The organism is Klebsiella sp. RIT-PI-d, assembly GCF_001187865.1.
Lineage (GTDB): Bacteria > Pseudomonadota > Gammaproteobacteria > Enterobacterales > Enterobacteriaceae > Superficieibacter.
In genome coordinates this window covers 1-57,671 of the sequence record NZ_LGIT01000001.1, presented here as the reverse complement: position 1 = coordinate 57,671, position 57,671 = coordinate 1, and the positions used below count along the sequence as shown (strand labels likewise).

Here is a 57,671-nt window from a genome sequence, read left to right as displayed (position 1 = left end):
GTCTATCGCGGCGTCGGGCGGCATTTTGCTATGGCCGCAGGCGCATTTTGACTGGGTACGACCCGGAATTATTCTTTATGGCGTCTCGCCGCTGGAGCAAAAACCCTGGGGGCCGGATTTTGGTTTCCAGCCGGTGATGTCGCTGACGTCCAGCCTGATTGCCGTGCGTGAGCACAAAGCCGGGGAGCCGGTTGGTTATGGCGGCACCTGGATCAGTAATCGCAATACCCGTCTCGGGGTGGTCGCAATGGGGTATGGCGACGGTTACCCGCGTGTTGCACCATCGGGCACGCCGGTGCTGATTAACGGTCGCGAAGTGCCGATTGTCGGGCGTGTTGCCATGGATATGATCTGCGTGGATTTAGGTCCCGACGCTACCGAACGCGCTGGCGATCCGGTGATTATGTGGGGCGATGGTTTACCTGTTGAACGCATTGCTGAAATTACGAAAGTAAGTGCTTACGAACTTATTACGCGCCTGACCTCGCGGGTGGCAATGCATTATATCGATTAATCCTGGTTTTCCAGGGAGGCCAGTATGTCTGCGTCAGAAATTGCCGCCTGTCTCAGCTACGCCATTTCAGTGTGGCTGGCAGCACGTAATAGTATGCACACCTGGTGGACAGGGATTATTGGCAGCGTTTTATACGGCTGGGTATTCTGGTCAGTACAGCTTTACGCCGACGTCACGCTCCAGGTTTTTTTTGTGATTGCCAGCATTTCCGGCTGGTGGCACTGGCTGAAGGGCAATGGTGGCGCCGTCCTCCCTATTCGTAAAACCCGGGCGGGACATCTTTTCCTGCTATTGGGTGGTGCGGTGCTGGTGGCCACAGGTTATGGCCTGCTACTGCATACCTTTACTAACGCCTGGTCACCGTGGCTGGATTCACTAGTCCTGACGTTCAGCGTGCTGGCCCAATTTATGTTGATGGGGCGACGCCTGGAAAACTGGTATGTCTGGCTGGCGGTTAATACCCTTGCCGTGCCGCTGTATGCATACCGGGGCCTGAGCCTGACAGCAGGACTGTATCTCATTTTCTGGTTTAATGCCTGGCACGGACTGTGGAAATGGCGCAAAGAGCTGCGCGCGCAATGAAACGTTTTTCAACTGGCCTTATCGTCGGCAAGTTTGCCCCTTTGCACTGCGGACATGAAACGCTGATCAACACAGCGCTGACACAGTGTGAAACGCTCCTGCTGCTAAGTTATTCCGTGCCTGAACTGCCGGGCTGCGAGCCACAGAAACGGCTGCGCTGGATGCAGCAGCGCTTTCCGCAGTGTCACTCCGTAGTCCTCACGCCTGAGCGGGTAAAGCAGTGGCAATTGCCCGACATTCCGCATAATGACGCCCCGGCGGATACCCATCGTCACTATGTTGCCACCGTCTGCGAGCAGATTTTTCAACAGCGCCCTGAAGCGGTATTTACCGGGGAAGACTATGGTGACGGTTTTGCCGCCGTGCTGAGTGCGCGTTTTGGTCAGCCTGTCACGCACGTCAGGCTACAGCGCGGGACGGCCGCTGACGCCCCTTCCGGAACGCTGATCCGCACCGATGTGCATCGCCATCGTGCATTACTGGCCGATGACGTTTATCGTGATTTTGTATTCCGCATTTGCCTGCTGGGCGGGGAATCTACCGGTAAAAGCACGCTTTCACAGGCGCTGGCGGAAGCGCTGAATACCCGCTATGTTGCCGAATTTGGTCGCGAGTACTGGGAAGAAAAGCAGGGCGAGTTAGGGTATGACGATCTTCTGCATATTGCCCGTACTCAGGCCCTGCGTGAACAGGCTGCGAGCAGCGAACGCTATCTGGTTTGTGATACCTCACCACTAACGACATTGTTTTATACCTTTCATCAGTTCGGCCATGCGCCGCAAGAACTTCACCAGCTTGCTGAGCGGGAGTACTCACTGATTGTGCTGTGCGCAGTGGATTTTGAGTTTGTACAGGACGGTACGCGCCAGGGTGAGGATTTTCGCCGTTTGCAGCAGGCATGGTATGAACATGAATTGACGCGCAGAAACCTGCCGTTTATCCGTGTTCACGGCTCGCTTTCCGCCCGTATTGCTCAAATCCAGGCCCATCTGTCGACGCTTCATTAAACGCTGTTAACTCTTACCAGGCTGGTTTATTGTGTAGATCACTCAGACCGTAAACCTGGAGAACCACCACGTGTTTCAGAAAGTTGACGCCTACGCTGGCGACCCGATTCTCTCCCTGATGGAGCGCTTCAAAGACGATCCTCGCAGCGACAAAATCAACCTCAGCATTGGCCTCTATTACAACGAAGACGGCATTATTCCGCAGCTTAATGCCGTGGCAGAGGCCGAAGCACAGCTTAACGCCAGGCCGCACGGCGCCTCTCTTTATTTGCCGATGGAAGGTCTGAATGCTTACCGGCACACGATTGCACCGCTTCTGTTTGGCGCTGAACATCCGGTCCTGGCGCAAAATCGCGTTGCCACTATCCAGACGCTCGGCGGATCTGGCGCACTGAAAGTCGGCGCCGATTTTCTTAAGCGCTACTTCCCCGATTCCGGCGTCTGGGTTAGCGATCCGACCTGGGATAATCACGTGGCCATTTTCGAGGGCGCAGGTTTCGAGGTAAAAACGTACCCCTGGTTTGACGATAATACCAAAGGCGTTCGCGTCGATGCGTTTATGACGCTGCTTAATACGCTTCCTGCGCAGAGTATTGTCCTGCTCCACCCTTGCTGTCATAACCCGACCGGCTCCGATCTTACCAACGATCAGTGGGATGCGGTGGTCGAGGTACTGAAAACACGCCAGCTGATCCCTTTCCTTGATATTGCCTATCAGGGCTTCGGGGCGGGAATGGAAGAAGATGCATACGCTATCCGCGCGATTGCCAGCGCCGGGCTGCCTGCGCTGGTCAGTAATTCGTTCTCCAAGATTTTTTCACTGTACGGTGAGCGAGTTGGCGGGCTGTCGGTTATTTGTGACGATGCCGATGCGGCATCCCGGGTACTGGGGCAATTAAAGGCGACCGTGCGTCGCAATTACTCCAGCCCGCCTAATTTTGGCGCACAGATCGTGTCGACGGTACTGGGCGATGCGGCGCTTAAAGCCAGCTGGCTGGCAGAGGTTGAAGAGATGCGTCTGCGTATCCTGACGATGCGCCAGACGCTGGTTACCGCGCTAAAAGAGGCCGCGCCGGAACGCAATTTCGACTATCTCTTGCAACAGCGCGGTATGTTCAGCTATACCGGTCTCAGCGAAACTCAGGTTGATCGTCTGCGTGATGAGTTCGGCATATATCTTATCGCCAGCGGCCGGATGTGCGTTGCCGGGCTGAATACGCGTAACGTCCAGCGCGTTGCGCGAGCGTTCGCAGCGGTAATGTAAGCACTTACTTACTATTACTCAGGGTGTGTGGAACTACCCGCCGCAGGCGGATATGCGCACATCCTGAGACGATATGCTGTCTGTCACAAAAGCGGATAAAAACCTTTCAATCATCGCCCTGTGCGGTTAAGGTCTGAAAAAGCGTGCTTAATAGGCGCACATTCGTCGTATAACACACTGATACGTTAGGGAAATGAATGCGTAAGATCATTATGGCGCTCGGTGCCGTCAGCCTGGCATTAGCACTGAACAGCACTGTTGTGGCTCGCGCCTCGACGCCTTCTCCGCAGGATGCAGGTACCAATGTCGCCAGACTGGCTGAACAAGCCGCCATCCATTGGGTCTCCGTGGCACAGATTGAAAATAGCCTGAAAGATCGTCCACCTGAAGCGGTTGGGTTCGATATTGATGATACCGTGCTGTTCTCAAGTCCCGGCTTCTGGCGTGGCAAAGAAATGTATTCGCCAGGCAGTGAAGCGTATCTGCACAACCCGGCCTTCTGGGAAAAGATGAATAACGGCTGGGATGAGTTCAGTATTCCCAAAGAAGTCGCGCGGGCGCTGATCGCCATGCATGTTAAACGCGGCGACCGTATTTATTTTATTACCGGACGCAGCCAGACCCAGACTGAAACGGTGTCCAAAACGCTACAGACCGATTTTGCTATTCCGGCGGAGAATATGAATCCGGTTATTTTTGCCGGCGACAAAGCGGGCCAGAACACCAAAACACAATGGTTAAAAGATAAGCAAATCAAAGTGTTCTACGGTGACTCGGACAATGACATGACTGCCGCGCAGGAGACGGGTGCACGAGCGATCCGCATACTGCGCGCGTCCAACTCAACTTACAAACCTTTGCCGCAGGCAGGTGCGCTGGGCGAAGAAGTTATTGCGAACTCCGAATACTAATTTACGGATCTGATTCGCTGTTTTTTTAAACAAAAAGACGTTACAGGGTTTACCTTTTGGCGTCTTGCTGCACACTTAGAGAGATTCATCTTTCTTACTGGAGCAGCCTATGTGGTATCAGCAGACCCTGACGTTAAACGCGCAGCCGCGTGGATTTCACCTGGTAACGGATGAAATACTGGGGCAACTTCGCGATCTGGCACGCGTTAACGTCGGTTTATTGCATCTGCTGCTTCAGCACACTTCCGCCTCTCTGACCCTGAATGAAAATTGCGATCCGAGCGTACGACGCGACATGGAGCAGCATTTTTTGCGGACCATTCCTGATAACGCACCTTATGAACATGATTATGAAGGTGCAGACGACATGCCTTCGCATATTAAGTCGTCAACGCTGGGGGTATCCTTACTGTTGCCGGTGCAAAATGGGCGCGTACAGCTTGGCACCTGGCAGGGGATCTGGTTAGGGGAGCATCGTATTCACGGCGGTTCGCGTAAAATTATCGCGACTCTGCAAGGAGAATAAGCATGACTGATTCGGAATTACTACACTACTGCATGACGAAGCCTGGCGCAGATCAGAGTTTGCACACCGGCTGGGAAGCTACGCAGATTAAAGTCGCAGATGTCCTGTTCGCGATGGTAAAAATAGTGGAAGATCGACCCGCCGTTTCATTAAAAACTAGTCCGGAACTGGCAGAACTGTTACGTAACGAGCATAAAGATGTTCGACCCAGTAAGCATCTGAACAAAGCGCACTGGAGCACGGTCTATCTTGACGGCACCCTGCCGGATTCACAGATTTATTATCTGGTGGATGCTTCTTATCAGCAGGTCATCAGTACCCTGCCGGAAGAGAAACGTAAACTGCTGCCGCTTTGACTCAGAGGGCGGCAATCAGCGATGCCAGAGTGATATCAATCAAGCGAATCACCACTGACTGGATGCGACTGCGGAGCGGGATTTCCGCATTATTCGCCCGCAGCCGGGCGATGTCGCGCTGCCCCTCCAGCAACACCCGCAGATCGTCGTCGGTGAGCCAGCCGCGTTCTTTTTCACGTAGCGCCAGGACGATTAACGATCCGGCTTTGCGGATGCCTTCATCCTCATCATACATCGCAGTATCCAGCAGCGTGATAAATTCCGCCGCTGCAGCGCCAAATCCAGCTGGTTGAGGGGCATCCGGGGTTAAAAGCGTATTCAGTGAATCGGCCAGAAGCATAGTTTATTTCTCCCCATCGCAGGCAGCACCCGGGCGCAGACATTCGCCCTCAATAGCCAGTTGCCAGGCCATTTGCGCCTGCTGCCCATATAAATGTGTTTGAACCGGTGAAAGAGAATGATTCTGCTGGAGTAATCGCGCATGAAGACGAATATAGGCGTCTTCCAGTAACGTCAGGTTTTCAATCCGCAGCGAGTCATTAAGCAGGGCTGCCTGGATCAACGCATCATCAAACCCCTGGCGTAGTTGGCTATCGTCCTGCGCGATGCGTTCAGCATCTAACGGTGCGACAGCGGCATCCTCCAGGAAGTGCTGCCACGACGTTTGCAGCGCTTTCAATTGCTGATAAGCCTGAGCATTGTATTTATCGGTCAGTGAGCAGGCTGACAGCAGAAAAATGCAGCCGATAACGGCGAACCGGGTATGCCAGTGAGTGCCAGACATGATCGTCTCCAGCGGTAAATGAGTACGGTAATCTCATACCAGCCCGGGAAAAGCGGCAAATCACAAACGCTCATGCGGAAAAAATGAGAAATAATGAGGCGAAATGATGCCGCTTCCTGAACGGGAAGCGGCAGATGAGGCTTACAGCATTGGCTTAAGGAAGCGCGCAGTGTGTGAGGCTTCGCACTCGGCAACCGTTTCTGGCGTGCCGGAGACGAGGATCTCACCGCCGCCGCTGCCGCCTTCCGGACCAAGATCGACAATCCAGTCAGCGGTTTTAACCACATCAAGGTTATGCTCAATCACCACAATGGTGTTGCCCTGATTGCGCAACTGATGCAGAACTTCCAGCAACTGTTGAATATCGGCAAAGTGCAGACCGGTGGTCGGTTCATCCAGAATATATAACGTCTGACCGGTACCGCGTTTTGACAGCTCGCGCGCCAGCTTCACGCGCTGGGCTTCACCGCCGGAAAGCGTGGTCGCCGATTGTCCAAGACGAATGTATGTCAGGCCTACGTCCATTAGCGTTTGCAGCTTACGCGCCAGCGCCGGTACGGCATCGAAAAACTCGCGCGCCTCTTCGATAGTCATATCCAGCACTTCATGGATAGTTTTACCTTTGTACTTCACTTCCAGCGTTTCGCGGTTATAGCGCTTGCCTTTACACTGATCGCACGGAACATAGATGTCCGGCAAAAAGTGCATTTCGACTTTGATCACGCCATCGCCCTGACACGCCTCACAGCGCCCGCCGCGCACGTTAAAGCTGAAGCGTCCCGGCGTGTAGCCGCGCGAGCGCGATTCAGGCACGCCAGCAAACAGTTCACGCACCGGTGTGAAAACGCCTGTGTAGGTCGCCGGGTTAGAACGTGGCGTACGGCCAATAGGACTCTGATCGATATCAATCACTTTATCGAAATGCTCAAGCCCCTGCACATCGCGGTACGGCGCGGGTTCAACAATGGTTGCACCGTTTAGCTGACGTTGTGCAATCGGAAACAGCGTATCGTTGATAAGCGTTGATTTACCGGAGCCGGAAACCCCGGTGATACAGGTGAACAGGCCTACCGGCAGCGTCAGGGTGACATCTTTCAGGTTATTACCACGAGCACCGGTGAGGCGAAGCACTTTCTCTGGATCGGCTTTTACACGCTCTTTTGGTACTTCAATCTTGCGCTGACCGCTCATAAACTGACCGGTTAATGATTCCGGCACCGCCATAATGTCTTTCAGCGAGCCTTCAGCAACCACCTGACCGCCGTGAACACCTGCACCAGGACCAATATCAATGACATGGTCCGCCGCACGGATGGCATCTTCATCATGCTCAACCACAATCACGGTATTACCGAGATCGCGCAGATGGACCAGCGTCCCCAGCAAACGCTCGTTGTCGCGCTGATGCAGGCCGATAGAGGGTTCATCCAGAACATACATTACCCCGACCAAACCTGCGCCAATCTGGCTTGCCAGACGAATACGCTGCGCCTCGCCGCCGGAAAGGGTTTCCGCAGAGCGTGAAAGCGTCAGGTAATTCAGGCCGACGTTTACCAGAAATTTCAGACGATCCCCAATCTCTTTGAGCACTTTTTCAGCAATTTGCGCGCGCTGGCCGGACAGCTTCAGATTATTAAAGAAGTCCATGGCGTGGCCGATGCTCATATCTGAGATGGTCGGCAGCGGCGTGTTTTCAACGAAAACATGGCGCGCTTCGCGGCGCAGGCGCGTTCCTTCGCAGGTTGCACAGGGACGATTACTGATGTATTTCGCCAGTTCCTCGCGCACCGCGCTGGACTCCGTTTCTTTGTAGCGACGCTCCATATTGTGCAGCACGCCTTCAAACGGATGGCGACGGACGGAAGTATCTCCGCGATCGTTCATATATTTGAATTCAATAGACTCTTTGCCGGAACCGAACAGGATGACTTTCTGTACGCTGGCGCTCAGGCTGCCCCAGGGCGCATCGACATCGAACTTATAATGCTCTGCCATTGAGCGCAGCATCTGGAAATAATAGAAGTTGCGGCGATCCCAGCCGCGAATTGCACCCCCTGCCAGAGACAGCTCGGGGTTTTGCAGTACCCGGTCAGGGTCAAAATACTGTTGTACGCCCAGACCATCACAGGTCGGACAGGCCCCTGCCGGGTTGTTAAACGAGAACAGACGCGGTTCAAGCTCGCGCATACTGTAGCCGCAAATCGGGCAGGCAAAGTTGGCAGAGAACAGCAGTTCTTCTGCTTTCGGATCGTCCATATCGGCAACGATTGCCGTACCGCCGGAAAGATCCAGCGCGGTTTCAAAGGATTCAGCCAGACGCTGCGAGAGATCGTCACGCACTTTAAAGCGGTCAATCACCACTTCAATGGTATGTTTCTTTTGCAGTTCGAGCGAGGGCGGATCGGAGAGATCGCAGACTTCGCCGTCAATCCTTGCGCGGATATATCCCTGACTGGCCAGGTTTTCCAGCGTTTTGGTATGCTCGCCCTTACGTTCTTTAATGATCGGGGCCAACAGCATCAGACGTCTGCTTTCTGGCTGTGACAGCACGTTATCAACCATCTGGCTGACCGTTTGTGCGGCCAGCGGCACATCGTGATCCGGACAACGCGGCTCGCCTACGCGGGCAAACAGCAGACGCAGGTAGTCGTGGATTTCAGTAATGGTACCAACGGTAGAACGCGGGTTATGCGACGTTGACTTCTGCTCTATCGAAATCGCAGGTGATAACCCCTCAATATGATCGACATCCGGTTTTTCCATCAGCGACAGAAACTGACGCGCATAGGCAGAAAGGGACTCGACGTAGCGACGTTGCCCTTCAGCGTATAGCGTGTCAAAAGCCAGAGAAGATTTACCAGAACCCGACAGCCCGGTGACGACAATCAGTTTGTCACGAGGGATAACGAGGTTGATGTTCTTTAGATTGTGGGTACGTGCGCCCCGAACTTCTATCTTATCCATTCACCTTTCCCGATAGCCAAATTTGTTTGAAGGACAAACGGCATTTTTGCAACTGAAACGGCTAATTATGACACAAATTAACCTGAATGAATATACAGTATAGGAATGCAACTTCCGCGCGGATGTGCAAAAATGTCGCAGAGAAGTTGTTTAACGGAATACACCTCGCATGTATCAAAGCGCGCACTGGAAATGTTACAATCGCGCGTTTACACTTATTAAGAATCGTTTTCAGGAGACACAATTATGGCCAGCAGAGGCGTAAATAAGGTGATTCTCGTCGGTAATCTGGGGCAGGACCCGGAAGTACGCTACATGCCGAGTGGTGGTGCAGTTGCTAACTTCACGCTGGCTACTTCCGAATCCTGGCGTGATAAGCAGACCGGTGAGACAAAAGAGCAGACTGAATGGCACCGTGTGGTGATGTTTGGCAAACTGGCAGAAGTAGCCGGCGAGTATCTGCGTAAAGGTTCCCAGGTCTACATCGAAGGTCAGTTGCGGACGCGTAAATGGACCGATCAGGGTGGTCAGGAACGCTATACCACTGAGATCAACGTCCCGCAAATCGGCGGCGTGATGCAAATGCTGGGCGGACGTCCTCAGGGCGGCGGCGCGCCGGCAGGCGGCGGCCAGCAGGGCGGTTGGGGTCAACCTCAGCAGCCACAGCAGCAGTCTCAGGGCGGTGGCAGCCAGTTTAGCGGCGGTGGGCAGGCTCGTCCTCAGCAGCAGCAGTCAGCCCCGGCACAGTCTAACGAACCGCCGATGGACTTTGACGACGATATTCCGTTCTAGAGTTGACTTGTGAGTCAGTTGAAAAAAAATAAATATTCAGGCCCCTGATAATTCAGGGGTTTTTCATTTTTACTGTCTGAAAAAAGTGCCAAGTATCAATTGACAATCTTTAGCGACGGCTAGCAACCTGGTTATGTTGCCACGCTTTTTGGATAATCGTGATATCAACTCTGGCAACAGTTTTTGATTAAAAGCTTTTCCTTGTTGATTAACATAAAGCTAAGTCTATAAAAGATTGCCAGCTGATCGGTTAGTGATAGTATAAGAACTAAAGTTTAGCCGATTCTCCCTTTTTTGCTGTGCAGCTAATAATGCATTGGAGGCTAATGTTATGAAGCATTACTCACATCGTTCAGGGTTTGAATTTGAAAGGCAGATGCTGGATGCGCTGGTGGAGGCTCTTGCTGAGGCATTTGGCCCCGAAGCCTCAGTGAGTGATGCTTCATATGAGCTTCATGGGGTAGAGCTTGATGGCATGATCAAGATTGAGACTCCGGGTAAAACCCTATACGTTTTCGTTGAGATCAAAAAGAAGGTTTACCCAAGAGACTTAAGGAATGCTGTTTACCAGCTCCAGAGAAGCATACAAGAAATTCATCATTGTCATGAAGCTATTGGACTGCTCGCGGCAGGCGTATTGAGTCCAGGCGCTAAGCAGGAGCTTAAGGAACAGAATATCGCCTCATTCGAGCTGGGGGGCAGCCTTTATCTAAAGCACGATGGCTGGTTCATCAATATTGAAAAGCCTTCTCATCGTTCTAAAAAGAACACACAGGACATTGACCTTTTCACTGAGGCTCGTGAAAGTGTCATCCATGCGCTTTTGAAGAATAGTCATGGGTGGCTAACTGGTACAGAGTTAGCAGAACAAGCTGAGACTTCCTCGTATACCTGCTCTCTCGTATTGAAGGAGTTGACGTTGCGTGAGTGGGTGGAGTCTACTGGTGGAGGGCCGAACAAGCGCAGAATGCTTACTCGCCCTGGTAAGCTTTTGGACGCCTGGTCTGAACAATGGAAGAAGCGCAAAGACAAGAAGTCGAAGTGGTACACCTTTGTCGAAAATCCCGAGCATCTGCTAACTCACCTTGCGGAACGGATAGATCGTCAGAATGTGGATTACCCGTGGGCGTTGACAGGCGCTGCGGCGGCTAATGTTTACACTCCATTGCTGACCAGTACTGAAGGGGCAGAGATCATAGTACCCAAGGGCTACACAGAGAGGATGGCTAACCTGCTAGACCTGAAACCCGTCAGTAAAGGGGCGAACGTTACGCTCATTGAACGCGAACCTGCGAGCTTACTTTACCGGGATATGCATCTGGGGGACTCTGTCTTTTTCGCAAGCCCTTACATTCTTTATCTGGACTTACTGGATGGGCGAGGCCGCAACAAAGAATTAGCTGACCATCTTAGAAAACGTTTGGAGTCATTATGGCAACAGGACTGAAGCCTCGTACAGCGGCTGGATACGATCAAGATGTCACTTTGGCCTGTGAGAGGACATTGCTCACATTACTAAGCGCCTTTGGGAATCTTAAGGACACCCTGAGACTTGTCGGTGGCCTGGTTCCTCGTTATCTCACGCCAGCGACTCCGCCTGATGTTCCTGTGCATGCGGGAACTTCTGACGTGGACATTGTGTTAAACCTGGAAGTACTGGCTTCTGGCAATGAATATACTAGCCTTGCGCAGCAATTAAAAGCACGGGAATTCACCCGATGGGTCGAAGAGGGAAAGTCTGCATCCTGGCGCTGGCGCCGCAAGGTCAATGACCGCATTGAGGTAGTCGTTGAACTTCTCCGGGATGCTGGCGATGAGGAACCTGGCCGGACCATTAGCGTCGATGGGGAAAAAGTATCGGCACTCACTATCAAACATGCCCGGATTGTTTACGATTGGTATCAGCAGAAAGAAATTTCTGCCCAACTCCTGGACGGTGATGGCTTATCAGTAGATGTCGTGCGATTTGCGGACGTGCCAGCATTTGTCATTTTGAAAGCGCTGGCTCTGGATCAACGCCAGGAGAGGAAGGATGCTGCTGACCTAATCCACGTGATCAGATATTCAGGCTCAATAAAGGAAGTTGCAGCGCTATTCGTTGAACGTATTTGTTCCGGGCAGCACCCAGAAGCTATTCTGGACGGCCTCGCGGCGCTCTCAAGACGCTTTGGGGACGACGAGCATGGCGAAGGCTATGAGAAGGTGGGGGCTGTCGCCTACGCACGCTTCTACGGCGAGGACGACGAAGATGAACTTGTTGGGCGGCAGCGTTTTGCTGCAGGGTTAGTTCAGGGCTTACTGGCTGAAATTAAGAGGCAGCAGGCAATTTAACGAAAACAGAATTGCCCCATGCAAACTTAGTTTTTTGGCTGATCTATCGACTCATTAGTCGCTGACAAAAATGTAATGTTTAACAGGGAATGTTATGAACAATTTTACGAAAAAATGACACTTGAGATATTTTTTTATTGAGACACCCACATTCCTTCACATATAGCCTGTTGTTATTACTGACACATTTAGTCGTAATGCATCAGTAAAGTCTAACCGTTCTAAGAACGTTATATCCCGACCAGCTCCCTTTTTGGGGCTGGTCAGTCTTTCCGGTTATGCATCATTACGTCACAACGACAGGCCACTCTGGCGGCAACTGTCCCATCGTTTCAACCATCACCCCTTTGGCGTTATGCAAAATGGCAGAAATATCCACCATTGAGATCCCCAGCAGGTTCATCGCGAACCAGAAGGCAGCAATCATGCCCAGAAGCGTGCTAATGACTGCTAACCCAACATAATCGCTTTTGCGAAACTGAATGTTTAATGTGCTGGCTAAAAACATCAGCCCGGCGCTTACCAGCGGCCAGCGCATCAACATGACGCTGGTAGTTATGGTCGCCATGAAATCTTATCCTCAGTGTGAATGATGTGCCTTCCATTACCCGTTTGTGAAGAGGCTCAGACGGCTGTCAGGCGAGTGAATTTTATGAAACAGTGTTTCCGCATTACAGGAAGTGTGAACTATATCACATTTGTTGCTTTATTCACCATCTGAGAGGCAGCTATCCTGCATACTGACGCGCAGAAAATGCCGTTTCCTGCGTTGAAACACCGCTATAGTGATAACGGTTCTTGTATAGGCCATTCCAGGCTTTGCAGTTATACTACGCATAAGAATTAAGCTACGATAAACGTTCTGTTCGTGAAAATTTCTATAAAATTCCAGCAATCAGATTAGTGGACGTGAGATTACGTTTTTTGTATGCCTTTAATAGCGCGGTTTTTAATTTTTATTTGGCATTTTTCTGTACACTGTTTTTATGTTTACTGCGACGATATCCATTCCCGGTAATTTAACTAATACTTAATTATTACGTGGTTTATCTTCAGTATAATAAGCGTAAAAGAGAGTACTTGTAATTCAGCGCGGACACTTTTTAAAAGCCAACTGATCAACCAGTTGATGCAGAACTATACAATATGCGCGCAACATCAACACGGCGTTTTCTGTTTTTTTACCCGGTCATGTATGCTTTTTCCTCTCCTTAATAAAAACGTGTTGCCTACTTTAAGTTTGGCTTACGGAAAAATATTATCGTCATAACTAAATATTAGGTTTTTGCGATAAAAAGTCGGTTGCTAATGTCGTATGATTCATGCAACGTAATCACATCTTTAATCAAAGTATCCATTTCGGAGCTCAGGCACATAAAATGCAGGGATATTAGGCTGAGATGAACCATAGCGTGCAACGCAAGGTGCTGAGAGTCCTCGGGATAATCATGGTAGTTTTACTGCCGGTGATGCTTGCGCTATGGTTTGCCCACTTAAGGGCCATTTCTGAAACCCGCGATCAGCTCCGTTCATTTGCGCAACTGGCGCTCAGTAAAACTGAGAAAGTCATTTATCAGGCCGATTTGGCGCGCGATGCTGCAGAGCAATTTCAGGGTGAGGTATGCAGTCCACACCATCGGCAGCAAATGTTGAATATTGTTCATGGCCGACTGTATGTTGATGATTTGATCTACGCCAAAGGGAATCATTTTTTATGCTCAACTTCTATTCGTCCTGGGTTGCCCTATCTGATGCCCAAAGAGAATTACTGGCGCAAACCTGATATTTTTATTTACTACTATCGCGACACACCCTTTTATCCTGGCTATAAAATGAACTATATGCAGCGAGGGAATTATATCGCTGTCATTAATCCTCTTTCTTACAGTGAAGTTATCTCAGAAGATCAGTCGCTCGCTTATGGTGTATACGATACCGTTACTAATGAATTTTTCTCAGTTAGCGAGCAGGCCGATCCTGGGATATTAAAAAAGCTTCTGCTTAATAAAGATTATACATTTCAACATGACGGTCGATTTTATACTATTGCCCGTTCTGCGAAACGGCCTATCGCGATTATTGTCTCTACGCTGTCATCGCGTTTTCATGACAATTTTTATCATCAGGTCTCTTTGACCCTGCCGCTGGGCATAATATGCAGTATCCTGATCCTGCTGGTCTGGGGACGAACGCATCGGGAGTTTAACTCCCCGCGCCGCCTGCTACAGCGTGCACTGCAAAAACGTCAGCTACGCCTGCATTACCAGCCAATTATCGATATTAAAAATAATCAGTGCGTCGGCGCTGAAGCGCTACTGCGCTGGCCTGGGTTTGAAGGTCAGGTGATGAGCCCGGCCGAATTTATTCCGCTGGCAGAAAAAGAGGGGCTGATTGAGCGGATCACGGATTACGTCGTTGACGAGGTATTTAGCGATTTGGGCGAGTTTCTTGCCGCGCACCCCCAGCTCTATATTTCAATTAATTTATCGGCTTCTGATTTCCACTCTTCGCGACTCATTGCCTTAATCTCTGATAAAGCACTGAAATATTCGGTGCTGGCCCAGCAGATCAAAATTGAAGTGACCGAACGTGGGTTTATTGATGTCCCTAAGACGACGCCGGTTATTCAGGCATTTCGTCAGGCCGGATATGAAGTCGCGATTGATGATTTTGGCACCGGATATTCAAACCTGCATAATCTCTACTCATTAAATGTCGATATATTGAAAATTGATAAATCATTTATTGATACCCTAAGCACCAACAACCTGATTGCTGAACATATTGTTGAGATGGCGCAGAGCCTGCGCCTGAAAACTATCGCAGAAGGGGTGGAGACGGCTGAGCAGGCCTCCTGGCTATTGAAGCGCGGCGTCCAGTATTGCCAGGGGTGGTACTTTGCTAAAGCGATGCCGTCGCATGAGTTTATTCTGTGGCTTCAACAGCCGATAACCCCGTCAAAGGCGCGTAAACATTACGCTGATATCTGATGACGGTAATCTGTCGGAGTCCGATCGAACTCGCGACGAAATACCCGGGAGAAGGTCTGCTGCGATACATAGCCCAGGTCCATCGCGATATCAAAAATGGGCCGCTGAGTCGTGCGCAACGCTTCAGCCGCCAGCCGTAAACGCCGCTGACGAATATAGTCCCCCAGCGTTTGATGCATGACCGCGCGAAACATTCGCTGTAGATACCACTTGGAGTAGCCGGACTTTCTGGCCACGATATCGATGTTAAGCGGTTGATCGATATGGTCATCAATCCACTCAATCAGCGTCTGAACTATTTCACGATGCGACATACAGCGTCCTCTTCTCATCATCAGATTCGTCATTTCTTTGCAAATGAGTATAATTCCTCAAGTTAACTTGAGGTAAAGCGGTTTATGGAAAAGAGATCTCCCCGTATCAAAGCGCTGCTCACGCCCGGCGAAGTCGCCAGACGGAGCGGTGTGGCCGTATCGGCTCTGCACTTTTACGAGAACAAAGGGTTGATTAAGAGCGTACGCAACAGCGGCAATCAGCGGCGTTACTCGCGCGATGTGCTGCGTTATGTCGCGATTATTAAGATTGCCCAGCGCATCGGTATTCCACTGGCCACCATTGGCGAGTCTTTTGGCGTACTGCCTGAAGGCCATAATCTGAGTGCCAGAGAGTGGGCACATCTCTCTTCGCAGTGGCGTGACGAGCTGGATCGGCGCATTCATACGCTGGAAGCACTACGCGATCAGCTTGATGGCTGCATCGGCTGCGGCTGCCTTTCCCGCCGGGATTGCCCGTTGCGCAACCCTGGCGACAAGCTGGGAGAAGAGGGGACAGGTGCGCGCCTGCTGGAAGAAGATTAAAGGTTAAACCTCTCCTATAGTTAATATCTTAACGACAGGAGAAAACCATGCTGAAGGTGCATCATCTTAATCAATCACGCTCGCAGCGTGTACTCTGGGCACTCGAAGAATTAGAACAGCCCTATGAGTTAGTGCGCTACCAGCGCGAGAAAACCATGCTGGCTCCGGCAGCACTCAAGAAGGTTCACCCGCTCGGAAAATCCCCGGTACTGGATGATGACGGACTCATTATTGCCGAATCGGGCGCGATTCTGGAGTATCTCGAAGAGTATTACGATCCGACGCACCAGCTACAACCGCAGGATAAAGAGCAGAAATTACAGTACCGCTTCTGGCTTCATTATGCGGAAGGATCGCTCATGCCGCTGTTATTAATGAAACTGGTGTTTACCCAGCTCGGTAAACCGCCGGTGCCGTTTGGATTGCGCACGGTGGGCAAGGCATTAGGGCAGGGCGTACAGAAAGCGTTTCTGAATCGGCAAATTGAAACCCATGCACGTTTTATTGAGTCTGAACTTGCGCATAAACCGTGGTTTGCGGGCGATACGCTGAGTATGGCGGACGTGCAGATGAGTTTCCCGATTTTTGCTCTGCTTTCACGCGGCGGTATTGATAACTTGCCGAATCTGCAAGCCTGGAAAAAGCGTGTTGAAATGCGTCCGGCCTGGAAACGTGCCATTGAAAAAGGCGGGCCGTTCTCTCTGCCAGGCGATCGTTAAAATGTAGACTGCTTATCTCTTTCCCATCTACTTATAAATCGCAACAAACGCGTTGCCGGATGCAATATAAACGATAACGTTTGCGCATGGGGTGGTTGTTTCTTAACCACTCTGCGCGATTCTTAGCAAAATGCTGCAAAGTTCAGTTGATAAAGGCGGGTTAAAGGCAGGATAATCGTTTGCCTTTTATTTTGTGCGCTGATGACGACCAATTTTGCCGCCTTCACTTGCCCACCAAATAACATTGTTAAGCCGTTTTGTCTGCGCGGAGTTAAACGTTTGCTTTTTACGGTGCCTCTTTACCGTAACGCAGCACAGGGAGATGACGTTTAACTGGCAGTGGATTGTCCACCACGTTGACCAACGAAAGATAAAAATTCTCAGGGGATGTTTTCTATGTCTACGCCTTCAGCGCGTACCGGCGGTTCACTTGACGCCTGGTTTAAAATTTCGGCTCGCGGAAGCTCTGTTCGTCAGGAGATCGTTGCGGGCCTAACGACTTTCCTGGCGATGGTGTATTCCGTCATTGTTGTACCAGGTATGCTCGGTAAAGCAGGTTTTCCGCCTGCCGCCGTTTTTGTAGCGACCTGCCTGGTCGCCGGCGTAGGTTCTATCGTCATGGGCCTGTGGGCAAATCTGCCGCTGGCGATTGGCTGTGCGATCTCGCTGACCGCGTTCACCGCGTTCAGTCTGGTGTTAGGCCAACAAATCAGTATTCCGGTTGCGCTGGGCGCAGTATTCCTGATGGGGATACTGTTTACGATTATTTCTGCGACCGGTATTCGTAGCTGGATCCTGCGCAATCTGCCGCAGGGCATCGCGCACGGTACCGGGATCGGGATCGGCCTGTTTCTCCTGCTTATTGCGGCCAACGGCGTAGGTCTGGTCATTAAAAACCCGATCGACGGCCTGCCGGTTGCGCTGGGTAACTTCGACAGTTTTCCGGTCATCATGTCGCTGATTGGCCTGGCGATGATCATTGGTCTCGAAAAGCTGAAAGTGCCGGGCGGTATTCTGCTGACTATCATCGGTATTTCCGTAGTTGGCCTGCTGTTTGATCCGAGCGTTCATTTCTCGGGTGTGTTTGCGATGCCGTCGTTGAGCGATGCCAATGGCGATTCGCTGATCGGCAGTCTGGATATTATGGGCGCGCTGAATCCGGTGGTACTGCCAAGCGTGCTGGCGCTGGTGATGACCGCGGTCTTTGATGCGACCGGTACTATTCGCGCAGTAGCCGGACAGGCAAACCTGCTGGATAAAGACGGTCAGATCATTAACGGCGGCAAAGCGCTGACCACCGATTCCCTGAGCAGCGTCTTTTCCGGGCTGGTCGGTGCGGCGCCGGCTGCGGTATATATCGAGTCTGCGGCCGGTACGGCTGCGGGCGGTAAAACCGGTCTGACAGCCATTGTGGTCGGCGTACTGTTCCTGCTGATCCTGTTTCTCTCGCCGCTCTCTTACCTGGTTCCTGCCTACGCGACCGCACCTGCGCTGATGTATGTCGGCCTGCTGATGTTAAGCAACGTCGCGCGCATCAACTTTGACGATTTTGTTGATGCCATGTGCGGTTTAATCACGGCAGTCTTTATCGTTCTGACCTGTAATATCGTGACCGGTATTATGATTGGCTTCGCAGCGCTGGTTGTGGGCCGTGTTGTGTCAGGCGAGTGGCGTAAGCTAAACGCAGGCACAGTCATTATTGCGGCGGCGCTGGTTGCTTTTTATGCAGGTGGCTGGGCAATTTAAGCTAACCGCACTGTTCATCTCTACCGGGTGGCGCAGGCCGCCCGTTTTTCTTTTTTTAAGGCACATCCTGTTTCCCTTCCGTTGACCACAATGTTCTACTATGGAAAGTGCGCAGTGCGCTTGATTCCACACAAAGCAAACAGGGACAGCATGGAAATTTTCTTCACAATTCTGATAATGACTCTTGTCGTCTCACTCTCCGGAGTGGTGACTCGCGTTCTTCCTTTTCAAATTCCACTTCCGTTAATGCAGATCGCCATTGGTGCACTGCTGGCCTGGCCGAGTATTGGCCTGCACGTTGAATTTGACCCGGAGCTTTTCCTCGTCTTATTTATTCCGCCGCTTCTGTTTGCTGACGGCTGGAAAACGCCGACCCGCGAATTTCTTGAGCATGGCCGGGAGATTTTTGGCCTGGCACTGGCGCTGGTACTGGTAACCGTTGCCGGAATTGGCTTTCTTATTTACTGGATGGTACCCGGCATTCCGCTGGTACCGGCCTTTGCGCTGGCAGCGGTATTGTCTCCCACCGATGCGGTTGCGCTTTCCGGAATTGTCGGTGAAGGACGCATCCCGAAAAAAATCATGGGCATTTTACAGGGCGAAGCGCTGATGAACGATGCCACCGGCCTGGTCTCGTTGAAGTTTGCCGTCGCCGTCGCCATGGGCACTATGGTCTTCACCGTGGGCGGTGCATCTGTAGAGTTCCTGAAGGTGGCAATTGGCGGTCTGCTGGCGGGCTTTATTGTCAGCTGGCTGTACGGACGTTCGCTGCGTTTTCTCAGCCGCTGGGGTGGGGATGAACCGGCAACGCAAATTGTCCTGCTGTTTCTGCTGCCGTTCGCCTCTTATCTGATTGCTGAACACGTTGGGGTGTCGGGAATTCTGGCCGCCGTTGCCGCCGGGATGACGATTACCCGCTCTGGCGTTATGCGTTCCGCGCCGCTGGCGATGCGTCTGCGTGCTAACAGCACCTGGGCCATGCTCGAGTTTGTGTTTAACGGCATGGTATTCCTGCTGCTGGGCCTGCAACTACCGGGTATTCTCGAATCGTCGCTGGCCGCCGCTGAAATTGATCCGAACGTCGAAACCTGGATGTTGTTTACCGATATCGTGCTGATCTACGCGGCGTTAATGCTGGTGCGTTTCGGCTGGCTGTGGACGATGCAGAAGTTCAGTCGCCGTTTCCTGAAGAAAAAGCCGATGGAGTTTGGCTCATGGTCCACGCGTGAGCTGTTAATCGCATCGGTTGCTGGGGTTCGCGGGGCTATTACCCTCGCCGGTGTACTCTCCATCCCGCTGCTTCTGCCGGATGGTAACGGCTTCCCGGCGCGTTATGAGCTGGTCTTTCTTGCCGCAGGCGTGATCCTCTTCTCCTTGTTTGTCGGCGTAATTACGCTGCCTATGCTGCTTCAGCAAGTTGAAGTGCGCGATCACGCTATGCAACAAAAAGAGGAGCGGCTGGCGCGTGCAGCGACGGCAGATGTCGCCATTGTGGCGATTGAGAAGATGGAAGAGCGCCTGGCTGCCAATATGGAAGAGAATATTGATGACCAGCTGCTGCGCGAGGTGAGTTCGCGGGTCATTGGTAATTTGCGCCGCCGTGCTGATGGCCGTAACGACGTCGAGCACTCTTTCCAGGAGGAGAATCTGGAGCGTCGCTTCCGTCTGGCCGCACTGCGCTCCGAACGGGCTGAGCTTTACCATCTGCGCGCGACCCGGCAAATCAGTAACGAAACGCTGCAAAAATTACTCCACGATCTGGATCTGATGGAAGCGTTACTGGTTGAAAAATAATCACGCCTTATCTCGCCGGGCACTGCCCGGCGATTTTTTACGCGCTTACGCTTTCTGCGAGAGCCAGAATCCTTCGCAGCAGGTTAGCCATGCTCGCGCGCTGTGAGATAAATACACCCCCTCCCGCCAGATCATCCCTAACTGCCAGTGCAGATCGCTTTGAAGCGGAAGCCAGCGTAGCGTCTCTTTATTTAGCCTTTCGCAAATGGGTTCGGGCAAAATTGCCAGCCCTATACCTGCCTGTACCATTGCCGCCAGAAAATCCCACTGCCCGCTGCGCACGGCGATTTTCGGTTTAACATCATGCTGGTGAAAAAGCTGCATAAGCTGACGGCTAAGCGCAAAATCTTCGTTATAAATGAGCAGAGGGTGGGCTGCGAGCTGTTCGGGAGAAATAGATGCGCAATTCAGCCACTCTCCCGAGCGGGGAACCAGCACGCAAAGCGGATGACTAAAGATGGGCAGGGTTGTCAGCCCACTGGCTTCTTCTACCGGCAGGGCGGTCATGGCGACATCCAGTTCACCATTCATCACTGCCTGCTGCACCGTCAGTCCGCCAAATTCAGAGATTTTTAGCTCAACGCCGGGGTAACGCTGGCGAAACAGACTAACAGGACCCGCCATCAGTACACCCACCATTGGCGGAATACCAAGCCTCAGTACGCCCTTATTGAGATGATTGATATCGTTTAATTCAGCCTCAAGCTGGTTAAATTCACTGAGGATCGCCAGACCTCTTTCGAATACCACGCGCCCGGTGTCGGTCAGCAGCAGCCTGCGTCCGTCGCGGATCAGCAGTGTGCAGCTCAGTTCATCTTCCAGGTTTTTGAGCATCTTACTGATAGTTGGCTGGGTGACGAAAAGGCGCTTTGCCGCACGCGTAAAACTCTGCTGGCGGACAACCTCGACAAAATAGCGTAGCGTTCTCAGGTCCATGGTTATTCCTTAAAACTATGGGGACGATGATTTTAATTCATTTTTTTCATCGACTGGCGCTCACTATAATGCGGTCTCTGATCCTATTCTCAGGAATTTTCTTCATGGCTGTGGCCGCCGGGCGCGTGATGCCTGCTTTTTTTCAACACCTCCAGACACCGGTGCAGGTTCTACTGTACGCCGGATTTTTTGTTATTGCTGAGTATCTCGTCGCATGGTTGCATTTACCTCTGCCGGCAAATCTGGTGGGGATGTTAATACTGTTGGTACTCATTGCCTGCCGGGTGATCCCACTGGCCTGGCTGCGCGCGGGTTCACGCTGGTTGCTGGCCGAAATGCTGCTGTTTTTCGTTCCGGCGGTCGTGGCGGTAGTGAATTATGTACAGCTGCTGATGGTGGACGGCTGGCGTATTTTTTCAGTGATCGCGATCAGTACGCTACTGGTGCTTGGCACCACCGCCTGGGTTGTTGATCGGGTCTGGCGTTACGAAATGCGCAGGCTAAACGATGAATAATCTGCTGCTTAACCTGCTCTGCCTGGCCGTGACGCTGGGACTGTATTATGCCAACAAGCGCTTGTACCGACGATTCCACAGGCTGCCACTGATGCCGCTGGTGCTGACACCCGTGCTGCTGGTATTAATGCTGATCCTCGGCCATATCTCGTATCAAAGCTATATGGGCGAATCTCACTGGCTACTGTGGCTGCTGGGGCCGGCAACTCTCGCATTCGCGGTACCAGTTTACGACAATCTGGCGGTGATCCGCCGTCACTGGATGTCGCTGTCGGCGGGCGTCATTACCGCCACCTTCGTCGCGGTTACCAGTTCCGTCTGGCTGGCGCGCGTGTTTATGCTGCCCGATACTATTCAGCGTAGCCTGGCAGTGCGTTCTGTCACGACGCCCTTTGCGCTGGCTGCGGCGCGGCCTCTGGGCGGACAGCCCGACCTGGTCGCATTATTTGTTGTTGTGACGGGGGTATTCGGTATGGCGGTGGGCGATATGCTATTTCTGCGACTGTCGATTCAGGCAGGCATGGCGAAAGGGGCCGGATTTGGAGCTGCTTCGCATGGCGCGGGTACGGCGCGGTCGTGGGAATTAGGTCCGCAGGAGGGCGTTATTGCCAGTCTGGTGATGATGCTATCGGGTATTGTGATGGTGCTGGTTGCACCGCTGGTCGCCTGGCTCATGTTTTGAACATCCCCGGTCGGATGACCGGGGCATAACGTCATTATTAATGCGCGCGACCCTGATCGATACCAATCCCGGTCTGAGAGCGAATAAACTGGGCGCGGAATTGCTCGCGCTCCAGCTTGCCTGACGCCGTATTATCGGTCGCCGAGAAGACCCAGATACCAATAAATGCCACGGCAATCGAGAACAACGCCGGATACTCGTACGGGAAGATGGCGGTCGCGTGACCGAGGATCTGGACCCAAATAGTCGGGCCAAGGATCATCAGGATCACAGCGGTTAGCAGCCCCAGCCAGCCGCCAATCATCGCCCCGCGCGTGGTCAGCTTCGACCAGTACATGGAGAGCAGGATGATCGGGAAGTTACAGCTGGCGGCGATAGAGAAGGCCAGTCCAACCATAAAGGCGATATTCTGATTTTCAAACAGAATACCCAGCAGGATCGCCACTACGCCCAGCACCAGAACGGTGATTTTTGATACGCGCAATTCATCACGTTCCGAAGCTCCTTTGCGAAACACGTTAGCATAGAGATCGTGTGAGACCGCCGATGCGCCAGCCAGCGTCAGCCCGGCGACGACCGCCAAAATAGTGGCGAAGGCGACAGCAGAGATAAAGCCAAGGAACAGGTTTCCTCCTACCGCATTTGCCAGGTGAACGGCGGCCATATTATTACCACCAATCAATACCCCGGCAGCATCTTTAAAGGCCGGATTTGCCCCAACCAGCATGATCGCGCCAAAGCCGATTATAAAAGTCAAAATATAGAAATAACCCATAAATCCGGTGGCATAGAAAACGCTCTTACGCGCTTCACGGGCATCGCTGACGGTGAAGAAACGCATCAGAATGTGCGGGAGTCCGGCGGTACCAAACATTAGACCCAGCCCGAGCGACAGCGCAGATATCGGATCTTTAACCAGCCCGCCAGGGCTCATGATCGCCACCCCTTTGGGGTGAACCGCCATCGCCTCAGAGAACAGATTGCTGAAGCTAAAGCCCACATGCTTCATTACCATAAAGGCCATAAAACTTGCGCCGAACAGCAGCAGTACGGCTTTAATAATCTGCACCCAGGTGGTTGCCAGCATACCGCCAAACAGGACGTACATCACCATCAACACGCCAACCAGCACCACTGCAACATGGTAATTAAGGCCAAACAGCAGTTCGATCAACTTACCCGCGCCGACCATCTGAGCGATCAGATATAGCGCGACAACGACCAGCGAGCCGCAGGCAGAGAGAATACGAATGGGGCCCTGTTTCAGACGGTAGGAGGCAACGTCTGCAAAAGTAAAACGTCCAAGGTTGCGCAGCCTTTCCGCAATCAAAAACAGGATAATCGGCCAGCCGACCAGGAAGCCGAGAGAGTAAATCAGTCCGTCATAGCCGGAGGTATAGACCAGCGCGGAAATGCCGAGAAAGGAGGCCGCAGACATGAAATCGCCCGCAATGGCCAGCCCATTCTGAAAGCCGGTTATGTTACCACCGGCCGTATAATAGTCGTTACGTGAGCGTACCCGTTTTGAGGCCCAGTAGGTAATATAAAGTGTAAAGGCGACAAAAATCAGGAACATGATAATGGCCTGCCAGTTAGTTGGCTGGCGTTCTACCGCGCCGGTAAGCGCATCAGCCGCACTGGCGGCAACCGGCAACGTGGCGACGAGCGCCGTCAGGGTTTTTTTCATGGTTGGTTGACCTCGCGGATGACGGCAGCGTTAAGACGATCAAATTCACTGTTTGCCCGCCAGACGTATACGCCAGTCAGGATGAATGAAATAACGATTACGCCAATCCCAACAGGAATACCGCGAGTGACGCTGGTGCCGGCATATAAGGGGGTGCCCAGCCAGCCCGGCGCAAAGGCAATCAGCAGAATAAAACCAACGTAGATGATCAGCATAATGATCGAGAGCATAAAGGCGAAGCGTTGCCGCTTTTCAACCAGCTCCCGAAAATGCGCATTGCTTTCTATCCGCTGATAAATGGTGTCATTCATCACAGAGTCTCCAGAGGTAGGGTAACGTTTTGTTTTAATTATCCTCTCCCTTTACGGGAGAGGTGGGGATGAGACTAGGACGGCATCGCCAGGGACTGCTTCTCTTCGAGCAGTTTTTCCACAACGCCAGGATCGGCTAGTGTCGAGGTATCACCCAGATTGCTGGTGTCGCCGGCGGCGATTTTGCGCAGGATACGACGCATAATTTTGCCGGAGCGGGTTTTTGGCAGGGAGTCAGTCCAGTGCAGTACGTCCGGCGTGGCCAGCGGACCGATTTCCTTACGTACCCAGTTGCGTACCTCGGTATATAGCTCAGCGGAAGGTTCTTCGCCGTGGTTCAGGGTGACGTAAGCGTAAATCGCCTGGCCTTTAATATTATGAGGAATACCGACTACCGCCGCTTCAGCGATTTTAGGGTGTGACACCAGCGCCGATTCGATTTCGGCAGTGCCCAGGCGGTGACCAGAAACATTCAGGACATCATCGACGCGGCCGGTGATCCAGTAGTAACCGTCTTCATCCCGGCGGGCACCGTCACCGCTAAAATAGTAGTTTTTGAAGGTCGAAAAGTAGGTTTGTTCGAAGCGTTCGTGATCGCCAAACAGCGTGCGCGCCTGACCAGGCCACGAATCAGCGATTACCAGATTACCTTCAGTCGCGCCCTCCTGCGGATGACCTTCGTTATCGACCAGCGCGGGCTGGACGCCAAAGAAAGGCCGCGTGGCGGAACCGGCTTTGAGTTCAATGGCACCGGGAAGCGGAGTGATCATGAAACCGCCTGTTTCAGTTTGCCACCAGGTATCCATGACCGGGCATTTTTCATTCCCGATCTTTTTCCAGTACCACTCCCACGCTTCCGGGTTAATTGGCTCGCCAACAGATCCCAGGATACGCAGTGAATTGCGTTCGGTGCCCTGAATAGCGTTGTCGCCTTCAGCCATCAGCGCACGAATAGCCGTCGGCGCGGTATACAGGATATTCACCTGATGCTTGTCGACGACCTGCGACATGCGAGCCGGCGTTGGCCAGTTAGGTACGCCTTCAAACATTAATGTCGTGGCTCCGCAGGCCAGAGGGCCGTACAGCAAATAGCTGTGCCCGGTGACCCAGCCAACATCTGCGGTACACCAGTAGACTTCATCTTCTTTATAATCAAAGACATATTTGAAGGTCGTGGCGGCATAAACTAAATAGCCGCCGGTAGTATGCAGTACCCCTTTCGGTTTGCCGGTAGAACCTGAGGTATAGAGAATAAACAGCGGGTCTTCCGCATTCATCTCTTCAGGCTGGTGCTGTGCGCTGGCTTTTTCAATCAGATCGCTCCACCACAGATCGCGACCTTCCTGCCAGTCGACGGCGCCACCGGTACGCTTCAGGACAATAACGTGCTCAACGCTTTTTACGTGAGGATTTTTTAGCGCATCATCAACGTTTTTCTTCAGCGGAATACTGCGGCCGGCACGAATACCTTCATCAGCGGTAATGACCAGCCGTGAGCTTGAGTCAATAATGCGCCCGGCCACGGCTTCAGGTGAAAAGCCGCCGAAAATCACCGAATGTACCGCACCAATTCGCGCGCAGGCCAGCATGGCGACAGCAGCTTCCGGTACCATAGGCATATAAATAGCAACAACATCGCCTTTTTTAATCCCCAGCTCCGTCAGGGTATTAGCAAAGCGGCAAACGTCTTCATGTAACTGGCGATAAGAAATGTGTTTACTCTGGGTGGCATCATCGCCTTCCCAGATAATTGCAGTCCGATCGCCGTGCCCGTGCAAATGGCGATCCAGGCAGTTAGCCGCCAAATTCAGCGTGCCGTCTTCATACCATTTGATGGAAACGTTGCCGGGCGCAAAAGACGTATTTTTGACTTTTGTATACGGTGTTATCCAGTCGAGGATTTTACCCTGTTCACCCCAGAAAGTATCCGGGTCGGTTACGGACAATTGATATTTCTCTTGATACTGCTCCGGGTTAATCAGGCAGTTTTCCGCAATATTGGCGGGAATGGCATGTTTGTGAATTTGGCTCATGGCTTTTTTTCTCCTTGTAAGATGTTAATGATATGTCACATAAACGTTAATTACAGGAGGGTGGATAAGCTTTGTTTATTTTTTGGGCGGCAGATCACGCAATAAATGTAGTGTTTGAAAAAGCAGCAATCAGTTCTTTGACGGATAATAATTTATCCTGGCAATTATTAAAAACAGGTCGTTAAATTATTTATTTATAACATAAGGTTATAGAACATAACTGTTAATAACCTGAGTTTAAACGTGCATTGTGAGCCAACTACACGCTCGGGAAAGGGTTGCATACTATAGGCCGCAAGTGGTACTGATTATACGCGCAAAAAATCCTAAAAAAGGACGCACCGTAATTTCATACCGCTCACCCGGCCTCATTCGCATTTTGAGTGGGTCTGCTTGTTAAGGACGTTCGTTATTATGAAAACTTTTAAACTCAGCCTGGCATGGCAAATTTTGCTGGCCCTTGTGCTGGGCATTCTCCTGGGAAGCTATCTTCATTACCAAAGCGATAGCCGCGAATGGCTCATTGCAAACCTGCTCTCACCGGCCGGTGATATCTTTATTCATCTCATCAAAATGATAGTCGTTCCTATTGTTATTTCCACTTTAATTGTGGGGATCGCAGGCGTCGGTGATGCAAAACAGCTCGGACGTATTGGCGCGAAGACTATTTTATATTTCGAAGTGATCACGACGATTGCCATTATTATTGGTATTACGCTGGCGAATGTGTTTCAGCCGGGCGCGGGTATTGATATGGCGCAGCTGGCAACCGTGGATATTTCGAAATATCAAAGTACGACAGCAGAAGTGCAAAGCCATGCGCATGGGCTGATGGGCACGATTCTGTCGCTGGTTCCGACCAATATCATCGCGTCGATGGCAAAAGGCGATATGCTGGCGATTATCTTCTTTTCCGTACTGTTCGGCCTCGGTTTGTCGTCTTTGCCAGCCACACATCGTGAACCGCTGGTCACCGTCTTCCGTTCTATTTCGGAAACCATGTTTAAAGTCACGCACATGGTAATGCGCTATGCGCCGATTGGGGTATTTGCCCTGATTTCCGTCACCGTAGCGAACTTTGGTTTTGCCTCGCTATGGCCGCTGGCCAAACTGGTTATCCTGGTGCACTTCGCCATTATTTTCTTTGCGCTGGTGGTTCTCGGTACCGTGGCGCGGATATGTAAATTACGTATCTGGACGCTGATCCGCATCCTGAAAGAAGAACTGATCCTGGCCTATTCAACCGCCAGTTCTGAAAGCGTTCTGCCGCGTATCATTGAGAAAATGGAAGCCTACGGCGCACCGGCGTCGATAACCAGCTTTGTCGTGCCTACCGGTTATTCATTCAACCTTGATGGATCTACACTCTATCAGAGTATTGCGGCCATCTTTATTGCTCAGCTCTACGGTATCGATCTGTCCCTGAGCCAGGAAATTATTCTCGTGCTGACGCTGATGGTGACCTCAAAAGGCATTGCTGGCGTACCGGGCGTTTCTTTTGTGGTACTGCTGGCAACGCTTGGCAGCGTCGGTATTCCGCTGGAAGGGCTGGCATTTATTGCCGGTGTTGATCGTATCCTCGACATGGCGCGTACCGCGTTAAACGTCGTCGGTAACGCGCTGGCCGTGCTGGTTATCGCCAAGTGGGAGCACAAGTTTGACCGCAAAAAAGCGCTGGCCTACGAACGTGAAATGCTGGGGAAATTTGATAAGACGGCGAATCAGTAATTAACGGGTGCATTAAGGCCTCTGCTCCGGAAAAGAACAGGCGGGTTTCCCCGCCTGTTGATTTTAATTAGCCGTACAGGCTAATTTCGCCGCCACCTCCTGATGCCTACTCTTTATTGTTAACTCGCATAACCTGCCGCGATTAATAAAGGTAAATATCACTATGGTCAGACAAACCACAACTAAAATGGCTAACACATATTTCAATGGCGTCATGCCTTTTACTCCTTGCAAACGTAAGGGTAAGAGGCTAATCTCAACTTGTTCGGAGTTGAGGGATAGCCTCGGGTTAATGGAAACATTGCCCGGGGCTTTCTGCTTTCTGTCCCTCAAACGTGCTTAAGACAGAAAGCCTTAAGCACCCGCGAAATAGCATATTCTTTTTATCGCTAAACGAAAGCGAAAATGTAATGTAATTTATGCATGAGTAATTACATTAATCTGGAAGCAGATCCACAACTTTTCCTTATTAATATCCTGCGCAAATAAAAAAGCGGCAAATATTATCGCCGCTTTTATTAATGATATCGGTAAGCTAAAAGATTAACCCATTGCACTTTCGCGCAGGCTGGCTTTCAGTTTGGTGTACTCATCGATCACATACTGCTCGGCGGCACGTTGATCGGCAATGCGTTCAACGTTAACCGCGCAGTATTTGTACTCCGGCGTTTTGGTAATCGGACTTAAGTTTTCAGTAACCAGCTCGTTACAGGCACCAATCCACCACTGGTAGGTCATATAAATCGCCCCTTTATTAGGACGATCGCTGACCTGGGCACGCGTAATAATCCGGCCTTTACGGGAATTGACCCATATCAGCGCTTCATCTTCAATACCCAGACGCGCCGCGTCAGCAGTGTTGATTTGCGCATAGCCCGGTTCATCTGCCAGTGCAGCCAGTGCAGCACAGTTTCCGGTCATCGAACGACAGGAGTAATGGCCGACTTCACGCACGGTAGAAAGTACCATGGGATACTCGTCGGTAAGCTTATCGATAGGTGCAACCCAGTCACAGGTAAAGAACTGTGCCAGACCGTTCGGGGTATCAAACTTCTCTTTGAAGAGATATGACGTTCCCTGGTCCGCATCCGATGTGTCCCGGCATGGCCACTGGATATAGCCCAGTTCGCCCATCTTCTCGTATGTCGCACCGTAGAATTCCGGACACAAACTGCGCAACTCATCCCAGATTTCCTGAGTATTGCGATAGTGCATCGGATAACCCATGCGGGTGGCGATCTCACTGATGATTTGCCAGTCGGTTTTCAGATCCCATTTAGGTTCCACCGCTTTAAAGAAGCGCTGGAAACCACGGTCAGCGGCAGAGAAGACACCTTCATGCTCTCCCCACGACGTAGACGGTAAAATAACGTCTGCTGCCGCGGCAGTTTTGGTCATGAAGATATCCTGCACGATAACCAGTTCCAGATCTTCAAAGCCTTTACGTACGGCAGAGAGTTCTGCATCAGTCTGGAGCGGATCTTCACCCATGATGTATGCTGCGCGGACTTCGCCATGTGCCGCACGGTGCGGCAGTTCGCTAATGCGATAGCCGGTGTGGGCAGGCAAGCTTTCTACGCCCCAGGCTTTGGCAAATTTTTCCCGATTTTCCGGGTATTTAACGTACTGGTAACCCGGATAGGTATCCGGCAGCGCGCCCATATCACATGCACCCTGGACGTTGTTCTGACCGCGGACCGGGTTCACACCCACACTCGGTTTGCCCAGGTTACCGGTCAACATCGCGAGGCTGGTCAGTGAACGCACGGTTTCCACACCCTGATAGAACTGGGTAACGCCCATGCCCCACAGAATAGCGGCAGATTTAGCACCTGCGTACATCCGTGCGCATTTGCGAATGTCGTCAGCGCTGATACCGGTAATGTCCTCAACGGACTCCGGCGTATAGCCTTCGACAATTTTACGGTACTCTTCGAAGCCTTCCGTACGCGCGGTAATAAACGCCTGGTCGTACAGTTTTTCTTCAATAATGACATGACCAAACGCATTCAACAGCGCGATATTCGAGCCGTTTTTCAATGCGAGGTGCATATCAGCAATGCGCGCCGTTTCAATTTTGCGCGGATCGCAGACGATAATTTTTGCCCCATTACGTTTGGCGTTAATCACATGATTCGCCACGATAGGGTGAGAGTCTGCCGGGTTGTACCCAAAGATGAATACGAGATCCGTATTATCAATCTCATTGATGGCATTACTCATTGCGCCGTTACCGACCGACTGGTGCAGACCTGCAACCGATGGGCCGTGTCAGACGCGTGCGCAGCAGTCGACGTTATTGGTACCAATAACGGCGCGCGCAAATTTTTGCATTACATAGTTAGTTTCATTACCCGTTCCGCGTGAGGAACCGGTAGTTTGAATAGCATCCGGACCGTATTTCGCTTTGATCGCGCTCAGGCGATCGGCAACGTAATTCAGCGCTTCGTCCCAGGAGACGGATTCAAGTTTGCCGCCACGCTGGCGACGGATCATAGGGGTTTTCAGACGCGGGGTCAGGATCTGGGTATCGTTAATGAAATCCCAGCCGTAATAGCCCTTCAGACACAGAGTTCCCTGGTTGGTTTTCCCCTGTGCCGCTTCCGCCCTGACGATTTTGCCGTTATTGACCACCAGGTTAATTTTGCAACCTGATGCACAATACGGGCAAACCGTGACGACTTTTTTCATCGGTCTTGCTCCAGTTAATCAAATCGCGCATACGCGCTATCGCTCCTCAGTATGCATCTTTTATGCCATGTTTATATTGTGGGCTTTCCCTGATGTTACGGATAAATTTCGGTCAAAATGCTGACGAAAAGCAGACTGTCGTCAGATTTGACGTGTCGAATCAGGAAGAGGTGACGCTCGCAGAAGCGCCAGGCCGGAGAGGAGGATAAGCATGGAGTCAGTGAAGGGTGAAAACGACTGTATCAATATAACGTTTGTGGATTAAGACATTTACCCGGCTGTCGCGGGATCATTTTTCGCCGCCGGCCTCAATACAGGTCGTGCGTCGGATCGCCATCAGCCTGTCACCGCAGCTAAGGATCAAATCGATGCCCAGCGCCATCGGCATGTGCCGTTCCGTCAGGGCGTTAAGAATACAGGCCGGAAGCTTCGGGGCAATCATCCTCTCTTCCGCGATCCCGTCGCCGGTCAGACGCAGCATTAAACCTCCGCTAAGGCTGGTGACCTCCAGAATCAGCATCGCATCAGGGGCAATGCGCAGATTTTGCTCGACCATTTGTTCACTGGCGGTTGCCGGGAGCCAGACTGGCGTATGACTACCCGCCAGGGCCATCAGTTTATTCACTGTTGCAAGATCAAGCGGCTGGTGAAGTGAAATAATCACGCCCGGCTCGTTCATGGCTTTAGTCAGGCGACGAGAGGCAGAGTGTTTATTCTCAGCAGCAAACGTAAAAGCAGTATTCAGGGTCATACATTATCTCCAACAACCAGCATAATAAGTCATTCCGGCTGGCTGGTGAGGTTTACGGCACGGTGACGAGATCATTATTGAGTGATGCAGGAGTATCGTGGCGGATTATGATGACGGTGGTGTTACAGAACGATGAACGGGAGATGAAGAGTGGCGAAGGAGAACGGCAGGCGGGCAGCGGGGGCCCGCCTCAGGGATCAGTTTTTTTTCACGAACTCAGATTTCAGCTTCATGGGGCCAAAACCGTCGATTTTACAGTCAATGTTATGATCGCCTTCGACCAGACGAATATTTTTCACTTTAGTGCCAATTTTCAGCATGGTGGAGCTGCCTTTGACCTTAAGATCTTTCACTACCGTCACGCTGTCACCGTCTGCCAGCAGGTTACCATTGGCATCCTTAACAATCAGCCGATCGCTGTCCTCCGCCGGTTCAGCATCATTCCATTCGTGGGCGCATTCCGGGCAGATGAACATACCGTTATCTTCATAGGTGTATTCGGAATTGCATTTTGGGCAGTGGGGAAGTTGCATGATTAGATCCTCATAAGTGCGTGCAAAATGGCGGTTAGCCAGAAAAAACCGACATTTAGCCGGAAAAGGCGGCGATTATACCTTAAAAGCCGTACTTTTGTTGATGCTATCGCTGAATCTTTGCGCTGCTGCCGGTTAACGCCTGACAGAGCTGCTGCGCCAGGGCGATTTTTTAAAAGTGGAAATTGCTACCCTTAACTATTTCGGATATGGTGAAGCTACGCAACGCTATTAATTAGAGTGCGATTTCTTGCCAACCACGATTGCATCTGCACGTGGTCAGCCCTCCACATTATGTGGCCAGATATACAAAGATATATCCGGGTATTCATTAAAAATGCGCTACGCTCAACATCTTCCTGCTTTTCAGGGAGTATGCTATGTATTGTTCAGTCAGCATCAAAAAAAATATATTAATCAATGCCAGCGAGTAATATGGCGTTTGAACTATTTACCATAAAAATTATAGAAAACTAAAATTGGTAATAAAAGTCTGACAAATAAAATCAATAAAGTTTGCGTTAAGGGAAGACTTTAACCATGTACACACAGACAATCTATGAATTAAGTCAGGAAGCTGAACGCTTGTTACAGCTTGCACAGCATCATTTGCAGGCAGTAAATATTCCGCATTCTGAGGGGGCCGAAAGCGAGACTACTATTAATGGTAGTCAATACCGGCACCATTTTAGTGCGCAAGGCATAGAGGCTCAACAGGCTACTCTGAATAATGAATTACGTAAAATTACCCGTCTGGAAATGGTACTGGCAATCGTCGGTACAATGAAAGCGGGTAAATCCACAACTATTAATGCGATTGTGGGAACAGAGGTTCTGCCTAATCGTAATCGTCCTATGACAGCCTTACCCACGCTCATTCGTCATAATTCTGGTCAGAAAGAGCCTATTCTGCATTTCTCGCATGTCGCGCCTATTGAAAAGCTCATGCATAAATTGCAGAGCAGCTTAACGCACGTTGATCGTGACGTATTGGCTCAACATCTTGAAATCGATAAAGATATGGATTCGCTGCTCGACAGCATTATTAATGGCGTTGCTTTTGAAAAGCATTACCTGGGTGCCGAACCTATTTTTCACTGCCTGAAAAGCCTTAATGACCTGGTGCGACTATCGCGGGCGCTGAATGTCGATTTTCCTTTTTCTGACTATGCGGCAATTGAGCATATTCCCGTGATTGAGGTTGAATTTGTTCATTTATCCGGCCTTCAGACAAATCCCGGTCAACTTACCTTGCTGGATACCCCAGGGCCGAATGAAGCTGGCCAGCCACATCTGCAAAAAATGCTCAATGAACAACTGGCACGAGCTTCGGCAGTTCTGGCCGTGATGGATTATACGCAGCTGAAATCGATCTCGGATCATGAAGTGCGGCAGGCGATCTCTGCTGTAGGAAAATCAGTACCGCTCTATGCGCTGGTTAATAAATTCGATCAGAAAGATCGTAACAGTGATGATGCTGAGCAGGTGCGCGCCCTGATTTCTGGCACCCTGATGAAGGGCCTGATCGCGCCAGGACAAATTTTTCCGGTTTCGTCGATGTGGGGCTATCTGGCCAATCGTGCCCGTTATGAGCTGATCACACACGGCAAGTTGCCCAATCCTGAAGAGCAGCGCTGGGTGCAGGATTTTGCCGAGGCCGCATTAGGCCGGCGCTGGCGTACTGCCGATCTGGATGATATTGGTCATATTCGTCATGCAGCCGATCTGCTGTGGGAGGATTCACTTTTTGAGCAGCCTATCACGAGTCTGCTTCACGCCGCCCACGCCAATGCATCTTTATATGCTCTGCGGTCCGCTTCGCATAAATTACTGAACTACGCGCAGAGCGTTCGGGACTACCTTGAGTTTCGCTATCAGGGACTTACCGTCACGTTTGATGAACTACAGCGTAGCATTGCCCTTTTGCAGACGGATATGACGCAACTGCGAGTCCGACAGGAGGATGTACGGGATGAAATCGATCATGAAGTTGAACAATTGCTTGTTACGCTGGCCGGTTTTGTAGACCAACAGCAGCAGCAAACCCGACGGACTATTGAAGAAACTTTCCGGCCGGTTAATGTGCTTAGCCTGATGGGTATCAGCCATGCGGATTTTCGCGAGGACAGTGACAGCGGGCGTAAGCAACTGGTACTGAGTCATGAAGGGCAGGCCCAGATTATGCTAAGTAAAATTCGCCTGGCCTGTGAAACAAGACTTACAACGGCGCAGGACGCGGTGACGGATGAACTGACGCGACGCTTTAGCCAACTTGAGATAACCCTGACGCGCGCGCTCAATGATACGTTACGTCCTGTCGAGCAGCGGGTGAAAGCAGAACTTAGCCGGTCCGGGTTCGGTGTGCGTATCGGTCTTCCGGTTTTTCAGTCGGCCAGCATCAACGTCAACGCGCTACAACTATTTAATGATGTCATCTTCCCGGAGCAGAAAGAGGATGAGACGTTGACAAGAGCGGCTGGCATACGTGAAACGATGTCACGCTGGTTAAATAATCCTGGCTGGGGGTGGGATGATTATGTCATCGCCAGAACGCGCTATATCATCGATTTGACTGCGCTGGAGGAGAGGCTCATTCATCACGTCGATCATTTTTATACCCAACTTCTCGCCGCTGTCGCGTCGCAGGTGGAGCTTTCTGTGTCGTCAGGCATGAGCAGCTTCTTCAATGAATTTTCACACACCCTTAATGGGCTACAGAAAAGTTTGCAGGACAGTCTGGCGCTGCGTCAGGAGCGCGAATCAACGGTGAAGTCGTTGAGCCAGCAACTCCACCACAGTTTGACGACCGTACGATGGATTCAGGAAGACGCGTGTTTGCTGCGCGATGACATTCAAACTCTTTTTGCGGCTAATAACACATGAACAACGCCTTGCTGGATGGGCCTGCACGCCCGCTGGAATCGGTTTACGCCAGGTTTATCGTCGATTTGGTACTGGGGATTGATAATCCTCGTCAGATGGCACTGGCTCCCCAGCAGCAGCGTTTTCGTGAACGCTTAATGCATGAAATCACTGCTCAGACTCAGCTGCGTTCATGGTCGATAGTGGGCGAATTGAACGATAATCCGGCAATGCGGGTTGGTCTGGCGGAAAAGCTGACCAGTACGCTGGACCCGGGACATCTGGCATTGACTAAAATGGGCCATCATCTGCAGATCCTGCAACAGAAAGGCAATGTCACGCCTGGGGTACTGCAGCTTTATGCTGCGACTGGAGAGCATTTTCTTCGCCGGGCGGCGCATAAGCAGCGTGCATTATCGCAGCGCGGCCTGATGGTGCAGGCCGGAGAACAAAGCGATCAGGTTTTTACCCGCTGGCATGCGGGCAAGTACAGCGGCTGGTCGCTGGCCGGGCGCTGTTTTATTGCGCTGGAAGAGCTACGCTGGGGCGCATTCGGCGACGCCTGCCGCCTGGCAACACCAGAAGCGAAAGCGCTGCTCATGGATAATGTGCGTACGACGGCCACTCAGTATCTGGCACAAAGTATTAACGCCTCACCTGTTACACGGCATTTTTACCATCAGTGGCTGACTGCACCCGTAGCGCCTGCGCTAATGGATCATAAAGAGATGCTGTGCTGGCTTGGCAGTGGTTATGATCGTGAGCGCCAGCCGGTGAGCTGGTCGGTAACGCAAACCTGGCAAACCATCGCTCTGGGTATGCCGAGACTATGCTCGGCAACGCGTCTTGCTACCGCGATGGTCGAAGAAATTTTTAAGGACGATGATATATTTCCTGTGATTTAAGCCGAATTTTCAACGAATTACCTGACGTTATTGCCTCTCATTAACGTATCCGGATAAATTTCGTGAAGTTGATCACGTTTTTAAACGCTGGTAGGGTAGAAGAGATATTCATGATGTGAATGTTTTGGTTGCGCAGGCTTTAGCCAACCAGCATAAACAAACCTGCTACGCTTGATGAGTGAGTTGCTGATCATGCAGTTCTGCTCGCGAAAAACCGCCGTCGTCAAAGGGTGACGATGCGTTTGCGTTGGACGTTCAGGGCGAAAGTTACGAGGATAACCATGCTTAAAAGGAAAAAAGTAAAGCCAATCACCCTGCGTGATGTCACCATCATTGATGATGGCAAGCTACGTAAAGCGATTACCGCTGCTTCACTCGGTAATGCTATGGAGTGGTTTGATTTCGGCGTTTATGGATTTGTGGCATACGCGCTCGGTAAAGTATTCTTTCCGGACGCCGATCCCAGCGTGCAGATGATTGCCGCGCTCGGGACTTTCTCCGTTCCCTTCCTGATTCGCCCTCTGGGCGGTTTATTCTTCGGGATGCTGGGGGACAAATACGGCCGACAGAAGATATTGTCTATCACCATTATCATTATGTCGATCAGTACATTCTGTATTGGTCTGATACCTTCTTACGAATCTATCGGTATCTGGGCACCTATCCTGCTATTACTGTGTAAAATGGCGCAGGGTTTCTCGGTGGGTGGTGAATATACCGGTGCTTCTATCTTTGTGGCAGAGTACTCTCCCGACCGTAAACGCGGTTTCATGGGCAGCTGGCTGGACTTCGGTTCTATCGCCGGTTTCGTGCTCGGAGCAGGGGTTGTGGTACTGCTGTCGGCGGTTGTTGGCGAAGTCAACTTCCTCGACTGGGGATGGCGTATTCCGTTCTTCCTGGCACTGCCACTGGGCTTAATTGGCCTGTATCTGCGTCACGCCCTGGAAGAAACGCCGGCGTTCCAGCAGCATGTCGATAAGCTCGAGCAGGGCGATCGTCAGGGCCTGCAGGAAGGTCCGAAAGTCTCCTTTAAAGAGATCGCTACCAAACACTGGCGTAGCCTGCTGACCTGTATTGGTCTGGTCATTGCGACCAACGTGACCTATTACATGCTGCTGACCTACATGCCGAGCTACCTGTCGCATAACCTGCACTACTCGGAAGATCATGGCGTGCTGATTATTATCGCCATCATGCTCGGTATGTTGTTTGTGCAGCCTATTATGGGTTTGCTGAGCGACCGATTTGGCCGTCGTCCTTTTGTGCTGATCGGAAGTATTGCGCTGTTCGTGCTGGCTATTCCGGCGTTCATTTTGATCAACAGTGATGTCCTCGGACTCATTTTTGCGGGTCTGCTGATCCTGGCGGTGGTGCTCAACTGCTTTACCGGCGTGATGGCATCAACGCTTCCGGCGATGTTCCCGACGCATCTGCGTTATAGCGCGCTGGCCAGCTCGTTCAATATTTCGATTTTGATTGCCGGTCTGACGCCGACCCTGGCCGCGTGGCTGGTGGAAAGCACCCAGAATCTGATGATGCCTGCCTACTATCTGATGGTCGTGGCGCTGATTGGTCTGGTAACCGGTATAACCATGAAGGAAACGGCGAATCTGCCGCTGAAAGGGGCAACGCCTGCGGCGTCTGACCTCCAGGAAGCGAAAGAGATCCTTCAGGAGCATCACGATAATATTGAGCACAAAATTGAAGATCTCGACAAAGAAATTGCCGATCTTCAGGCGAAGCGTGACCGTCTGGTGCAGCAGCATCCGGTGATTAACGACTAAGCCGTTACAGCCTAAAAAAGCCCGGTCTGGCGAACGCTGGATCGGGCTTTTTTTATGCAGACTTAGCGCTCGCGAAAGGCCTCCGCCCGGGCACGAAGAATCGGCTTCATCAGGTAGGCCAGTATGGTTTTCTTGCCGGTAATGATATCCACCGATGCCACCATTCCCGGAATGATTAACAGCGGCTTGCTGTCGCTACCGAGGTGGTTTTTATCGGTACGCAGGCGAATAACGTAATAACTTTTACCGTCTTTATCCGTCACCGTATCGGGGCTTATCTGCTCCAGTTTGCCTTCCAGCCCGCCATAAATAGTGTAATCGTAGGCGGTGAATTTGACGATGGCCCGCTGGCCGGGATGCAGGAAGGCAATATCCTGCGGACGAATTTTGGTTTCAATCAGCAGCGTATCGTCCAGTGGGACAATCTCCACCAGGTCGTTGCCGGGCTGGATCACACCGCCGATGGTGTTGACCATCAACTGCTGCACAATGCCTCTCACCGGTGACGTTACCAGCGTGCGGTTGACCCGGTCCTCAATGGCTTTGCCCGATGCCTGGATTTTACTCAAGTCGGTACGGGCTTCGTTAAGTTGCGTCAGTGCATCGCTGCGATAGCGCCCGCGAGTCTCATCCGCTTTACTTTGGATCTCTTTAACGGCCGCTTCTGCCCCCGGAATTGACAGAGTAACGGAATCAAGCTGGCCGCGGGTATCAACTTCTGAACGCTGCAAACGCAGCACTTCGACTTTGGAAATCGCCCCTTTCGCTACCAGCGGTACCGACATGGAGATTTCCTGCTGCAGGAGACGCAAGCTATTGCGGAACTGAAGCTGTTTGGCTTTGAAGTCGAGCAGATCCTGCTTTTTCTGCACCAGCTGTTCATTTAAGCCGGCAATTTCATCCTGGATGCGTCGATTAATACTGTTAAAAAGCTCAACTTCACCCCGAGCAATATCCGGTGCTTGTTTAACGATCTCCGGGGCAAGGATCAACGTTTGCTGGTTGTTCAACTGTGCGTTAAGTCGCTGGATACGCGCCTGTAAGGAGAGCTGGTCGGCCTGTGATTCTCCCGCGTTGGATTTAAACCGCGTATCGTCCAGGCGCAGCAACGGCGCGCCTGCCTGCACGACCTGACCTTCATGGACAAAAACCTGCGCCACAATTCCGCCTTCCAGATTTTGCACTTTTTGTAGCCGGGAGGACGGGATCGCCCGGCCTTCACCGCGCGTGACTTCATCAATTCGTGCCAGTGAAGACCAGATAATCATGACTAAAAAGAACACGAATATAGTCCACAGCGTGATGCGAACCATGCGCGGCGAGTCGTCCAGTAACGCTTTACTCACTTCGCTGGTAGAGAATTGACGGGTTTTGCTGTCACCGGAAAGCCAGCTCAGTAGACGGTTAACGGTTCGCATGGATCTGTCCTTTTTTCAGCGCGCTCATCACGCTTTCTTTCGGACCATCGGCAATAATTTTACCGTTATCCAGGATAATCAGCCTGTCCACCAGCGACAGCAGCGACGCACGGTGAGTCACCAGCAACAGCGTTTTCTGGCTAATCAGCGTTGCCAGCGCCTTCTTAATCAGATCCTCGCTGGTATTGTCCATCGAGCTGGTAGGCTCATCCATCAGCAGGATCGGCGGGTCGAGCAGCAGCGAGCGGGCAAGCGTTACCGCCTGGCGCTGACCACCGGAGAGGTTCATGCCACGCTCGCCCACCTGCATGCTGTAACCGGAGGGATGGCGACGGGCAAACTCATGAACGCCGCTGATTTGTGCCACGCGCAGCATGGTTTCTTCATCGACATAGTTAGCGCCAAATAACAGATTGTCGCGCAGCGTACCGCTAAACAAATGGATATCCTGCGGCGCGTAGCCGATATTATGCCGCAGATCGTGGACGTCAATCTGTCGGGCATCAATGCCGTCAATCAATACGCTGCCTGTATCCGGCTGATAAAACCCGAGCAGTAACTTTGCCAGCGAGCTTTTACCTGAACCGCTGCGCCCGATAATCCCCACTTTTTCGCCGGGAGCGATGGTCAGTGATACTGAGTTCAGGGCGCTATTTTGATTGTCAGGATAGCTGAACGTCACATCACGTAGCTCAATGGCTCCGGAAAGCGTTTCACGCTTTAGCGGGACTTCCACTTGCTCGCTCTCTTGCTCAAGCACCATCATGCGGTCAACGGTGACTTTCGTCATCCTGGCGCGCTGGTAGCGGGTCACCAGGCTACACAGATGACTGACAGGGATCATGGCCCGGCGGGTCAACAGGTAACAGGCGATCAATCCGCCCATTGTCAGGTTACCGCTAATAATGATGTAGACCCCGGCTACCACAATACTTACGCCGCCCACCTGTTGTAACCACGAGGTAAAATTTACCGCCACATAAGACAGCGATTTCACCCGCATCTCCAGCTTGCTAAGCTGGCCGATGATTTGCTCCCACTGATACTGGCGATCGCTCTGGGCGTTATTAATTTTAATGGCATCCAGGCCGCCCAGCGTCTCGACCAGCATGGCCTGGCGCTCATTTGCCAGTTTGTAGGTTTTCTCGATAGTGGTCAGCAGCGGACGCTGAATAGTCCAGTTCACCAAAAGCGCGAGAGGGTAGGCCAGCAGCGGAATAAAGACCAGTGGGCCGCCAATAATGCCGATGACCAGCAGGATCAGCAGAGTAAAAGGCAGGTCAATCAGCGCGGTTAACGTGAGCGAGGAGAAAAAATCCCGCAGCGACTGAAACTCCTGAATGTTCTGCGCAAAGCTACCGACGCGCTTAGGCCGCATTTTCATTTTCATGCCCAGCAGACGCTCGAAAAGCGCGGCGGAGACGATGATATCGGTTTTTTTACCCGCCATATCGAGGCAGATGCTGCGTAAAATCTTCAGGATAAAATCAAACACAAAGGCGATAGTGATACCGATAGCCAGTACCCAGAGCGTCGCAGTCGCCTGATTGGGCACTACCCGGTCGTAGACATTCATTACGAACAGCGGCGTCGACAGCGCAATAATATTAATGATAAAACTGGCAACGATTGAATCGAGGTAGAGAAAGCGTGAGAGTTTTAACGTATCCCGAAACCAGTTTTTAGTGCGCGGGAGGGTCGCGCCTGGTTGTAGATCGTACTCATGCTCGGGCTGAATAAAAATCACCTTGCCCGCGTAGTTTTCCTCCAGTGTTGCACGGGATACGCGTATTTCACCACCTTCAGTTTCACTGGGTAGCAGGCGAGCCTGGTCCCGATCGTCCCAGCCGAGCAGCACGGCGGCGCGACCCTGTTTCAGCAGCACAATTGCGGGTAGAGTAAGCGCGGTAATCTTACTCAGAGGACGCTGGATAGCTCTGGCTTTTAGTCCGGCGCGCTGTGCCGCACGTGGAAACGTACTGAGCGTGAGCGTATAGGTGGAAAGCGGTAATCCGGCGGTCAGCAGCGTGCGCGTCGTGATGATGCTGTGCAGTTTGCACACGATCAGTAAACAATCTAATAGCGGATCATCATGCTGCTGCCGCGGGTCGTTTTTTATTGCGTTATCAGCAGAGGCATTGGGATTGCTCTGGAGATCGGAATAATCAGTCATAACCTGACCTTTATTGCTGTTGGAGATCCAACACCGTCATACGTAAAACGGGTTATTTCCGCATTTACTCCTGGAAATAACCCATCAATTATCTCAGATACAGAATTTATTTAAGATCGGGCAACTCGGTTTGAGTTGTTTGTATATTATCCAGCGGCTGCGATGCCGACGGCGGCTGAATATTCAACATTTTCAGTAATAACCCTGTTCGCGCGCTAATACGGTAGGTGTTAAACATTTCAGTGAATTGTAATTCAACATAGCGGCGCTGAGCAGTAAATACTTCGTTCTCACTGTCCAGCATATCCAGCAATGTACGATCGCCAAGACTAAATTGTTCCTGATAAGCCGTACGGACGGTCATGCTGCGGTCCGCATATTCTTTTGCTATCGGCACCTGTTTTTCGGCATTTTGCAGGGCATTCCATGACAGGCGCAGTTCTTCATTCAACTGGCGCAGAGCATTATTGCGCACATCTTCGGCTTCCTTCATTTTATAAGCATAAGAAGTTAGCGTTGCCTTATCACTGCCGCCGTTATACATGTTGTAGCGCATCCGTACCATCGCCTGCCATTCCTGACTATGACCGCGCGTTCCGTCAATGTTGTTATCCATCGTTCTGCCCAGTTCCATATTCACATTGGGATAAAAGCGCGACTTTTGTGCTTCGTATTGCTGATAGGTTGCCTCTACATCTGCCGCTGCCTGCTTTAGCAGCGGGCTGTTTTCCAGCATGTCTCTTTTTGCCTCTTCAAGAGTGGCCGGCACCGGGAACTTCATGGGCATCGTCAGATCGGCCGGCTCGTTTCCGGTCACGCTCTGATAATTTGCGTTGGCATCTTCAAGGTTGGTCTGCTCGGTAAGCAGGTTATTACGCGCCTGCGCCAGACGGGCTTCGGCCTGCTCATAATCTGCCTGCCGGCCGACGCCCTGTTCGGTCCGCAATTTAATTTGATCGAACACGCGCTCGTGATTTTTCAGGTTTTCTTCTGCCAGTGCGACCATTTTCTGACGCATGAGCACGTTAATATAATTTTGCACGGCGGTAAGTGCCGTCGTCTCGCTGGTATTCAGCACCGTCCAGGCACGCGAGTTTACCGTGGCTTTCTGACGAGCAACTTCACTGGTGGTCGCAAAACCATTGAACACATTCTGCGTTAGGGTAATGCTGGACTCGCTGCGCTGCAAATCCCGCAGATGATCGCCTGCCGCACGTGTGGTGGAGTTATCGGTCTGCTCCCAGCCGGTTCCGGCCTGTAGATCAAGCGAAGGTAAATACCCTCCCTGAGCCGACCGCAGATCGTGATCCGCTGAGTAACGGCTATTGGACGATGAACTTATTTCCGGGTGCCAGGCCAGCGTATCTTTAATCGCTTTCTCAAGTGTTGTCGCATGCGCTGCGCCCAGCGTCAGCAGTGACAGAGAGAGCCCTGACAGTAATTGGCTGCAATATTTCATAGGTCGTCCTTACTAACGATCTTTTCTCTGGACCACCAGAGAGGATGTTTTTAAATAATTAACGTTTATATTCCCTGCTCAGACAGAACAGGGAGGATATATGCCCGGAGTCCAGTACGGAGAGTAGTACGCCATTATCTGCCGGGGCCGGGGAGATAATGGCGAAAATGATTAACCGTGTAGTTCTTCCGGTTTTGCCATCAGGTTCTCGACCAGTGATTCATCCCCGGTATGATAGCTATCCGCCATTGATACATCGTGTCCCGGCGGTGCATTAACATCTATACCAGCGTGATGATCCGCATCGGTCATCGGCCCCGGCGCGATCGTCGGGATCATATGCGTAAGATCGTTACTGTCATTTGTATCGCTGATTACATCACTGAGCTGAATAGGATCATCCGCCGTCAGGATCGACGATACAGTGTGATCCGCGGTGACATGATCCGGTCCCGCAAATTCTGCATTCTGCCCATGGCTTGTGTGCTCGTCATGACCATTGTCCAGTAAATTACTGAGTGACGTATCCTCTGACACCGCAGAGTGTGTCCCCGGCTCTGCGCCCGCAGGGTGAGGTGATTCCGCCGCGTGATCCAGATGTAACTCACTGTCATCAATCAGTCCGGCAGTTTGATGACTGTCATCAGTTGTCTTATGATCGCCATTCTGCGTGTCGACCTGAGGGTGAAGATCGTCGGTTTGGACACGCTCTCCGTCGGTCTGCTGAGCGTATTCATCCTGATGATCTTTCTGCGCATCCGTCTGCGTACTGGTATCTGAGCGATCGTGTGTAGTGTCGGAACTGTCGCTATGCTGAAGCGAGAACGCGTGAGAGGCCGCTTCACTGTGCTGCATATCATGAGTTGCCCCCATGCTGTCATAAACAAAATGGGTGCCATTTTCACCATCAATAGTGAAATCAGTGTCATGCCGATCTTCGACGGTAGAATCGACGCTCATCTTGATATCGCCCAATTTACTCATGCCATCTGGCAGATTGACCGATACCTGACCATTAAACCCGGTACCGTTAAGCGTCAGGGTATAGATACCGTGATCCCAGGTCACTGAGGTATAATTACCGGTGAAGGTCGCACCTTGCGGAATGCCAGACAGCGTAATTTGCGTCAGATGCGCATCCGGAATGTGACTGTCCAGCGAGACGTGAATATCTAGCGTGACGTGCTGAACAGTATTCGGCGTTACCGTTGTGGTGGTTGTTCCTGACGATGTGCCATCACCAAATACGACGCCTTCAATATGGTTAGCGTTCTCGTATAAAGACTTACCGGTATTTTTATCGGTAATTTTTACGCCGTCATAGGTATTGTTTTGCGTGCTGTCATTATTATTTGAACTATAGCTAACGTTATAGTTACCACTATTACCCGCAACGAAAATATAGTCCTTACCAGCGTCGCCCTGCGCAACGCCACCGTTACCGGTTATTCCCTTCAAATCCCGGAACTGAGCCTGGCCTGGCTGCCAGTCGCCCTGCTGGTAATAGCCACCTGAATGGCCGTTAACAACAAAAATATCGCTATAGCTTTTAGCGGAATCATCGGTGTTGGCATTACCAGACTGATCGTAATATTTGATCTGCGAATCGTTAGCGTGCACTGGCACGCTATCGCCTGCGATCTTGCCATCGGGACTGGTTGGTGTCAGCCATATCCGAACGGCCGAGCCAATAGCAATAATCTTGCCATCCTGAATATCAAACCCGTTTGGATCAGAACTGCCACCGTTAACGTGGATAACCTTGCTGCCAGTTTGTTCCGCTGTCTGGGTAACATCTACTTCAACGTGGAGATTCGTGTCAGAATCGGCGTCAGCGTCAGCATCTGCGTCTGCATCGGCATCAGCGTCTGCATCCGCGTCTGAATCTGAGTCAGCATCCGCATCGGCATCGGCATCTGAGTCAGCATCGGCGTCTGCATCCGCATCAGCATCAGCGTCAGAATCAGCATCTGAGTCAGCATCCGCGTCCGCGTCTGAGTCGGCATCGGCATCTGAGTCCGCATCGGCGTCTGAGTCCGCATCGGAATCTGCATCTGCATCTGCGTCAGCATCGGCATCTGAATCTGAATCCGCGTCGGCATCTGAGTCAGAATCGGCGTCTGCATCTGCGTCTGCGTCAGAATCGGCATCCGCGTCGGCGTCCGCGTCAGAATCCGCATCTGCATCCGCGTCGGCGTCTGCGTCAGAATCTGCGTCCGCGTCTGAGTCAGAATCTGCATCTGCGTCAGAATCGGCGTCCGCATCAGCATCAGCATCAGCATCCGCATCGGCGTCTGCATCTGAGTCCGCATCGGCGTCTGAGTCCGCATCGGAATCTGCATCTGAGTCTGCGTCCGCGTCGGCGTCTGAGTCCGCATCGGCGTCTGCGTCGGCATCGGCGTCCGCATCGGCGTCTGAGTCCGCATCCGCGTCCGCGTCCGCATCCGCATCTGCGTCAGCATCTGCGTCCGCATCTGCGTCAGCATCGGCATCTGCGTCTGCGTCCGCCTCCGCATCGGCATCTGCGTCTGCATCGGCGTCCGCGTCAGAATCTGCGTCCGCATCGGCGTCTGCGTCCGCATCGGCATCCGCATCCGCGTCTGCATCAGCATCAGCGTCTGAGTCGGCATCCGCGTCTGCATCTGCATCTGAGTCCGCATCGGCATCTGCGTCAGCGTCAGCGTCTGAGTCTGCATCTGCGTCGGCGTCGGCGTCTGAGTCCGCATCGGCGTCTGAGTCAGAATCGGCGTCCGCGTCTGCGTCAGAATCGGCATCTGCGTCCGCGTCCGCGTCCGCGTCAGAATCTGCATCAGCATCTGCGTCCGCATCGGCATCGGCATCGGCATCGGCGTCTGCGTCAGAATCTGCATCTGCGTCGGCATCCGCATCCGCATCGGCGTCTGAATCTGAGTCAGCATCGGCATCCGCGTCTGAGTCAGAATCGGCGTCTGCATCCGCATCCGCATCCGCATCAGCGTCAGAATCAGCATCTGAGTCAGCATCCGCGTCCGCGTCTGAGTCAGCATCTGCGTCGGCATCTGAATCAGCATCCGCGTCGGCGTCTGCGTCCGCGTCGGCATCGGAGTCAGCATCGGGATCCGCATCTGCGTCTGCATCTGAGTCAGCATCGGCATCTGCATCTGCGTCTGCATCGAGTCAGCATCGGCATCAGCATCAGCATCAGCGTCTGCGTCCGCATCTGCATCGGCGTCTGCGTCTGCGTCTGAATCTGCGTCAGCATCTGCGTCTGAGTCAGAATCGGCATCGGCGTCTGCGTCTGAGTCAGAATCCGCATCGGCATCGGCATCGGCGTCTGAGTCAGCATCGGCATCGGCGTCTGAGTCAGAATCTGCATCCGCGTCTGAGTCAGAATCGGCGTCAGAATCTGCATCCGCGTCTGAGTCAGAATCGGCGTCAGCATCTGAATCCGCGTCGGCGTCCGCATTCTCAACGTCCAGAATCGTAAGTTGTTCTGGCGGTGTACCATCAGGGAAATCAAGGCCGACGGTAGGATAACCCGCGGTAGGATCGAGGATCTCAGCGGTAAGGTCGAGGACCACGTGAGTATGCGCGCCGCCGCCGCTTGCGCCGGCGAGGGCTACGTTAGCATCGGTTTGCGGGCCTGCTGCTGTGGCTTCAAGTGTTTGTGTCGGGTCCTGGCCGTTAGCGATAGCCTGCTGGAGGGCGGCAATCTCTGCTTGCTGATCGGTAACGTCATGCGTGGCGATGGCTTTTCCCTCCCAGAGGGTATCGCGGCCGAGATCGAGGATTTTTCCTCCGTCCAGGCTAATGCTGACGGCACCAGACATGCCGGTATCTACACGCTCGCCATCAAGAAGCTGGTCACCTTCGACGAGTAAGCGCTTGCTCCCGTCAGGAGCGATTGCGAATACTTGTCCGATTACGGATTTGATAATCCCCGCCACGCTGCTCATCTGCTTTCCTCTATGGCCTGCCGTTCATCAGTCACTTGATTGGTTTTTGAGCGCATCATACCAAATGTCCGATAATTAAGCATGGCTAATCTTTTAATGCCTTTCCATGAAAAGTAACACCGTGGTAACGAATTTATTTTGACGTAGATAAAGTTTTGGATAAGTAACTAGTGAGAGGGGATATTTATAAAAGAAGATAAAAAAGTGATTGTTAATTTTTAGCTGGCAAGGTAAGGAAATTCTTATGGCTAAGCCATTTCCCGCCCCTGCACAGACCAGGAAGAATGTAGTAGTGCTAAATTATACCGTCATCTTCATCCGCAATAAGCCCTTCCAGCCCGCTTAGGGTTCGACGTGCCTGCGCACGATGAATCAGCTTCATCTGGGCGGCAGGAGGAAGATCGGTAATGCTGATAGTGCCTTTGCTCATCAGCACTTCAATCAAATCTTCCAGAACACGAACCATTTCCAGATCGCTCTGACGCAGTTGTAATAGCGTTGCCGCTCTGGCTTCCTGCTTTTTGTACCATTGTCCGAGCTCAGGCGTCAGGTCGCTGCTCTGCTCCGTCATCCCGGCAAACGGTTCGTCTTCAACCTGAGTAACACGTCCCTCGATATCACGCTTGATATAGTGCATGGTCAATCTCCTTGATTAGCGGGTTAGGGTACTGGCATCACCGAAATAACGGCCCATTGCACCGTAGAGACCAATTTTCTCCAGCACAATAAGTTCGCCTTCCGTTTCCACGCGTTCGGCAATCAGCGGCAGGTTAATCTGACGGGTCGCCCAGTAAATGGCTTCAATAAACAGTTTTTTGTCTGCTTCGGTATCCATGTTACGGATATAGCTTCCGTCAACTTTGATCCACGCCAGCCCCCACTGCGGCAGGTTGCCGATCAGATGGAAGCGACCGCCAAAATGCTGGATGCCCAGCCGACAGCCGGTCTCCCGTAATTTTTTCATCAGAATGTTAACGCGCTCGGGGTCCGGCAGCTCGTTTTCGTCCAGCTCGAGAGTCAGGCGAGCCGCCAGCTGCGGAGCCTGTTTAAGCGGATGCAAGAGCGCGTTCAGGCTCGCATCGTCCGCCACGCTTTCGCCGCTAATACTGAGCGCCAGGTGACGATCGTTGTTCGCCATTTCACGTAACGTCTGTTTTAGCATCACCAGATCCATACGACGGCCCAGTGCCAGACGGTGTATCCACGGCATAAACCGGCCTGCAGTAATCATCTCGCCCTCTGGCGTTTTAATGCGCGCGAGGATCTTATGATGGATGATAATGTGCTGATGATTACACTCGTACACGGGCTGGGAGAAAAGTTCGAACGCCTCATTCTGTAATACGGAGGTCAGGCGCGTATGCCATACATGGTGACCCTCTTCGCGCTCTTTCCCCAGCGGTTCGCCGCGCTGCGTCGTGAAATAACGCATCTCTGTTTCAGCCATCGCCAGCGCCTGATCGGCCTGGGAAAGTACCGCCTGGGGTGTATCACCGTAGTGAAAAGGCACCTGGGCAAAATGTGCAACGGGCGTAATGTCGCTTAAGCCAGTGGCATGTAGAGCTTTAAGCTGCGTACTTAACATGGTAACCAGCGACTCCATCTCCTGCGGCAAAATGTCGGGCGCGATAAGGGCAAATTCGCCTCCTCGTACGCGGGCCAGCAGATTGTCACCGTGAAAGAATCGCTGCTGGATCTCCAGCATAATGCGCGCAATAGCCTGTAAAAGTTCGTCGGTCTGCGCACCGCCCATCCGCTGGTTCAGACCCATTAGATCCTGAACGCGAAGAAGAATGAGATGTCCGGACGCTTTTTCTTCATCGCTGAGTCGGGCCTGCAAGTGAATATCAAAAGCCCGACGATTGCTGAGACCCGTGAGCGGGTCGTGATAGGCTTCCTCGCGCAGGATCTCTGTACGCTGAGCCTGTTCACGAAACAGCGCTTTAAGCTGGGTTACCATCATATTGGTGGCGACAACGACCCGGCGCAGTTCGGGCGTTTTAGGCAGGGCAGGCAGGTTAAGAAACTCGCGGCGGCTGATGGCCATCGCCTGTTCGACAATATAGTTAAGAGGGCGCAGGCGACGACGCAGAAGTACCGTCATGCCCAGTACGCATAGCACGCTACAACCCACCAGCCACAGAAAACTGGCAATCGTGCTGTCCCACAGTCGTGCCAGAGCGAACATCGGATGGCTGACGACTTCAACGCGGGCCGCCTGAGTCCAGCCGCGCATTACAATGGCGTCGCCCATTCCTGGATTCAGCGCCACCACTTTCACAAACCATGTCGGAACGTGCGTATTTTGTGGCGTATCGCTGCGCTCAATCAGCGGCTTGCCAGTTTTAATATCCATGACCCGAATACTGTAGAAATAGCCGCTGTCAAAAATGGAGTTAACCATCAGCTCGGTCATCGTCGGATCGTCGATATGTGAGGTTAACGATAACCCCAGCGCGGTGGCAGCGTCCTGCGCGTGAGCGCTAAGCTGATTACGATATTGTTCACGTGAACTTTCCAGCGACACCACGAAGTTGCCGCAGAAAAGAATAAACGTAAATAAACAAATGCCAATCAGTAGCTGTTTATACAGGGACATGGCTACTTCCTATTCATTAATTTCAAATCCTTCTGCACGCATTTTGGTGAGAAGATCCTGCCAGCGGGAAAGGCGTTTGCTATCACCGACACGTTTATTTCCCCCGGCCTGTGGAAGCCATAATCCTTCACCGTTAAATGCATAAACGGGCAGGAGATCGGTTCGCTGGGTGGCGGGTAAAATAGCCGTTTTCAGGTTATCAAGCACCAGCGGGATCGCCTCCGGTGTTGAATACCAGGTGACGACCATATGTGCCTGATTTAGCTCTAACGCTTTAACATAAGTAATACGTAGCTGGTTAGCAGGGATCCCCATTTCACGTAATGTGAAATATTTTGCGATTGCGTAATCCTCACAATCTCCTGCGCCTTTACGTAAAAACTCAATGGGTGTGGCCCAATAATCCTGCTGGTGCCAGACTACACTATCGTCGCGAAAATTCATTCGCGAATTAAAGAACTGATTAACCAGCATTAATTTCTGCTGTACGCTGGCGGGCGGCGGATTTTTTAACAGCGCGGCCCATTCATTGATACGCTGCTGGGCTGCCGGAGAGATCGGACCATAAAGATCGCGGGTGCGAATAGTAATCGCATTAAAGTCCCATCCTGCGCCCAGCCCGCAAGGAATCGCAAGCAGCGCCAGTAGCCAGAACGATAACCATCGTTTCCGGAAAGATACAGGGTGAATACCAGTACGGCATTGGCTCATCGATCTGTTTCTGGGCGGGTGAGTCAGCGAGTATAGTCTGGCTATGCCTCATCCTTCAATGAAGGCGAACCGCGCCGTCGATATTTATTATACGCGACGTAGCCCGAGAGATAATGCTCAACATCATCTATTCTGACGCGATAGCTATGATGGCGAATAAAAAAACTGCCGACAATGCGCGCCGGATTTTTAAAAAACATGGCCAGTTCTGGCCAAAAAAAGCCGTTTGCCAGATAGCGAGCACGTATTTCCAGAGCTTCGTAAAAATCCTTCAGTGGAAATCCCGTCAGTAAATACTTATGTTCTGAATCAGCCAGACGCGTAATCATCTGCGAGGCTGCCATCATTAATTCCAGCAGCGTGGGATAAGTGGTAATACGCTGACGAACAAAATCAAGATGATCGCGAACGTTATCCAGACCAAATTGATAATAACGCTCCAGCGGGCGGTAAAGGGTCAGCTCGTTAATACAGTAGCTCAGCCAGTGGTCGTGCGCCTGCCAGTGTTTTTGCACAATAAAATAATCTACCGCTCGCTCAACCGTGGCCAGCCAGCGAGGCTCCTGCGTTAGTCCATAAAGGCGCATAAGCGCAAAGGCGGCTTCTCCGTCATAATAAATAATGCGCTGCTCGGCTTTAAGCGACAGGTCGGCCGCATTAAGGACATGAACAAAGCCGCCGGTCGTCGGGTTTTGCATAAAGCCGATACCGTTTGCCAGGCGATTCATCTGCGGCAGAAAACGCGTGTCACCGGTCAATTCGGTATATTTCGCCATCGCCAGAATGGTGACGGCGTTGCCGCCCAGTTTGATTTCATCGCCGGTATCCACCAGAAAATCAGCCTCGCTGCCGTCCGGCAACGTCCAGGTCTTAATTAACTGCGTAGAGAGATCGTCCAGCGCGCGCGTAATGGCGGCAAGGTGCGCAGGATCGCCGGTTTCCTCCCAGCCTTCCAGCAGGGCGTACGTCGAACTGGCATGACGAAGTGTGTTATAGGTCGGAATAGGGCGATCAAAACAGGGGAACCAGCCGTAATCGTAGCGCCCTGAGGCTTTTACCTGACGGGCCAGGTAGTCCGTGCTGCTATGGATCATATCTTCCGGCGCGCCGTTCTGCCAGTCGGCAAGCTGACGATAGCCTGCGTTTTTACCCGCAAATTCAATTGGCCAGGTAGCTGTGCCATCGCTGAATACTGCCCGGGTCGTGAAGCGCCAGAGTAACTGCGTCGGGTCATCCGGCCAGTATAATTCATGGTTAAAACGCCGACGGGAAAATGAAGACAGGTTGACGGCGTTCGGTGTCGCCACACCGACAGTTCCCTGATACATCAGCGCACCAGCGGCAATTTCCTGCTCCAGAATGGCGTGGGTAAAGCCGGGATCAAAGCTTAATCCAAAGCGAAAATAGTTGCGCTTGGTTTTACTGAGCTTATTTTGCAGCGACTCCCAGCTCAGCGGTTGAATGCTATTAACGCGGTCGACACGTAGCCAGCGCGGCTCGCTGGTCTGCCGCTTCTGCCAGCGTTGAAGCGCCTGCGCGCCGTTTTGCCAGGCCAGGTCAAAGGTCATGCCGCAGGCAATATAGGTATGTGCCCGCGCGTTGCCATCACTGATACTGAAAAAAATGACCTGCCCCGGATAAGGCGCTGGAAGGGCGGGGACGTCCAGTTGCTCTGCGGCCGGGCGAATACGCGCCAGTAAATGACTTAGTGACATTTTGTCTCCAGGCATCCTGTATAAAGCGTCTGATTTGCCGGGAGTTATAACATACATTGATATATTGAAATATGACTGCCAACACTTTACGCCGCTGCCGATCATCGCCAGCGCTGGCAGAAGGCGTTATTCTGTCGCAAAAATAATGCGATGTCAGGACGCCAGTAAAGAGGATGGGCCATGAGCGAAGGCGATATAATGAACGGGAACGGAATGCCGCTGGCTTTCTGGTCTGCCAGTGACGTCGTGCAGGCGACATCCGGTACCTGGGTCCGTCAGCCTCCTGACGGCTGGGCTGCAACGGGAGTATCCATTTTTGCCCCCGCCATCCAGCCCGGTAATATGGCGCTGGTGCGTTCCGCTACTGATAACTGCGGAATGCTCGCAAGCGTGATAGCCAGAATGCCCACGCCGCCGTCCTGTATCATTACCACCGATCCACAACTTTCTCATTTCGATCACCTCCCACTTCTTCAGGTCGCTGATGGTACGGAAGCCCTGCTGGCCATGGGCCGCTACGCGCGTAATAAGATGAGTGGTAACGTTATTGGCGTGACTGGCAGCGCAGGTAAAACGACCTGCGTGGCGATGCTGGCGTCCGCACTTTCCGCATGGGGTGCGGTGGGGCAAAGTCGATTGACGGCCAATCTTCCACGCGGCGTGGCGTGGAACCTGGCGTCTGTTCCGTGGGATACGCCGAACGTAGTGATTGAAATGGCGATTGGGCGTATGGGCGTCAGTTCACGCATGGCGCGTCCCAAAATAGCAATTTTTACCAATATTCAGCCTGCGCACCTCGGTGAAAAGCATACGCTGCGTGATATTGCGCGCACCAAAAGCGCTATTTTCTGGGGGATGGCGGCTGGTGATACGGCCGTTCTTAACCGGGATATGCTGGAGTGGGAGACGGTGCAGGAAGAGGCGCTGCGACGTAAGCTTACAATTGTGACCTACGGTCGTCATCCGCAGAGCGACAGTCAGTTACGGCACTACGATCCCGTGACCCGTCAGGTCATTGCCGATATTGACGGTCAGCAGGTAGCGTACACACTGTCCGCCAGCGGTGAGCATATGGCAATCAATAGCCTGGCCGTACTGACTGCTGTCGCCGCGCTGGGCTATCCGCTGGCGCCGGCGATCGGCAAAGTGACGGCGTTTACCCCCCTGGCCGGTCGGGGGCGAGAGATAATGGTAGAGGCAGAAGGTCGCAGATTTACCCTGATTGACGATGCCTACAATGCCAATCCTGGATCTATGAGCGCGGCGCTGGCAAATCTGGATAGCAAACAAACGGCCACGCGCAAAATCGCGATATTAGGTGAAATGGCTGATTTAGGCACCGATGCGCTAAGTTATCATACTGCGCTGGCCGATATCATTAATCGCAGCCATATCGACAAGGTTTATCTTATTGGCGAACAGTATGCCGGATGCTGGCAGGCGCTTGATGACGTTAAAAAAGGGCGCTATTTTTCTGCGGTCGCAGACATTCGGACGGAGTTATTTAGCCTGTTGCAACATGGCGATACGCTGTTATTAAAAGGCTCGCACAGCGCGAATATTCATCAACTGGTGGAATGGATCATCGCGAACAACGAGAAAGCATAACGCACGTAATAGTAAACCGGGCTGCCGCCCGGTTTATGATTCGTGATTACTGTTTTTCCAGCCCGGTAAATTCTTGTTTTGCTTTTTCAAGCTGCTGTGTGAACTGCGGGTTAGAGTGCAGCGTTGCTACTACGGCCGAGCCGACAATACGCGCCGCATCGACATCGCTCTGCCAGTGATAGCCGCAAATCACCCGGCTCTGACCTAATTCGTAACCCCGCTTCAGGATCTTATCCTGATCGGACGGATTGATTTCCGTCAGTACCAGCGCAGTTGCCCAGCCAATAGAGGTGTGCCCTGATGGATACGAGCCGTTAGTGGACAGTTTTTCCTGATCTTTGGTATTACAGGTCGGCACGCCATAAAATGCGAACGGCCTGATGCGCATATATTTCTCTTTTGCGCCACGGGTTGCCAGGTCACCCGCATCTTCAATCATATTGGTTAAAAGCTTATAAATTTCAGGCGAATCTTTCTGTGTAATAGGATGGCCGAACGCTTCTGAAAATGCGTTAGCCACACCGCCTGCCGCCAGATCGGCATCGGCCGCAGCCTGTTTACCACGCTCGGTATTGCGCAGCAGACGGCCTTTTTCGTACATCGCCTGGTCATTTAAAAACTGAATGCTGCCTGCTTCCGGCGGAGGCGGTAACAGCGCCAGGCTATTAATCGCCTGCTCATTTTTCAGATAATATAAGTCAGGTTTGGTGGTTACATCATCGCCTGGTGCAGATAATGCGAAAACGTTAAAGGATAATAAAGAAAGTCCCAGTGGTAATAATACTCTTTTCATAATAGCCCTTAGCATTTTGTCGTTATATAAGCTTGTATATTTTAGCTTTTTTGCAAAAAATGGCTGTGACTGAGATCTCACTTGAAACAAAACTGTAACAATTAAAAAGATAGCGAACTTATTATTCGCCGATCGCTAACGCTGCCAGCGCTGTCAATAACGAATCAACTTTGGGCAGCAATTGTTTACGGCGCGGCCAGACCAACGAGAGCGGCAGTCCGTCCGGCTGCTGCTCCGGCAAAATAATTTCCAGCTCGCCGCGGGCGAGGGGCTCGCGGATGAGCCACGACGGCATCTGCGCCACGCCAAGCCCACCGCAAAGCGCCTGTACCTGGGCATCAACATCGCCCAGTGCCATTGAATACGACATATTACGCCAGTTGGGGTGGCCATCCGGAGTATGAAACAGCCAGGGTTTAGTACTACCGTCGGCACGTTCATAGCCAATAGCCCGATGCTGCAACAGTTCACGTTCACTGGTTGGACGCCCGGCGCGCGCAAGATAGTCAGGAGAGGCACAAAATACCATCCGCTCGCGCCCCAGATGGCGACTGCCGAGCGATACAGGCAGATCGACCGACCCGCCAATTCGCACCGCCACATCAATCCCCTCGTCGAACAAATCAATAAAACGGTCGGAGAACGTGACGCTAAGTTCAACATCAGGATGCTGCTGGCAAAAAGGAATCAGCAACGGCATAACGCCCAGCCGTCCGTAAGTGCTGGGTACCGCCAGCCGCAGCCGCCCTGAAGGAATAGTGCGCTGCGCCGTTAATATCGCCTCAGCTTCCGCCAGTTCTTCCATAATGCGCAGGCAGGTCTGGTAATACGCCTTTCCTGCATCGGTGAGTTTCAACGTGCGCGTCGTGCGTTCCAGCAGGCGCGATCCCAGCCTGTCCTCGAGCCGTGCCAGACTTTTGCTCACTGCGGAACTGGTGACGTGCAGGCGTTCTGCCGCTGCGGTAAAGCTGCCGCTTTCTACGCTTACTACGAAAGGCACAATATCTTTAAGTCGCTGGTCGCGCATGATTGATGAACTTAAGTTGAAAATGTCATGAATTTATAGCTGAGATAAGAATTTAATTCTCTACTAATCTAATGAGCATCGCAAATTAAGGAGAACAACCATGCAAAAACAAGCACTGATTGTCGGCATTAGCGGCGTTATTGGACGCGCACTGGCCGAAAAATTACAGCATGAAGGCTGGCAGGTAACCGGATTGTCCCGCGGTCGCGGAGCTGTACCAGAAAACTGCCGCAGCCTGACTGCCGATCTGACCGACGCTGATGCAGTACGCGAGGCGCTGTCGGCAGAAAAGCCGGATGCGGTCTTCTTTAGTGTCTGGGCACGTCAGGAAAATGAAAAAGAGAACATTCGCGTTAATGGCGCAATGGTGCGCAATGTCATCGACGCGCTGGGCGAACGGCTACAGGGTGCGCATGTTGCGCTGGTGACCGGCCTGAAGCACTACCTGGGTCCGTTTGAAGCTTACGGGAAAGGTGCGGTTCCGGTGACCCCGTTTCGTGAAGAACAGGGGCGTCAACCCGTCGATAATTTCTATTATGCGCAGGAAGACGAGCTTTTCGCCGGTGCAGAAAAATACGGCTACCGGTGGAGCGTGCACCGTCCGCACACCATTATTGGTTACGCCATCGGTAACGCGATGAACATGGGTCAGACGCTGGCGGTCTACGCGACGTTGTGTCGTGAAAAAGGCTGGCCTTTTATCTTCCCCGGTTCGCCTGAACAGTGGAACGGCCTGGTCGATATGACCGATGCGGGTCTGCTGGCAGAGCAACTGCTGTGGGCGGCAACCTCTGAGAATGCCGCCAATGAGGACTTCAACGCAGTGAACGGCGATGTGTTCCGCTGGAACTGGTTGTGGCCGCAGCTGGCGGCGTATTTTGGTGTTGAAGCCGCAGATTATCCGGCGCAGATGATGCCGCTGGACGGGCGGATGCAGGAGGCAGCCGATATCTGGCGCGAGGTGGCAGAACGCCATCAGTTGCGTGAAGCAGACATCACGAAACTGGCATCGTGGTGGCATACGGACGCTGATTTGGGTCGCCCTATGGAAGCCTTTACGGATATGAGTAAAAGCCGCAAAGCCGGCTTTACCGGCTACCGCTCGACGCTCGATTCGTTTACTCAGCTGTTTGATAAGCTGAAAGAACAGAACGTGATCCCGAAGTAACTCTGAACCCGCCTCGCTGGCGGGTTATTTAATCAGGGAGTCTTGTATCACGAATGCTATTTTATGCAATATCACGATCCCGCGTTAGCATCACAAAATATCTTTTACGCCTTTCACCAGCCCGCCCACCAGAATGACGATAGAAAAAAAGCTGAAAAACAGAAGCGCTATAAAAGCGACTTTACCGGTTTGCTTAGATTTAAATTTTTCGAGTACCATCTTTACCGTCGTAACACAGGCCAGTATGGAGAGCGCACCGGCAATATTGTAGGTAAACCAGCCAATATACGGATAACCATTTTTTATTAAGTACACGCCTAAAACCGCAATCGCGACACACACGAATGTATCTTTATAGAGATCAAAAATAGACTTTCTAAACTCAATCGACAGGACGCTAAAATCTATGTTATCCGACATCTCTTTTCCCTGCGCTATGATGGCTTTACGTATTTATAAATAAAACCAATGTGGTTTCCACAGGAAGTTAGACCTTGAGGCACTTTTTACATCATTATTGTGAATGTAATTATTCTTATTATTTGTATTAGTGATGCAAAATCTACGTAGTCAAGAAACCAACGGTCAGCCAACCGTGTATTTATTCGTTGAATATATCCAGCCGTTAATCGTTTTTACATAAGGTAGGCTGATTTTTTTATTTAAATGCCGCAGAGACTTACGCTGTGCACTAGGCGTAAAAGGTAAGGGTAGCTTCTTTTATTATTTATATTGTGAATGTGTTAAATGAATTTCCCGCCATTGATGTGATTTAATAGTCAATATGATTTTTGGAGTTTTAATTTATTTGCATCTCTTTGATGAACTATTGATCTTTATCAGTTATCAATGTCAGTTGTTCATTCCACAATATTATTTATGAGTACATGTCAGTGATGGTCACAGTCATTGCCCGCTGTCGGTGAAGGCATGCAATACCAACGTTAGGGCGCTGCCGCCAGTAGTATCTTGTCCGGATAATAGCCGCTAATGCCAACCATGACTGAATTATCCGCGTATCTCAATATCCGACAGGATGAATATCGTTATCTGCTACTGGATCCGCTGACGCGGGTTGCATCATAGGATCCGTTACACCCGGCCCGCCTGAATGATGCCACGGGAAGGGGGACGCTTCGTCGGGTACTGCGCCCGGATCTGGCCTGGTCGCCGGAACATTGCCCGCTGTTGTTATGCCTGGCATCCCCAGGCGAACTCTGCGCCTGTTGTCCGCCTGGCATGACGTCATGACAACCCTGCCCTGCGGTTTACGCAGCTGATGCAGAGTCTCCCCGATGAGACATGGCAGGAACTGCGTCATCTGCCCCCGCCACTAAAAGGATGTTGAGAATGAACATGAAAGCGCAGTCCGACAAAAATATCGCCGCCAGCCAGCGGGCGGCGATCCTCCCTTCAGGCTGTAAAGCCTGCGAGCGCCAGGGCGTGGCGATTTATCCGCTGCGGGTGGCGGCGGTCCCCCGGCGTCTGGTGAGTCCGGGGTGGCTGCCGG

48 protein-coding genes (1 of these 48 running past the window's edge) are annotated in these 57,671 nt (G+C 52.0%); 23 read left to right on the top strand and 25 right to left on the bottom strand.

What is annotated here, in order from left to right:
• The 7 genes from alr to AC791_RS00215 form a co-directional block, all read left to right on the top strand.
• Positions 1–514: the 3' end of an alanine racemase gene (alr, locus tag AC791_RS00245; protein WP_049838488.1), read on the top strand. Its footprint begins 566 nt before the window's first position; 514 of the gene's 1,080 nt are visible here — the last part of the coding sequence; its start codon lies off the left edge, out of view; its stop codon occupies positions 512–514.
• 24 nt (positions 515–538) lie between these two features.
• Complete coding sequence (gene pnuC, locus AC791_RS00240; RefSeq protein ID WP_049838487.1) at positions 539–1,096, top strand: nicotinamide riboside transporter PnuC; 558 nt, start codon at positions 539–541, stop codon at positions 1,094–1,096.
• On the top strand, positions 1,093–2,103 hold the full coding sequence (locus AC791_RS00235) for an AAA family ATPase (protein ID WP_049838486.1): 1,011 nt from the start codon (positions 1,093–1,095) through the stop codon (positions 2,101–2,103). Before pnuC ends, AC791_RS00235 begins: the two co-directional genes overlap by 4 nt.
• A 70-nt stretch (positions 2,104–2,173) precedes the next feature.
• Positions 2,174–3,367, top strand: a complete 1,194-nt coding sequence (gene tyrB / locus AC791_RS00230) for an aromatic amino acid transaminase (protein ID WP_049838485.1) — start codon at positions 2,174–2,176, stop codon at positions 3,365–3,367.
• Between the two features lie 197 nt (positions 3,368–3,564).
• Complete coding sequence (gene aphA, locus AC791_RS00225) at positions 3,565–4,278, top strand: acid phosphatase AphA (protein ID WP_049838484.1); 714 nt, start codon at positions 3,565–3,567, stop codon at positions 4,276–4,278.
• Positions 4,279–4,387: 109 nt separating this feature from the next.
• On the top strand, positions 4,388–4,804 hold the full coding sequence (locus AC791_RS00220) for a secondary thiamine-phosphate synthase enzyme YjbQ (RefSeq protein ID WP_049838483.1): 417 nt from the start codon (positions 4,388–4,390) through the stop codon (positions 4,802–4,804).
• A 2-nt stretch (positions 4,805–4,806) separates the two neighbouring features.
• Positions 4,807–5,160 (top strand): MmcQ/YjbR family DNA-binding protein, encoded by a 354-nt coding sequence (locus AC791_RS00215; protein WP_049838482.1) that lies wholly within the window; start codon positions 4,807–4,809, stop codon positions 5,158–5,160.
• A 1-nt stretch (position 5,161) separates the two neighbouring features.
• On the opposite strand, the gene AC791_RS00210 is transcribed toward AC791_RS00215, so the two are convergent.
• The 3 genes from AC791_RS00210 to uvrA form a co-directional block, all read right to left on the bottom strand.
• Positions 5,162–5,500: a hypothetical protein gene (locus AC791_RS00210; RefSeq protein ID WP_049838481.1), complete on the bottom strand. Its 339-nt coding sequence runs from the start codon at positions 5,498–5,500 to the stop codon at positions 5,162–5,164.
• Positions 5,501–5,503: 3 nt separating this feature from the next.
• Complete coding sequence (locus tag AC791_RS00205) at positions 5,504–5,944, bottom strand: hypothetical protein (RefSeq protein ID WP_049838480.1); 441 nt, start codon at positions 5,942–5,944, stop codon at positions 5,504–5,506.
• Positions 5,945–6,085: 141 nt separating this feature from the next.
• Positions 6,086–8,908 carry an excinuclease ABC subunit UvrA gene (gene uvrA / locus AC791_RS00200; protein WP_049838479.1) on the bottom strand — a complete coding sequence of 941 codons (2,823 nt, stop codon included), beginning with the start codon at positions 8,906–8,908 and terminating at the stop codon, positions 6,086–6,088.
• A 246-nt stretch (positions 8,909–9,154) separates the two neighbouring features.
• On the opposite strand from uvrA, the gene ssb1 reads away from it, so the two are divergent.
• The 3 genes from ssb1 to AC791_RS20675 all read left to right on the top strand — a co-directional run bounded on the left by ssb1 (position 9,155) and on the right by AC791_RS20675 (position 12,031).
• A complete protein-coding gene (gene ssb1 / locus AC791_RS00195) occupies positions 9,155–9,700 on the top strand; it encodes a single-stranded DNA-binding protein SSB1 (protein WP_049838478.1) in 546 nt (181 codons plus the stop codon).
• Positions 9,701–10,031: 331 nt separating this feature from the next.
• Positions 10,032–11,147, top strand: a complete 1,116-nt coding sequence (locus tag AC791_RS00190) for a type IV toxin-antitoxin system AbiEi family antitoxin (RefSeq protein WP_049838477.1) — start codon at positions 10,032–10,034, stop codon at positions 11,145–11,147.
• Complete coding sequence (locus tag AC791_RS20675; RefSeq protein ID WP_049838476.1) at positions 11,132–12,031, top strand: hypothetical protein; 900 nt, start codon at positions 11,132–11,134, stop codon at positions 12,029–12,031. Before AC791_RS00190 ends, AC791_RS20675 begins: the two co-directional genes overlap by 16 nt.
• 286 nt (positions 12,032–12,317) lie before the next feature.
• Here AC791_RS20675 and AC791_RS00180 read toward each other — a convergent pair whose 3' ends face one another.
• Positions 12,318–12,599 (bottom strand): YjcB family protein, encoded by a 282-nt coding sequence (locus tag AC791_RS00180; protein WP_049838475.1) that lies wholly within the window; start codon positions 12,597–12,599, stop codon positions 12,318–12,320.
• 832 nt (positions 12,600–13,431) lie between these two features.
• Here AC791_RS00180 and AC791_RS00175 point away from each other — a divergent pair.
• Positions 13,432–15,021 carry an EAL domain-containing protein gene (locus AC791_RS00175; RefSeq protein WP_049838474.1) on the top strand — a complete coding sequence of 530 codons (1,590 nt, stop codon included), beginning with the start codon at positions 13,432–13,434 and terminating at the stop codon, positions 15,019–15,021.
• Here AC791_RS00175 and soxS read toward each other — a convergent pair.
• Positions 15,006–15,335 carry a superoxide response transcriptional regulator SoxS gene (gene soxS / locus AC791_RS00170; protein WP_049838473.1) on the bottom strand — a complete coding sequence of 110 codons (330 nt, stop codon included), beginning with the start codon at positions 15,333–15,335 and terminating at the stop codon, positions 15,006–15,008. The two genes, AC791_RS00175 and soxS, sit on opposite strands and share 16 nt — an antisense overlap.
• Positions 15,336–15,419: 84 nt before the next feature.
• Between soxS and soxR the strand changes: the two genes are divergently transcribed.
• From soxR to AC791_RS00150, 4 genes are all read left to right on the top strand, one after another.
• The gene (gene soxR, locus AC791_RS00165; RefSeq protein WP_049838472.1) at positions 15,420–15,878 is read left to right on the top strand and encodes a redox-sensitive transcriptional activator SoxR; all 459 of its coding nucleotides are present in this window, start codon (positions 15,420–15,422) and stop codon (positions 15,876–15,878) included.
• Between the two features lie 47 nt (positions 15,879–15,925).
• Complete coding sequence (locus AC791_RS00160; RefSeq protein WP_049838471.1) at positions 15,926–16,597, top strand: glutathione S-transferase family protein; 672 nt, start codon at positions 15,926–15,928, stop codon at positions 16,595–16,597.
• A gap of 396 nt (positions 16,598–16,993) precedes the next feature.
• Positions 16,994–18,343 carry an NCS2 family permease gene (locus AC791_RS00155; RefSeq protein WP_049838470.1) on the top strand — a complete coding sequence of 450 codons (1,350 nt, stop codon included), beginning with the start codon at positions 16,994–16,996 and terminating at the stop codon, positions 18,341–18,343.
• 150 nt (positions 18,344–18,493) lie between these two features.
• Positions 18,494–20,137, top strand: a complete 1,644-nt coding sequence (locus tag AC791_RS00150) for a Na+/H+ antiporter (protein ID WP_049838469.1) — start codon at positions 18,494–18,496, stop codon at positions 20,135–20,137.
• Positions 20,138–20,182: 45 nt separating this feature from the next.
• On the opposite strand, the gene AC791_RS00145 is transcribed toward AC791_RS00150, so the two are convergent.
• Positions 20,183–21,073: a LysR family transcriptional regulator gene (locus AC791_RS00145; protein ID WP_049838468.1), complete on the bottom strand. Its 891-nt coding sequence runs from the start codon at positions 21,071–21,073 to the stop codon at positions 20,183–20,185.
• A 104-nt stretch (positions 21,074–21,177) separates the two neighbouring features.
• On the opposite strand from AC791_RS00145, the gene AC791_RS00140 reads away from it, so the two are divergent.
• Together AC791_RS00140 and AC791_RS00135 are read left to right on the top strand one after the other, a co-directional pair.
• Positions 21,178–21,588 (top strand): CidA/LrgA family protein, encoded by a 411-nt coding sequence (locus AC791_RS00140; RefSeq protein ID WP_049838467.1) that lies wholly within the window; start codon positions 21,178–21,180, stop codon positions 21,586–21,588.
• Positions 21,581–22,270, top strand: coding sequence for an LrgB family protein (locus AC791_RS00135; protein WP_049838466.1), 690 nt, complete (start codon positions 21,581–21,583; stop codon positions 22,268–22,270). The genes AC791_RS00140 and AC791_RS00135 overlap by 8 nt, the downstream gene beginning before the upstream one ends.
• Positions 22,271–22,307: 37 nt before the next feature.
• Here AC791_RS00135 and actP read toward each other — a convergent pair whose 3' ends face one another.
• The 3 genes from actP to acs form a co-directional block, all read right to left on the bottom strand.
• Positions 22,308–23,957, bottom strand: a complete 1,650-nt coding sequence (actP, locus tag AC791_RS00130) for a cation/acetate symporter ActP (protein WP_049838465.1) — start codon at positions 23,955–23,957, stop codon at positions 22,308–22,310.
• Positions 23,954–24,268: a DUF485 domain-containing protein gene (locus AC791_RS00125; RefSeq protein WP_049838464.1), complete on the bottom strand. Its 315-nt coding sequence runs from the start codon at positions 24,266–24,268 to the stop codon at positions 23,954–23,956. The genes actP and AC791_RS00125 overlap by 4 nt, the downstream gene beginning before the upstream one ends.
• 74 nt (positions 24,269–24,342) lie before the next feature.
• Positions 24,343–26,301 carry an acetate--CoA ligase gene (gene acs, locus AC791_RS00120; RefSeq protein WP_049838463.1) on the bottom strand — a complete coding sequence of 653 codons (1,959 nt, stop codon included), beginning with the start codon at positions 26,299–26,301 and terminating at the stop codon, positions 24,343–24,345.
• 414 nt (positions 26,302–26,715) lie between these two features.
• On the opposite strand from acs, the gene gltP reads away from it, so the two are divergent.
• On the top strand, positions 26,716–28,029 hold the full coding sequence (gltP, locus tag AC791_RS00115) for a glutamate/aspartate:proton symporter GltP (protein WP_049838462.1): 1,314 nt from the start codon (positions 26,716–26,718) through the stop codon (positions 28,027–28,029).
• A 63-nt stretch (positions 28,030–28,092) separates the two neighbouring features.
• On the opposite strand, the gene AC791_RS19445 is transcribed toward gltP, so the two are convergent.
• The 4 genes from AC791_RS19445 to AC791_RS00095 all read right to left on the bottom strand — a co-directional run bounded on the left by AC791_RS19445 (position 28,093) and on the right by AC791_RS00095 (position 32,004).
• Positions 28,093–28,245, bottom strand: coding sequence for a Hok/Gef family protein (locus AC791_RS19445; protein WP_072094267.1), 153 nt, complete (start codon positions 28,243–28,245; stop codon positions 28,093–28,095).
• Positions 28,246–28,572: 327 nt separating this feature from the next.
• Positions 28,573–30,720: a formate dehydrogenase subunit alpha gene (fdhF, locus tag AC791_RS00110; protein WP_077625393.1), complete on the bottom strand. Its 2,148-nt coding sequence runs from the start codon at positions 30,718–30,720 to the stop codon at positions 28,573–28,575.
• 289 nt (positions 30,721–31,009) lie between these two features.
• On the bottom strand, positions 31,010–31,471 hold the full coding sequence (locus tag AC791_RS00100; RefSeq protein WP_049838459.1) for a phosphonate C-P lyase system protein PhnH: 462 nt from the start codon (positions 31,469–31,471) through the stop codon (positions 31,010–31,012).
• Between the two features lie 197 nt (positions 31,472–31,668).
• A complete protein-coding gene (locus tag AC791_RS00095; RefSeq protein ID WP_049838458.1) occupies positions 31,669–32,004 on the bottom strand; it encodes a zinc ribbon domain-containing protein YjdM in 336 nt (111 codons plus the stop codon).
• A 540-nt stretch (positions 32,005–32,544) separates the two neighbouring features.
• Between AC791_RS00095 and crfC the strand changes: the two genes are divergently transcribed.
• The 3 genes from crfC to proP all read left to right on the top strand — a co-directional run bounded on the left by crfC (position 32,545) and on the right by proP (position 37,555).
• The gene (gene crfC / locus AC791_RS00090) at positions 32,545–34,887 is read left to right on the top strand and encodes a clamp-binding protein CrfC (protein ID WP_049838457.1); all 2,343 of its coding nucleotides are present in this window, start codon (positions 32,545–32,547) and stop codon (positions 34,885–34,887) included.
• Positions 34,884–35,771 carry a diguanylate cyclase regulator RdcB family protein gene (locus AC791_RS00085; protein WP_049838456.1) on the top strand — a complete coding sequence of 296 codons (888 nt, stop codon included), beginning with the start codon at positions 34,884–34,886 and terminating at the stop codon, positions 35,769–35,771. The genes crfC and AC791_RS00085 overlap by 4 nt, the downstream gene beginning before the upstream one ends.
• Before the next feature lie 281 nt (positions 35,772–36,052).
• Positions 36,053–37,555 (top strand): glycine betaine/L-proline transporter ProP, encoded by a 1,503-nt coding sequence (gene proP / locus AC791_RS00080; RefSeq protein ID WP_049838455.1) that lies wholly within the window; start codon positions 36,053–36,055, stop codon positions 37,553–37,555.
• A gap of 62 nt (positions 37,556–37,617) precedes the next feature.
• Here the strand turns inward: proP and AC791_RS00075 are convergent, their stop codons facing one another.
• The 9 genes from AC791_RS00075 to AC791_RS00030 all read right to left on the bottom strand — a co-directional run bounded on the left by AC791_RS00075 (position 37,618) and on the right by AC791_RS00030 (position 51,565).
• Positions 37,618–38,973, bottom strand: coding sequence for an HlyD family type I secretion periplasmic adaptor subunit (locus AC791_RS00075; RefSeq protein ID WP_049838454.1), 1,356 nt, complete (start codon positions 38,971–38,973; stop codon positions 37,618–37,620).
• On the bottom strand, positions 38,960–41,146 hold the full coding sequence (locus tag AC791_RS00070; protein ID WP_049838453.1) for a type I secretion system permease/ATPase: 2,187 nt from the start codon (positions 41,144–41,146) through the stop codon (positions 38,960–38,962). Before AC791_RS00070 ends, AC791_RS00075 begins: the two co-directional genes overlap by 14 nt.
• Before the next feature lie 106 nt (positions 41,147–41,252).
• Positions 41,253–42,605, bottom strand: a complete 1,353-nt coding sequence (locus AC791_RS00065; RefSeq protein ID WP_049838452.1) for a TolC family outer membrane protein — start codon at positions 42,603–42,605, stop codon at positions 41,253–41,255.
• A gap of 171 nt (positions 42,606–42,776) precedes the next feature.
• Positions 42,777–44,231, bottom strand: coding sequence for a hypothetical protein (locus tag AC791_RS20145; RefSeq protein ID WP_049838451.1), 1,455 nt, complete (start codon positions 44,229–44,231; stop codon positions 42,777–42,779).
• Between the two features lie 170 nt (positions 44,232–44,401).
• Positions 44,402–46,540, bottom strand: coding sequence for a retention module-containing protein (locus AC791_RS20275; protein ID WP_148677726.1), 2,139 nt, complete (start codon positions 46,538–46,540; stop codon positions 44,402–44,404).
• A gap of 295 nt (positions 46,541–46,835) precedes the next feature.
• On the bottom strand, positions 46,836–47,177 hold the full coding sequence (locus AC791_RS00045; protein ID WP_049838450.1) for a hypothetical protein: 342 nt from the start codon (positions 47,175–47,177) through the stop codon (positions 46,836–46,838).
• 15 nt (positions 47,178–47,192) lie between these two features.
• Positions 47,193–49,139, bottom strand: a complete 1,947-nt coding sequence (gene lapD, locus AC791_RS00040; protein ID WP_049838449.1) for a cyclic di-GMP receptor LapD — start codon at positions 49,137–49,139, stop codon at positions 47,193–47,195.
• A gap of 9 nt (positions 49,140–49,148) precedes the next feature.
• Positions 49,149–49,850 (bottom strand): cysteine protease LapG, encoded by a 702-nt coding sequence (lapG, locus tag AC791_RS00035; protein ID WP_049838448.1) that lies wholly within the window; start codon positions 49,848–49,850, stop codon positions 49,149–49,151.
• Between the two features lie 41 nt (positions 49,851–49,891).
• Entirely contained in the window at positions 49,892–51,565 is a 1,674-nt protein-coding gene (locus AC791_RS00030) for a hypothetical protein (RefSeq protein WP_049838447.1), read from the bottom strand.
• 180 nt (positions 51,566–51,745) lie between these two features.
• On the opposite strand from AC791_RS00030, the gene AC791_RS00025 reads away from it, so the two are divergent.
• A complete protein-coding gene (locus AC791_RS00025; protein WP_049838446.1) occupies positions 51,746–53,173 on the top strand; it encodes a UDP-N-acetylmuramoyl-tripeptide--D-alanyl-D-alanine ligase in 1,428 nt (475 codons plus the stop codon).
• A gap of 46 nt (positions 53,174–53,219) precedes the next feature.
• On the opposite strand, the gene phoC is transcribed toward AC791_RS00025, so the two are convergent.
• Positions 53,220–53,969, bottom strand: a complete 750-nt coding sequence (gene phoC, locus AC791_RS00020; protein ID WP_416202282.1) for an acid phosphatase PhoC — start codon at positions 53,967–53,969, stop codon at positions 53,220–53,222.
• A gap of 118 nt (positions 53,970–54,087) precedes the next feature.
• The gene (locus AC791_RS00015) at positions 54,088–54,993 is read right to left on the bottom strand and encodes a LysR family transcriptional regulator (RefSeq protein ID WP_049838444.1); all 906 of its coding nucleotides are present in this window, start codon (positions 54,991–54,993) and stop codon (positions 54,088–54,090) included.
• Between the two features lie 100 nt (positions 54,994–55,093).
• Between AC791_RS00015 and AC791_RS00010 the strand changes: the two genes are divergently transcribed.
• Positions 55,094–56,161: an SDR family oxidoreductase gene (locus AC791_RS00010; protein WP_049838443.1), complete on the top strand. Its 1,068-nt coding sequence runs from the start codon at positions 55,094–55,096 to the stop codon at positions 56,159–56,161.
• Between the two features lie 90 nt (positions 56,162–56,251).
• Here the strand turns inward: AC791_RS00010 and AC791_RS00005 are convergent, their stop codons facing one another.
• Positions 56,252–56,581 carry a hypothetical protein gene (locus tag AC791_RS00005; RefSeq protein ID WP_049838442.1) on the bottom strand — a complete coding sequence of 110 codons (330 nt, stop codon included), beginning with the start codon at positions 56,579–56,581 and terminating at the stop codon, positions 56,252–56,254.
• Between the last annotated feature and the right edge of the window lie 1,090 nt (positions 56,582–57,671).

Coding starts and splice junctions, on each gene's coding strand:
- proP (WP_049838455.1), top strand. CDS start 36,053: ATGCTTAAAAGGAAAAAAGTAAAGCCAATCACCCTGCGTGATGTCACC.
- gltP (WP_049838462.1), top strand. CDS start 26,716: ATGAAAACTTTTAAACTCAGCCTGGCATGGCAAATTTTGCTGGCCCTT.
- AC791_RS00160 (WP_049838471.1), top strand. CDS start 15,926: ATGCTGAAGGTGCATCATCTTAATCAATCACGCTCGCAGCGTGTACTC.
- crfC (WP_049838457.1), top strand. CDS start 32,545: ATGTACACACAGACAATCTATGAATTAAGTCAGGAAGCTGAACGCTTG.
- AC791_RS00215 (WP_049838482.1), top strand. CDS start 4,807: ATGACTGATTCGGAATTACTACACTACTGCATGACGAAGCCTGGCGCA.
- AC791_RS00075 (WP_049838454.1), bottom strand. CDS start 38,973: ATGCGAACCGTTAACCGTCTACTGAGCTGGCTTTCCGGTGACAGCAAA.
- AC791_RS00210 (WP_049838481.1), bottom strand. CDS start 5,500: ATGCTTCTGGCCGATTCACTGAATACGCTTTTAACCCCGGATGCCCCT.
- AC791_RS00135 (WP_049838466.1), top strand. CDS start 21,581: ATGAATAATCTGCTGCTTAACCTGCTCTGCCTGGCCGTGACGCTGGGA.
- AC791_RS00005 (WP_049838442.1), bottom strand. CDS start 56,581: ATGTCGGATAACATAGATTTTAGCGTCCTGTCGATTGAGTTTAGAAAG.
- AC791_RS00220 (WP_049838483.1), top strand. CDS start 4,388: ATGTGGTATCAGCAGACCCTGACGTTAAACGCGCAGCCGCGTGGATTT.
- pnuC (WP_049838487.1), top strand. CDS start 539: ATGTCTGCGTCAGAAATTGCCGCCTGTCTCAGCTACGCCATTTCAGTG.
- actP (WP_049838465.1), bottom strand. CDS start 23,957: ATGAAAAAAACCCTGACGGCGCTCGTCGCCACGTTGCCGGTTGCCGCC.
- AC791_RS00145 (WP_049838468.1), bottom strand. CDS start 21,073: ATGGACCTGAGAACGCTACGCTATTTTGTCGAGGTTGTCCGCCAGCAG.
- AC791_RS20275 (WP_148677726.1), bottom strand. CDS start 46,540: ATGAGCAGCGTGGCGGGGATTATCAAATCCGTAATCGGACAAGTATTC.
- AC791_RS00125 (WP_049838464.1), bottom strand. CDS start 24,268: ATGAATGACACCATTTATCAGCGGATAGAAAGCAATGCGCATTTTCGG.
- AC791_RS00155 (WP_049838470.1), top strand. CDS start 16,994: ATGTCTACGCCTTCAGCGCGTACCGGCGGTTCACTTGACGCCTGGTTT.
- lapD (WP_049838449.1), bottom strand. CDS start 49,139: ATGTCCCTGTATAAACAGCTACTGATTGGCATTTGTTTATTTACGTTT.
- AC791_RS00045 (WP_049838450.1), bottom strand. CDS start 47,177: ATGCACTATATCAAGCGTGATATCGAGGGACGTGTTACTCAGGTTGAA.
- AC791_RS00015 (WP_049838444.1), bottom strand. CDS start 54,993: ATGCGCGACCAGCGACTTAAAGATATTGTGCCTTTCGTAGTAAGCGTA.
- AC791_RS00025 (WP_049838446.1), top strand. CDS start 51,746: ATGAGCGAAGGCGATATAATGAACGGGAACGGAATGCCGCTGGCTTTC.
- AC791_RS00010 (WP_049838443.1), top strand. CDS start 55,094: ATGCAAAAACAAGCACTGATTGTCGGCATTAGCGGCGTTATTGGACGC.
- AC791_RS00030 (WP_049838447.1), bottom strand. CDS start 51,565: ATGTCACTAAGTCATTTACTGGCGCGTATTCGCCCGGCCGCAGAGCAA.
- AC791_RS00095 (WP_049838458.1), bottom strand. CDS start 32,004: ATGCAACTTCCCCACTGCCCAAAATGCAATTCCGAATACACCTATGAA.
- AC791_RS00180 (WP_049838475.1), bottom strand. CDS start 12,599: ATGGCGACCATAACTACCAGCGTCATGTTGATGCGCTGGCCGCTGGTA.
- AC791_RS00140 (WP_049838467.1), top strand. CDS start 21,178: ATGGCTGTGGCCGCCGGGCGCGTGATGCCTGCTTTTTTTCAACACCTC.
- AC791_RS00070 (WP_049838453.1), bottom strand. CDS start 41,146: ATGACTGATTATTCCGATCTCCAGAGCAATCCCAATGCCTCTGCTGAT.
- ssb1 (WP_049838478.1), top strand. CDS start 9,155: ATGGCCAGCAGAGGCGTAAATAAGGTGATTCTCGTCGGTAATCTGGGG.
- AC791_RS00205 (WP_049838480.1), bottom strand. CDS start 5,944: ATGTCTGGCACTCACTGGCATACCCGGTTCGCCGTTATCGGCTGCATT.
- AC791_RS00150 (WP_049838469.1), top strand. CDS start 18,494: ATGGAAATTTTCTTCACAATTCTGATAATGACTCTTGTCGTCTCACTC.
- AC791_RS19445 (WP_072094267.1), bottom strand. CDS start 28,245: ATGACGCCATTGAAATATGTGTTAGCCATTTTAGTTGTGGTTTGTCTG.
- AC791_RS00100 (WP_049838459.1), bottom strand. CDS start 31,471: ATGACCCTGAATACTGCTTTTACGTTTGCTGCTGAGAATAAACACTCT.
- soxS (WP_049838473.1), bottom strand. CDS start 15,335: ATGTCGCATCGTGAAATAGTTCAGACGCTGATTGAGTGGATTGATGAC.
- AC791_RS00235 (WP_049838486.1), top strand. CDS start 1,093: ATGAAACGTTTTTCAACTGGCCTTATCGTCGGCAAGTTTGCCCCTTTG.
- AC791_RS00065 (WP_049838452.1), bottom strand. CDS start 42,605: ATGAAATATTGCAGCCAATTACTGTCAGGGCTCTCTCTGTCACTGCTG.
- aphA (WP_049838484.1), top strand. CDS start 3,565: ATGCGTAAGATCATTATGGCGCTCGGTGCCGTCAGCCTGGCATTAGCA.
- AC791_RS00175 (WP_049838474.1), top strand. CDS start 13,432: ATGAACCATAGCGTGCAACGCAAGGTGCTGAGAGTCCTCGGGATAATC.
- AC791_RS20675 (WP_049838476.1), top strand. CDS start 11,132: ATGGCAACAGGACTGAAGCCTCGTACAGCGGCTGGATACGATCAAGAT.
- soxR (WP_049838472.1), top strand. CDS start 15,420: ATGGAAAAGAGATCTCCCCGTATCAAAGCGCTGCTCACGCCCGGCGAA.
- acs (WP_049838463.1), bottom strand. CDS start 26,301: ATGAGCCAAATTCACAAACATGCCATTCCCGCCAATATTGCGGAAAAC.
- uvrA (WP_049838479.1), bottom strand. CDS start 8,908: ATGGATAAGATAGAAGTTCGGGGCGCACGTACCCACAATCTAAAGAAC.
- AC791_RS00085 (WP_049838456.1), top strand. CDS start 34,884: ATGAACAACGCCTTGCTGGATGGGCCTGCACGCCCGCTGGAATCGGTT.
- AC791_RS00190 (WP_049838477.1), top strand. CDS start 10,032: ATGAAGCATTACTCACATCGTTCAGGGTTTGAATTTGAAAGGCAGATG.
- lapG (WP_049838448.1), bottom strand. CDS start 49,850: ATGAGCCAATGCCGTACTGGTATTCACCCTGTATCTTTCCGGAAACGA.